60 protein-coding genes (2 of these 60 only partly in view) are annotated in these 57,236 nt (G+C 64.9%); 52 read left to right on the top strand and 8 right to left on the bottom strand.

Going from position 1 to position 57,236, the window contains the following annotated elements:
- The 6 genes from JIM94_RS01475 to JIM94_RS01450 all read left to right on the top strand — a co-directional run.
- On the top strand, positions 1–517 hold the 3' end of the coding sequence (locus JIM94_RS01475) for a non-ribosomal peptide synthetase (protein WP_200253928.1). Its footprint begins 5,006 nt before the window's first position; 517 of the gene's 5,523 nt are visible here — the last part of the coding sequence; its start codon lies beyond the left edge, outside the window; its stop codon occupies positions 515–517.
- 54 nt (positions 518–571) lie between these two features.
- Entirely contained in the window at positions 572–1,420 is an 849-nt protein-coding gene (locus JIM94_RS01470; RefSeq protein ID WP_200253926.1) for a TroA family protein, read from the top strand.
- Positions 1,417–2,622, top strand: coding sequence for an MFS transporter (locus JIM94_RS01465; protein WP_200253924.1), 1,206 nt, complete (start codon positions 1,417–1,419; stop codon positions 2,620–2,622). The genes JIM94_RS01470 and JIM94_RS01465 overlap by 4 nt, the downstream gene beginning before the upstream one ends.
- Positions 2,623–2,736: 114 nt before the next feature.
- The gene (locus tag JIM94_RS01460; RefSeq protein ID WP_200253922.1) at positions 2,737–2,991 is read left to right on the top strand and encodes an MbtH family protein; all 255 of its coding nucleotides are present in this window, start codon (positions 2,737–2,739) and stop codon (positions 2,989–2,991) included.
- Positions 2,988–7,412: a non-ribosomal peptide synthetase gene (locus tag JIM94_RS01455; RefSeq protein ID WP_200253920.1), complete on the top strand. Its 4,425-nt coding sequence runs from the start codon at positions 2,988–2,990 to the stop codon at positions 7,410–7,412. Before JIM94_RS01460 ends, JIM94_RS01455 begins: the two co-directional genes overlap by 4 nt.
- Position 7,413: 1 nt before the next feature.
- On the top strand, positions 7,414–8,223 hold the full coding sequence (locus JIM94_RS01450) for an alpha/beta fold hydrolase (protein ID WP_200253918.1): 810 nt from the start codon (positions 7,414–7,416) through the stop codon (positions 8,221–8,223).
- Between the two features lie 74 nt (positions 8,224–8,297).
- Here JIM94_RS01450 and JIM94_RS01445 read toward each other — a convergent pair whose 3' ends face one another.
- A complete protein-coding gene (locus JIM94_RS01445; RefSeq protein WP_200253916.1) occupies positions 8,298–9,368 on the bottom strand; it encodes a TroA family protein in 1,071 nt (356 codons plus the stop codon).
- A 589-nt stretch (positions 9,369–9,957) separates the two neighbouring features.
- Between JIM94_RS01445 and rpsL the strand changes: the two genes are divergently transcribed.
- The 4 genes from rpsL to tuf all read left to right on the top strand — a co-directional run bounded on the left by rpsL (position 9,958) and on the right by tuf (position 14,853).
- Positions 9,958–10,329: a 30S ribosomal protein S12 gene (rpsL, locus tag JIM94_RS01440; RefSeq protein ID WP_198734971.1), complete on the top strand. Its 372-nt coding sequence runs from the start codon at positions 9,958–9,960 to the stop codon at positions 10,327–10,329.
- Positions 10,330–10,332: 3 nt separating this feature from the next.
- The gene (gene rpsG, locus JIM94_RS01435) at positions 10,333–10,800 is read left to right on the top strand and encodes a 30S ribosomal protein S7 (RefSeq protein ID WP_198734970.1); all 468 of its coding nucleotides are present in this window, start codon (positions 10,333–10,335) and stop codon (positions 10,798–10,800) included.
- A 345-nt stretch (positions 10,801–11,145) separates the two neighbouring features.
- Positions 11,146–13,275, top strand: coding sequence for an elongation factor G (gene fusA, locus JIM94_RS01430; RefSeq protein WP_200253914.1), 2,130 nt, complete (start codon positions 11,146–11,148; stop codon positions 13,273–13,275).
- A gap of 387 nt (positions 13,276–13,662) precedes the next feature.
- A complete protein-coding gene (tuf, locus tag JIM94_RS01425) occupies positions 13,663–14,853 on the top strand; it encodes an elongation factor Tu (protein ID WP_200253912.1) in 1,191 nt (396 codons plus the stop codon).
- Positions 14,854–15,628: 775 nt separating this feature from the next.
- Here tuf and JIM94_RS01420 read toward each other — a convergent pair.
- The 6 genes from JIM94_RS01420 to JIM94_RS01395 all read right to left on the bottom strand — a co-directional run bounded on the left by JIM94_RS01420 (position 15,629) and on the right by JIM94_RS01395 (position 19,801).
- Entirely contained in the window at positions 15,629–16,198 is a 570-nt protein-coding gene (locus tag JIM94_RS01420) for an Asp23/Gls24 family envelope stress response protein (RefSeq protein WP_200253910.1), read from the bottom strand.
- Entirely contained in the window at positions 16,195–16,743 is a 549-nt protein-coding gene (locus JIM94_RS01415; protein ID WP_200253908.1) for a DUF6286 domain-containing protein, read from the bottom strand. Before JIM94_RS01415 ends, JIM94_RS01420 begins: the two co-directional genes overlap by 4 nt.
- Positions 16,740–18,713 (bottom strand): Asp23/Gls24 family envelope stress response protein, encoded by a 1,974-nt coding sequence (locus tag JIM94_RS01410; RefSeq protein ID WP_200253906.1) that lies wholly within the window; start codon positions 18,711–18,713, stop codon positions 16,740–16,742. Before JIM94_RS01410 ends, JIM94_RS01415 begins: the two co-directional genes overlap by 4 nt.
- A 5-nt stretch (positions 18,714–18,718) precedes the next feature.
- The gene (locus tag JIM94_RS01405) at positions 18,719–18,904 is read right to left on the bottom strand and encodes a hypothetical protein (protein ID WP_200253904.1); all 186 of its coding nucleotides are present in this window, start codon (positions 18,902–18,904) and stop codon (positions 18,719–18,721) included.
- Between the two features lie 67 nt (positions 18,905–18,971).
- Positions 18,972–19,280, bottom strand: a complete 309-nt coding sequence (locus tag JIM94_RS01400; protein ID WP_200253902.1) for a hypothetical protein — start codon at positions 19,278–19,280, stop codon at positions 18,972–18,974.
- Positions 19,281–19,291: 11 nt separating this feature from the next.
- Positions 19,292–19,801, bottom strand: coding sequence for an Asp23/Gls24 family envelope stress response protein (locus JIM94_RS01395; RefSeq protein WP_200253899.1), 510 nt, complete (start codon positions 19,799–19,801; stop codon positions 19,292–19,294).
- Between the two features lie 810 nt (positions 19,802–20,611).
- On the opposite strand from JIM94_RS01395, the gene rpsJ reads away from it, so the two are divergent.
- The 16 genes from rpsJ (at position 20,612) to JIM94_RS01315 (ending at position 32,809) form a co-directional block, all read left to right on the top strand.
- Positions 20,612–20,917 (top strand): 30S ribosomal protein S10, encoded by a 306-nt coding sequence (rpsJ, locus tag JIM94_RS01390; protein ID WP_003854291.1) that lies wholly within the window; start codon positions 20,612–20,614, stop codon positions 20,915–20,917.
- A 36-nt stretch (positions 20,918–20,953) separates the two neighbouring features.
- The gene (gene rplC / locus JIM94_RS01385) at positions 20,954–21,610 is read left to right on the top strand and encodes a 50S ribosomal protein L3 (protein ID WP_200253897.1); all 657 of its coding nucleotides are present in this window, start codon (positions 20,954–20,956) and stop codon (positions 21,608–21,610) included.
- The gene (rplD, locus tag JIM94_RS01380) at positions 21,607–22,263 is read left to right on the top strand and encodes a 50S ribosomal protein L4 (RefSeq protein ID WP_200253895.1); all 657 of its coding nucleotides are present in this window, start codon (positions 21,607–21,609) and stop codon (positions 22,261–22,263) included. Before rplC ends, rplD begins: the two co-directional genes overlap by 4 nt.
- The gene (gene rplW / locus JIM94_RS01375; RefSeq protein ID WP_198739022.1) at positions 22,263–22,568 is read left to right on the top strand and encodes a 50S ribosomal protein L23; all 306 of its coding nucleotides are present in this window, start codon (positions 22,263–22,265) and stop codon (positions 22,566–22,568) included. Before rplD ends, rplW begins: the two co-directional genes overlap by 1 nt.
- A gap of 29 nt (positions 22,569–22,597) precedes the next feature.
- Positions 22,598–23,440, top strand: a complete 843-nt coding sequence (rplB, locus tag JIM94_RS01370; protein WP_200253893.1) for a 50S ribosomal protein L2 — start codon at positions 22,598–22,600, stop codon at positions 23,438–23,440.
- Between the two features lie 13 nt (positions 23,441–23,453).
- The gene (gene rpsS, locus JIM94_RS01365) at positions 23,454–23,732 is read left to right on the top strand and encodes a 30S ribosomal protein S19 (protein WP_013241207.1); all 279 of its coding nucleotides are present in this window, start codon (positions 23,454–23,456) and stop codon (positions 23,730–23,732) included.
- A gap of 3 nt (positions 23,733–23,735) precedes the next feature.
- Entirely contained in the window at positions 23,736–24,101 is a 366-nt protein-coding gene (gene rplV, locus JIM94_RS01360; protein WP_198734956.1) for a 50S ribosomal protein L22, read from the top strand.
- A complete protein-coding gene (gene rpsC / locus JIM94_RS01355; RefSeq protein ID WP_200253891.1) occupies positions 24,101–24,853 on the top strand; it encodes a 30S ribosomal protein S3 in 753 nt (250 codons plus the stop codon). Before rplV ends, rpsC begins: the two co-directional genes overlap by 1 nt.
- 4 nt (positions 24,854–24,857) lie before the next feature.
- Positions 24,858–25,274: a 50S ribosomal protein L16 gene (gene rplP, locus JIM94_RS01350; RefSeq protein WP_198734954.1), complete on the top strand. Its 417-nt coding sequence runs from the start codon at positions 24,858–24,860 to the stop codon at positions 25,272–25,274.
- Complete coding sequence (gene rpmC, locus JIM94_RS01345) at positions 25,274–25,504, top strand: 50S ribosomal protein L29 (RefSeq protein WP_198739025.1); 231 nt, start codon at positions 25,274–25,276, stop codon at positions 25,502–25,504. Before rplP ends, rpmC begins: the two co-directional genes overlap by 1 nt.
- A 2-nt stretch (positions 25,505–25,506) precedes the next feature.
- On the top strand, positions 25,507–25,797 hold the full coding sequence (rpsQ, locus tag JIM94_RS01340; RefSeq protein WP_198734952.1) for a 30S ribosomal protein S17: 291 nt from the start codon (positions 25,507–25,509) through the stop codon (positions 25,795–25,797).
- Between the two features lie 213 nt (positions 25,798–26,010).
- Complete coding sequence (locus JIM94_RS01335) at positions 26,011–26,451, top strand: hypothetical protein (protein WP_200253889.1); 441 nt, start codon at positions 26,011–26,013, stop codon at positions 26,449–26,451.
- Positions 26,452–26,725: 274 nt separating this feature from the next.
- Positions 26,726–28,039 carry a SidA/IucD/PvdA family monooxygenase gene (locus JIM94_RS01330; protein WP_200253887.1) on the top strand — a complete coding sequence of 438 codons (1,314 nt, stop codon included), beginning with the start codon at positions 26,726–26,728 and terminating at the stop codon, positions 28,037–28,039.
- Between the two features lie 78 nt (positions 28,040–28,117).
- Positions 28,118–29,722 carry an amino acid adenylation domain-containing protein gene (locus tag JIM94_RS01325; RefSeq protein WP_200253885.1) on the top strand — a complete coding sequence of 535 codons (1,605 nt, stop codon included), beginning with the start codon at positions 28,118–28,120 and terminating at the stop codon, positions 29,720–29,722.
- Positions 29,723–29,783: 61 nt separating this feature from the next.
- The gene (locus JIM94_RS01320) at positions 29,784–30,890 is read left to right on the top strand and encodes a thioesterase domain-containing protein (RefSeq protein ID WP_200253883.1); all 1,107 of its coding nucleotides are present in this window, start codon (positions 29,784–29,786) and stop codon (positions 30,888–30,890) included.
- A gap of 122 nt (positions 30,891–31,012) precedes the next feature.
- Positions 31,013–32,809 carry a siderophore-interacting protein gene (locus JIM94_RS01315; RefSeq protein ID WP_200253881.1) on the top strand — a complete coding sequence of 599 codons (1,797 nt, stop codon included), beginning with the start codon at positions 31,013–31,015 and terminating at the stop codon, positions 32,807–32,809.
- On the opposite strand, the gene JIM94_RS01310 is transcribed toward JIM94_RS01315, so the two are convergent.
- On the bottom strand, positions 32,793–33,860 hold the full coding sequence (locus JIM94_RS01310; RefSeq protein ID WP_200253879.1) for a hypothetical protein: 1,068 nt from the start codon (positions 33,858–33,860) through the stop codon (positions 32,793–32,795). The genes JIM94_RS01315 and JIM94_RS01310 overlap by 17 nt on opposite strands.
- A gap of 385 nt (positions 33,861–34,245) precedes the next feature.
- Between JIM94_RS01310 and rplN the strand changes: the two genes are divergently transcribed.
- The 26 genes from rplN to JIM94_RS01180 form a co-directional block, all read left to right on the top strand.
- Positions 34,246–34,614 carry a 50S ribosomal protein L14 gene (gene rplN / locus JIM94_RS01305; protein WP_198734946.1) on the top strand — a complete coding sequence of 123 codons (369 nt, stop codon included), beginning with the start codon at positions 34,246–34,248 and terminating at the stop codon, positions 34,612–34,614.
- Complete coding sequence (rplX, locus tag JIM94_RS01300) at positions 34,615–34,929, top strand: 50S ribosomal protein L24 (RefSeq protein ID WP_200253877.1); 315 nt, start codon at positions 34,615–34,617, stop codon at positions 34,927–34,929.
- Positions 34,930–34,931: 2 nt separating this feature from the next.
- A complete protein-coding gene (gene rplE, locus JIM94_RS01295; RefSeq protein ID WP_200253875.1) occupies positions 34,932–35,501 on the top strand; it encodes a 50S ribosomal protein L5 in 570 nt (189 codons plus the stop codon).
- 109 nt (positions 35,502–35,610) lie between these two features.
- Positions 35,611–36,609 carry a methionyl-tRNA formyltransferase gene (locus JIM94_RS01290; protein ID WP_200253873.1) on the top strand — a complete coding sequence of 333 codons (999 nt, stop codon included), beginning with the start codon at positions 35,611–35,613 and terminating at the stop codon, positions 36,607–36,609.
- A gap of 45 nt (positions 36,610–36,654) precedes the next feature.
- Complete coding sequence (locus tag JIM94_RS01285) at positions 36,655–37,779, top strand: serine hydrolase (RefSeq protein ID WP_200253871.1); 1,125 nt, start codon at positions 36,655–36,657, stop codon at positions 37,777–37,779.
- Complete coding sequence (locus JIM94_RS01280) at positions 37,776–38,270, top strand: ArsR/SmtB family transcription factor (protein WP_200253869.1); 495 nt, start codon at positions 37,776–37,778, stop codon at positions 38,268–38,270. The genes JIM94_RS01285 and JIM94_RS01280 overlap by 4 nt, the downstream gene beginning before the upstream one ends.
- Positions 38,271–38,413: 143 nt before the next feature.
- Positions 38,414–39,442, top strand: coding sequence for a sugar ABC transporter substrate-binding protein (locus JIM94_RS01275; RefSeq protein WP_200253986.1), 1,029 nt, complete (start codon positions 38,414–38,416; stop codon positions 39,440–39,442).
- Positions 39,439–40,515: an ABC transporter permease gene (locus JIM94_RS01270; RefSeq protein ID WP_200253867.1), complete on the top strand. Its 1,077-nt coding sequence runs from the start codon at positions 39,439–39,441 to the stop codon at positions 40,513–40,515. The genes JIM94_RS01275 and JIM94_RS01270 overlap by 4 nt, the downstream gene beginning before the upstream one ends.
- 10 nt (positions 40,516–40,525) lie before the next feature.
- Entirely contained in the window at positions 40,526–41,347 is an 822-nt protein-coding gene (locus JIM94_RS01265; protein WP_200253865.1) for an ATP-binding cassette domain-containing protein, read from the top strand.
- 102 nt (positions 41,348–41,449) lie between these two features.
- Positions 41,450–42,682, top strand: a complete 1,233-nt coding sequence (locus JIM94_RS01260) for an acid phosphatase (protein WP_200253863.1) — start codon at positions 41,450–41,452, stop codon at positions 42,680–42,682.
- Between the two features lie 365 nt (positions 42,683–43,047).
- The gene (gene rpsH, locus JIM94_RS01255) at positions 43,048–43,446 is read left to right on the top strand and encodes a 30S ribosomal protein S8 (RefSeq protein ID WP_198739047.1); all 399 of its coding nucleotides are present in this window, start codon (positions 43,048–43,050) and stop codon (positions 43,444–43,446) included.
- 17 nt (positions 43,447–43,463) lie between these two features.
- Positions 43,464–44,000: a 50S ribosomal protein L6 gene (gene rplF / locus JIM94_RS01250; RefSeq protein WP_200253861.1), complete on the top strand. Its 537-nt coding sequence runs from the start codon at positions 43,464–43,466 to the stop codon at positions 43,998–44,000.
- Complete coding sequence (gene rplR, locus JIM94_RS01245; protein WP_200253859.1) at positions 44,000–44,401, top strand: 50S ribosomal protein L18; 402 nt, start codon at positions 44,000–44,002, stop codon at positions 44,399–44,401. Before rplF ends, rplR begins: the two co-directional genes overlap by 1 nt.
- Positions 44,402–44,441: 40 nt before the next feature.
- The gene (rpsE, locus tag JIM94_RS01240) at positions 44,442–45,089 is read left to right on the top strand and encodes a 30S ribosomal protein S5 (RefSeq protein ID WP_200253857.1); all 648 of its coding nucleotides are present in this window, start codon (positions 44,442–44,444) and stop codon (positions 45,087–45,089) included.
- 3 nt (positions 45,090–45,092) lie between these two features.
- The gene (gene rpmD, locus JIM94_RS01235) at positions 45,093–45,278 is read left to right on the top strand and encodes a 50S ribosomal protein L30 (protein WP_200253855.1); all 186 of its coding nucleotides are present in this window, start codon (positions 45,093–45,095) and stop codon (positions 45,276–45,278) included.
- 8 nt (positions 45,279–45,286) lie between these two features.
- Positions 45,287–45,739, top strand: coding sequence for a 50S ribosomal protein L15 (gene rplO / locus JIM94_RS01230; protein WP_200253853.1), 453 nt, complete (start codon positions 45,287–45,289; stop codon positions 45,737–45,739).
- Positions 45,740–45,966: 227 nt separating this feature from the next.
- Entirely contained in the window at positions 45,967–46,950 is a 984-nt protein-coding gene (locus tag JIM94_RS01225) for an ROK family protein (RefSeq protein ID WP_200253851.1), read from the top strand.
- Between the two features lie 296 nt (positions 46,951–47,246).
- Entirely contained in the window at positions 47,247–48,671 is a 1,425-nt protein-coding gene (locus JIM94_RS01220; protein ID WP_200253849.1) for a sugar porter family MFS transporter, read from the top strand.
- Between the two features lie 72 nt (positions 48,672–48,743).
- A complete protein-coding gene (locus JIM94_RS01215) occupies positions 48,744–50,270 on the top strand; it encodes a sulfatase family protein (protein ID WP_200253847.1) in 1,527 nt (508 codons plus the stop codon).
- Between the two features lie 293 nt (positions 50,271–50,563).
- A complete protein-coding gene (locus JIM94_RS01210; RefSeq protein ID WP_200253845.1) occupies positions 50,564–51,568 on the top strand; it encodes an ROK family protein in 1,005 nt (334 codons plus the stop codon).
- A gap of 70 nt (positions 51,569–51,638) precedes the next feature.
- Positions 51,639–52,925 carry an anaerobic sulfatase maturase gene (locus JIM94_RS01205; RefSeq protein ID WP_200253843.1) on the top strand — a complete coding sequence of 429 codons (1,287 nt, stop codon included), beginning with the start codon at positions 51,639–51,641 and terminating at the stop codon, positions 52,923–52,925.
- A 4-nt stretch (positions 52,926–52,929) separates the two neighbouring features.
- Positions 52,930–53,733 (top strand): sulfite exporter TauE/SafE family protein, encoded by an 804-nt coding sequence (locus JIM94_RS01200; protein ID WP_200253841.1) that lies wholly within the window; start codon positions 52,930–52,932, stop codon positions 53,731–53,733.
- Between the two features lie 378 nt (positions 53,734–54,111).
- Positions 54,112–55,431 (top strand): preprotein translocase subunit SecY, encoded by a 1,320-nt coding sequence (secY, locus tag JIM94_RS01195; protein WP_200253840.1) that lies wholly within the window; start codon positions 54,112–54,114, stop codon positions 55,429–55,431.
- Entirely contained in the window at positions 55,428–55,973 is a 546-nt protein-coding gene (locus tag JIM94_RS01190; protein ID WP_200253838.1) for an adenylate kinase, read from the top strand. Before secY ends, JIM94_RS01190 begins: the two co-directional genes overlap by 4 nt.
- Before the next feature lie 157 nt (positions 55,974–56,130).
- Positions 56,131–56,925 carry a type I methionyl aminopeptidase gene (gene map / locus JIM94_RS01185; protein WP_200253836.1) on the top strand — a complete coding sequence of 265 codons (795 nt, stop codon included), beginning with the start codon at positions 56,131–56,133 and terminating at the stop codon, positions 56,923–56,925.
- 65 nt (positions 56,926–56,990) lie between these two features.
- Positions 56,991–57,236, top strand: the 5' end (the start) of a protein-coding gene (locus JIM94_RS01180) for a L,D-transpeptidase (protein ID WP_200253834.1). The gene runs 474 nt beyond the window's last position; the window shows 246 of its 720 coding nt (coding positions 1–246); the start codon lies at positions 56,991–56,993; the stop codon falls past the right edge of the window.

The raw sequence follows: 57,236 nt of genomic DNA, 5'->3' as shown, positions 1-57,236 counted from the left end.
GGATGCAGTGGTGGTGCCGCTGCGGTCGGGCGCAGAGGTCGTCGGCACCGTTGTTTTCATCACCGGCGACGCGGATGTGACTGATGTCGGGAATGAACTGCAACAGGCGCTTCTTCCTGCGGTACGGCCACGAGGGGTCCACAAACTCGACTGTTTCCCCGTCAATCGTGCGGGGAAGATCGACCATGCGCAGCTCGAGAAAGCCGCCGCCGACACGTTCGTCCGGGAAGACGGCGACACGGATCCGCTGACTGAGCTCATCTGTGACATCTGGGCCGAGCAACTGCAGATCGACAGCGCCCCACCGCACCTGAGTTTCTTCGACCTCGGCGGAGATTCACTGACCGGGTTCCGGCTCATAGCGACTCTGCGCGAATTCTTCGGTGACGGTGTTCCTGTGTCCGTCCGGGACGTCATGGGGGGATTGTCGCCCCGGCATCTCGTCGACCTGATGCGGGCCAGTCCGGAGAAACGTGAGTATGAGCATCTCGCGGACCTGTACCGGTCGACGGTCTGACCGCTCCGGAAACCGACGAACTGACCACGGAAGAAGATTTTAAGGAGTGAAGCATTGAACAACTCATGTGTCCGAGTGGTGGCCCTCGATGAATCTGCGGGACTCGCGGCCGCTTCGTTTTCCGTTGTACCCCACACCGTCTACGCCTCCGCGGGGGATCGCGTCGCACAGGATATTCTCCGGGGACTCGGGTGCCGGGTGAAACAGCTTGACGTTCTCGGCCTCCCCGGCAACGGGGAACTGCGGGAATGCGGTCCCGACCTGATAATCGCCACAGGCGAAGAAAGCCCGGCGGGCAAGGAGATCCGGAGTCTACGGGAGGTGGCTGAGACCGCGGTACTGCCGATCCTGGGGAACTGGACGGATGTCGTTGCGGCGGTGGGGGCGGCGGTCGGCGACGAGGGGGGACGAACCGATTCGGTGCAGGCGGCCATCCGCGCTCAGCTGGCTGATGCGGCCCGGCACACGGAGGGACGGTCACTGTCGGTTCTGTCGAATACCTTCGGAAAAACGACGTTCACGATGCCACCGTCAACCGTATTGTCGCATTTGATCGGGGAATCTGGATTCCGTAGGCCTGAACCGCAGATGCGGTGTGACGATGATCTGATGTGGAGGATCCTCGATCCCGATGACCTGGCGGACCATGACGCCGACATCATCGCTGTCCCCACCGGTGGTTACTACACCGACGGGGTCTTGCGGGAGTCCGCGGCTTTCCGACGGTTGAGCGGTGTGAAGGTCGCCGTGCTCGGGGAACTCTGGTGCACCATGAATCCGTTCTCGTTCTACGCTGTCGCCCGGGACCTCGGTGAGGTGGCTCGTGGTGGCCTGCCGGTGGGGGAGACCGGTGCGGTGGAGACCTGGACACGGTTCCTCGGCGACATCGAGGGAGCGGCATGAGCAAAACCGGAGAAAGACAGCGTTTTCCCTGGTGGATGCTTGGCTTCTGTATCGCGTTATTCAGTCTGTTCACCGATGACTACATCATCGCAGGTATATTGCCCGATGTGGCCGAGGGCCTCGATGTGTCGGAAGCAGCCGCAGGGCAGCTGGTGACGGTGTTCTCCGTGACGATGGCCGTCGGTGTCGCCGTGTTCGGTGTCGTGTTCGCCCGTGTTCCGCGCACCCTGCTCCTTCCGGTGGCGCTGGTCATTTTCACCGTCGCCAACGCGCTGGCCGTCGTCACAGACAGCTACTGGGGTCTCGTGGTGCTCCGGATGATGTCGGCGTTGTCCGCTGCGGCGTGTCTACCGGTGTTTTTCGCCGCCGCGGCGGAACTGGCGCCGCAGCGGCGTCAGGGGCGCTATCTGGGGCTGCTGTCGGTATCGGTCACCGGTGCCGTCGCGGTGGGCGTTCCGTTGGGGGTGTGGATCGGTGGAACAGTCGGCTGGCATGCGACATTCGGGTTCATAGCGGTGTGCGGAGCCGTTTCCACGCTGCTCGTGGTCCTGACGTTCCCCGGCGTGGAACCCGCTCCCGCCATCAGTGTCAGGGAACAGTTGAAGGTACTCGCACATCCCTCAATCTCGGTGGCGCTGATCGGTGGCGCCGTGGCGGTGATGGGGGCACTGGCCCTGGTCACCTATCTGGCACCCTTCCTGGAGGCCACGGTCGGCAGCGCCACAGACCGCGGCACCGTGTTCATGCTTTTCGGCGTCGCCGCCACCGCCGGGGTTTTCGGCGGGGGTTGGTGCGTTGACGCGATCGGCCCCGACCGCACGATCATGTGGGGAATGGGAGGATACGCGGTGTTGATGGCTGTGTTCACCACGCTGACACAGATCGGCCCGGTTCCGCTGCCCGTGATACTGGCGTTGACGCCCCTGTGGGGTGCCCTCGCCTACTGGTGTGCCTCGGCGGTTCAGGTGAGACTCCACCAGATCGCGGGTCCGCTCACCGCTCAGGCGCTGGCCCTCAACAGCTCGCTCAGCGCTGTGGGTGTGGCCGGTGGCGCCGCTGTCGGTGGCCTGCTCATCAAGTTGGACGCCGCCGCCCTGCTGTCGGCTTTCGCAGGCCTGGGGTGCCTGACCGGTTTGTGCCTGCTGCTCATCGCCTTCCGCAAGGCGGAAAGCGACCCGGTGACGGCGTCGACGACAGCGTAGCGGTGTGCACCCGGAAGCACTCAGCCGTGGAGACACGGTTCCCCGTGACGGATTCCGTGCAGTGACGGTCCTGAAACTGAAAGTTACGTTGCCCCGGAAGAATTAGGAGAGAAAATGCACCTCAACCCCTTCGACGATCCCGACGGTGTGTTCTACGCCGTCATCAATGACGAACTCCAGTACGCCCTGTGGCCGGATTTCAGGGAACCGCCCAGCGGATGGAAGGTGGTTCACGGCCCCGGCCGGCGCGCCGAGATTCTCCGGTTCATCGAGGAGAACTGGACCGACATGCGTCCGCTGTCGGTGCGTCGAGCGATGGATGCAGATCATGACGGCGAACCGGAGAATACGGGTGGAACACTTCCATGAACAGGGGAGTCTCTGATGTCCTGGCGCTGTCTCCGCTTCAGGAGGGGCTCTACGCGGCAGCCTCCGGGGCGGTCGGTGGGGCAGGTGACCTCTACACGGTGCAACTCGCAATGGCATTCGCGGGTCCCCTCGACCCCCGCAGACTGCATCAGGCCGTGACGCGGGTAGTTGAGCGGAACCCCCATCTGGACGCACGCTTCACCTCCAAAAACCTGCCTCACCCCGTCGCTCTCGTCCCGGCTGAGCCTGTCGTCGACTGGGAGGAGAGGACATGCACCGTCGAGCAGGCCCGGAGACTCGCCGACAGTGAACGTCTCCGTACGTTCGACCTCGGGTGCGGACCCGTCAGTGCAGTCAAGCTGTGTACCGTCGGACCCTCCGATGCACTTCTGGTGTGGACGATGCACCACATCCTCATCGACGGATGGTCCGTACCGCTGCTGTGGGAGGAGCTCCGCCGGGCCTACACCGGCGACTCCACGGTGGACCCCGTCCCGGTGCGGCCCTACAGTGCGTGGCTCACCAGTCGCGATCAGAGCGACGACCGGGAATTCTGGAGCCGGTATCTCGAGGGACTCGACGGACCGTGTGTGGTGGGTAGCCCCACCACCGCAGGTGGCCCACCGGAAATGTCGACCCAGGTGATCCGTGGAACCGACCTTGAACGGTTGCGGAACGGTGCACGATCGATGAGGGTGACACTCGGCACCCTCGCCCAGGTTGCGTGGGCACTGGTGCTGCGGAGGATCACCGGGACCCCCGACCCGGTGTTCGGTGTCAGTGTCGCGGGGCGGCCTGAGACCGTTCCCGACCCGGAGAAAATGATCGGGATGTTCACGAACACCATCGCAGCCCGAATCAACACCGCCACAGGTGAAACCGTGGAACAGTTGTGCCGCCGTGTGCAGAGGGAACTGACGGTGGCCCGCACCCACAGTTACAACCGGCTGTCGGAGCTCCAGCAATGGGCGGGAGTCTCACCGTTGTTCGATACGGCAGTGGTCTTCCACAACGCACCGAAAGGTGAAGCGGCCACGGCGGTCGACTTCGGGGACGGCGTGACGATGCATCCCGTTCACCGGGACAGCTGGTCGCATTTTCCGCTCGTTCTCGCGCCCGCGGAAATCGGTGATGAACTCCATCTGACCGTCGATGTCCGGACCGAAGCTCTGCCTTCCGGTGTGGATGGACCACAGCTGACGAACCTGGTCCGCAGCCTCATGGATTCGCTCGTCGCCCATCCCGACCGGCCCATTCGTGGTGTCGGGGTGGAACACGCCGAATCGCGCCCACGGCATCACTCCGCGGAAAGTTCTGCGGGGGAGGGGATAGCGCACGTCTTCGCCCGTACCGCGATTCGGTACGCCGAGCGGCCCGCGGTGACGGACCGTGAAGGCACGCTGACCTACAGGGAACTCAGCTGTTGGGCGGCCCGTACCGCCGAACGGCTTTCCGCGGCGGGGATCGGGCGTGGCGATCGGGTTGCCGTGCTACTGCCCCGGACCGTGGCCTATCCCGCCGCCCTGCTGGGGATTCTCTCGGTCGGAGCTGTCGTGGTGCCGCTTGATCCGAATGCCCCCGCTGAGCGGAACTCCTACATAATGGATACGGCACGGGTCTCGGCGACCGTCACAGCGGAGGGGATGCCCGAGATCGAGGCACCCTCGGGTTCCCGGTTGATGATGGAGGGAGCCCCCCGGGGGAACCTACCGCTCATCCCCGGGGAGCTGCACGCGGTGACGGAGTCCGACCCCGCCTATGTGGTGTTCACCTCCGGGTCCACCGGAAAACCAAAAGGGGTTGTCGCGGCGCACAAGGGGATTCTGGGCCTGTTGGCCGCGCACTCCGAACGGATCTGGGGTCCAGTGTCAGAGGAATCTGGTGGCCTTGTCACCGGCCACGCCTGGTCATTCGCCTTTGATGCCGCATGGCAGCCGCAGCTCGCGCTGCTGGCGGGCGGGGAGCTGGTCATCCTGGACGAACACTGTCTGACTGATCCGGCCGAGTTCGTCCGGGTGGTACGTGCAGCCGGGGTCGAGATACTCGACACCTCACCGACGTTGGTGCGTCCCCTGATCGATGCCGGGCTTGTCGCGCCGGGAGGGCTCAAGGTTCTGGCCCTCGGCGCCGAGGACATCTCTGTGGATCTCTGGCGCAGGCTGGCCGAGACCGAAGGGGTCGCGGTCCATAATTTCTACGGCCCCACCGAGACCACGGTCGAGGTGTGCTCGGCGCGTCTCACCACGGACGATCCGCCGAACATCGGCTTCCCCTTTCCCGGCACTCTGTGCCATGTCCTCGGTCCTGACCTGGCACCGGTACCGCGTGGCTTCACCGGGGAGTTGTATGTCGCGGGGGACCAGGTTGCACTGTCGTACGAGCAACAGCCCGGTCGAACCGCCGAGAGATTCGTCCCCGCCGCGGACGGTCGCCGGATGTACCGGACGGGAGACCTGGTGCGGGTCAACGAAGCCGGGCGCATGGTGTTCGTCGGGCGTGCTGACAGACAGGTCAAGATCCGCGGCTTCCGTGTGGAACCCGGAGAGACAACCGCCGTGATGAACAGTTGTCCCGGGGTTGCCCACGCCGTCGCGGGTGTGGTTGACCGTGGCGGTCATCGGGCGTTGATGGGATGGGTGGTCGCAGAGGGCGACGGGGATTTTGATGTGCAGACGGTTCTCACCCACTGCGGCAGTCATCTGCCGGCCTACATGGTTCCATCGGTCGTGACCGAGGTGGATGTGATCCCACGGGACGTGAACGGGAAGACCGACTTTGCGACGTTGGAATCTCTGCTTCCGACAACGACGGGAGGTTCCCGGGCGGTGTCGGACACCGAGAAAACGGTGCATGGCGTGGTGTGCAGACTGCTCCACAGGGATGGCGACACAGTCGGTACCGACATTCCGTTCCGCGATCTCGGAATCGACAGCATCGCTGTCATGGGGCTCGTGACCGCACTGCAGAAGGAAGGTCTGCACGCCAGTGTTCGGATGATCAACCGGGCTGACACCATTCGGGCACTCGCCTCCGCGATCGACGCCGGGACCCCAGCGGAAATGGGTGGCGACGACCGTGGGAAAGATCCGCACCGGGATTCCGTTCCGCGGCATCTGTGCTGGCCGATGCTGCACTGGCTCGCTGATCTGGGACAGATACGTCGATTCGCCATGACAATGGTCGTGAAACTCCCCTCCGGTGCAGAGCTGGCCCGTGTGGCCGACTGCTGGGGGAGAGTTGAACGGGCCCACCCCATCCTCCGCAGCAGGCTGGTCCGCAGTGGCGAAGGCCTGCGTCTTGAACCTGGCGTCGGTAGCGGGGCCGAGATCCGTGGCATCGACGGGGACCCACTGTGCGCCGACACTGTCGCCGACGCGGTGGAGAAGGCCCGCCAGGCACTGGACCCCGAGAAAGGGAAGATGGTCGGCCTGGTGATTCTGGGTTCCGGATCACCGGATCCACTACTGATCGCTGCAGTCCATCACACCGTCTGCGACCTGGCCAGCTGGCACGTGCTGTTGGGGGATCTGGCCGCAGGCTGGTCCGGTGCTGATCTGCCGGCGCACACCGGTGACACATCGGTGTTCGAGGACTGGATCAGTGACGCTACGGACAGCGGTGGTGAAGAGTCGTACTGGAGGTCCGTCGCGGAATCCGTGGCTGCCGCACAACCCCTCCCCGTGGCCGGTTGCACCGGTTCCATGGGGGACACCGAACTCCTTCAACGGGAGATTCCCGCGCCGGATCTGCTGCTCGGTGCGCGCAGTCGGGACACCGTCGCAGCGGCTTTCGCCTGGGCGTGGACGGAGACTGTCGGAGGTGATCCGACATCGGGGGCGGCCGTCATCACTGAAGGTCACGGCAGGGGAGCACACCTCGTCGGAGACCGTGACCCCGGGGATGTCGTCGGTTGGCTCAACTGTCTCTACCCGGTGGTTCTGGGGAGGGGCAGTACACCGCCGGCCGGTACCGTGGAGATCACCCGTGAAGATGCCGGGGCATGGATCGATGCCGTGGCCCAGACCCTCGATGACGTGCCTTCGGGTGGCCTGCACGCAGCGGCATGTATTCCGGTAACGGGGGACACGGCGCCACAGGTGATGCTGATACATCTCGGTCGCGCGGACACTCTCGCCTCCGGAACGGTCACCGACGCGGAGCCGTTCACCGTCGTCACCGATCGTAGGGTCGTCGGTGACGTCGATCTCACACCCGAGCCGGAGATGCGCAGCCCGTACCCCCTCGAGGTGTCCGTCGGCGTGCAGGCGGCGGAGAACGGCCCCGTTCTCTGTTCCGTGTGGCGGTTCAATCCGGATAATCTCGAGCGGTGTTTCGTCGAACTGCTGGTGGACAGGTTCGTGACGCACATCCTCGCACTGTCAACTGCTCTCGACCGTCCTGAAGGGAAAGGTGCTGACTGACGTGATCATTGAATGCGGTACAGCGGACATCAACGTTCACGTGGAGGGTTCCGGCCCGGACGTGATGCTGCTGATGGGGGCCGGGTCACCCGGTGATGTCTGGCGCGCCTATCAGGTACCTGCCCTCGTCGCCGCCGGATACCGCACGATAGCCCCGGATTCACGTGGGGTCGGCGGATCCTCCTCAGAATTTCCGGCTCCACCGGAGACAATGGCCGGAGACGCCGCCCGTATTCTGCGTCAGATCGCCGACGGCCCCGTACTTGTCGTGGGTACGTCAATGGGGGCCCGGGTCGCGGTGGAGCTGGCCGCCCGGGAGCCCGATCTGGTCGCGGGCATGGTGCTCATGGCCGCCCAGTCGAGCGCGGGTACCGTCGCGCAGATGTATCTCCGGGCGCACGCCGCACTCACCGGGGACGTTGTCCCGGGATCGGAGTCACTGAGGGTGCTTCTCGGTTGTGCCGGACTCTCGCCGAGGACACTGGAGGATCCGGTTTCCGCCCGGAACTGGGCCGACCTCTTTTCCTGCCAGCCGTGGCCTCCGCCGACTGGGGTGGTGGAGCAGTTCCGTGTCGCTGCGTCGGTTCCGGGGCCGGATCCGGACATGCTGGGCCGCTGTACGGTACCGGGGACGGTGGTGTCGTTCGCTGATGACATCATCGCCCCGCCCGGTGCGGTCCGTGAGTTCGCTGATCTGCTGCCCCGTGTCGATGTCGTCACCGTGGAAGATGCGGGGCACCTGGGATATCTCGAACAACCCGAAGAGACCAACCGGATAATTCTCGCCGCGGCCCGCCGGTATTTGGCCTGACACGATCGCGCCGGCCCCGTCCCGCTGGTGTCACCCACGGGACGGGGCCGGCGCGATCTCATCCGGAAGTGGCGTTAAATTTCCGTTTCCGCGGCAAAATCATCCCACAGGTCGCCGATGGTGTCCTCCGTCGTCACCGGCTTCCCGGTTGCGATCGCCTCCAGGTCGGTGGCGATCCCGTAGAAGGCGAAAGGTGTGGCGACGAGCCACAACTCGGCCAGGGTCCGGACCTGTTCACCCTGCAGGGTCCTGGCCGTGGGAAGCGCCAGGAGTGCATCCGCGTCGTAGTAGGTTCCTTCGGGCAGGACGAGGATATCCGCGTCCTGCTGCGGCAGGAGTTCATCCGAGAGGGTCACCGCATAACCCTCGGCCTCCTGTCTCTGAAACTCCGGACGGTCGAATCCGGCTTCCTTGATCAGTGTGGAGCTGGGGGCTGCCGGTGGCATGGTGAAGTTGGACGTACCGAAGGTGTTTCCGAGAAGTGAGATGGTCCGATCGTCGGAAGCGGCGGCTGCGGCCTCCAGGCGGGAACGGATCGCCTCGATCTGACGGTCGGTGACCCCGGGATCCGCCCCGAGCAGTTCGCCGTTGCTCCTCACGAGCTCCTCCCACGGGCCGGTGATCGGCAGAACCACCGTTCCCGCGATGTCGTTCAACTTGTCGAACTGCTGGCCCACCGGGCCGACGGCACCTGTTCCCACGAACATGTCGGCCCCGAGAGCCTGGATTTCCTCCATGGGGGGAAGCTCCAGGGCGGCCGCCTCCCGAATCTCGACACCGGCTGCCTCGAGGATCGCGTCAGAACCGACGTCGCTGGACGAGGTGTAGACGACTGAGGGGCGTATGCCCGCCGCCAGTGCGGCTATGCCGGCGTTGTCATCGAAGGCGACGACCTTCATCGGGGAGACCGGGACCTCGGCGGTTCCGACCTCGTGGTGCACGGTCCGCGTCTCGTCGGCGGACGCCGAGCTATCCCCGGAACCTCCGGACTCTCCTCCGTCGCCACTGTTTCCCTTCGACGGGGAAGAGACCGCCTGTGATGAATCAACTGAATCTGCTGTGTCATCCCCGGTGCTGTTGCAGGCGGCGAGTGTGAGGGCTGCGACCAGCGCTACGGCGAGATGGGGCGTACGACGTGTGGGCACGTTCAATCTCCTCGGGACTTCTCGGGATTAGATGTCGATTAGATGTCACGGACTGAAGGTCGACCTACCGGACCTACGGTTAGGGTAACCTTTCCAAGGGTGACGGGCAAGGATTCTCCCCGCCGTGCGGGGTCGATGTTCCGGATCCGTATCCTGTCCGGGTTGGTCTCCGTGGGGTTCGCCGGCGGGATGTGGGGGCGTCGGGGCCGTGTTCGCGATTCGCGTCAACTCCGGTGGGGTGACCTGCGCCCTCTCCCGCACTGTCGCCGCATTGTCGTGGCGGGATTCTGCCCCTGTCGGAGGTTCGGGCCAGTTGTCCCCGACGGCTGCTCGGGGGTGTGGTGCCCGTTCCGGTTTTCTCCGGTGCCGGGAGGTGTTTCATTTTGGGGCTGTGGTGATGTATGATGACTCGCTAGTCCCACGTCTCCATGGTGGGAGCCTGAATTTTCCCCGGTAGGCCAGCGAGAGCGGCTGACTGGGTTTCGCGCGTTTTCATCAGTTTTGCGTGTTCAGGCGACAAGCAAGGAACGTACAGTACTCGGTCGGCGACATCGAACCGAGGAAGCCGATCAGACAAGAAAGACGGTTCATGCCCACTATTCAGCAGTTGGTCCGAAAGGGCCGCCACGACAAGACCACCAAGGTGAAGACCGCGGCGCTCAAGGGTTCCCCCCAGCGTCGTGGCGTGTGCACGCGTGTGTACACCACCACCCCGAAGAAGCCGAACTCGGCGCTCCGTAAGGTCGCGCGTGTCCGCCTGACCTCCGGTATCGAGGTCTCCGCCTACATCCCCGGTGAGGGCCACAACCTCCAGGAGCACTCCATGGTGCTCGTGCGCGGCGGCCGTGTGAAGGACCTTCCCGGTGTCCGTTACAAGATCGTCCGTGGCTCCCTCGACACCCAGGGTGTCAAGGACCGCAAGCAGGCCCGTTCCCGCTACGGCGCCAAGAAGGAGAAGTAAGACATGCGTAAGTCTGCAGCGCCGAAGCGCGAAGTAGTCAAGGATCCGGTCTACAACTCCGAGCTCGTGACCCAGCTGGTCAACAAGGTTCTCCTGGACGGCAAGAAGTCGACCGCACAGCGCATCGTCTACGGCGCGCTCGAGACCTGCCGCGAGAAGACCGGTACCGATCCCGTCGGCACCCTGGAGAAGGCTCTCGGCAACGTCAAGCCCGATCTCGAGGTCCGCTCCCGCCGTGTCGGTGGCGCCACCTACCAGGTGCCCGTCGAGGTCCGTCCGGGCCGCGCCAACACCCTCGCTCTGCGGTGGCTCGTGAACTTCACCCGCCAGCGCCGCGAGAAGACGATGACCGAGCGTCTCGCCAACGAGATCCTGGATGCCGCCAACGGTCTCGGTGCCTCGGTGAAGCGTCGCGAGGACACCCACAAGATGGCCGAGGCCAACCGCGCCTTCGCCCACTACCGCTGGTAAGAGCAGTAGATCAGCTGATGGCCCCCTCGCCGTTCACACCGTGTCACACCCGCCGTCCCGGATGCCCCGCGTATTCGGCACGGCCGGGACGACGTGGTCCGGTGTCGGGGTCATTGCGTTAGTCGAAGGTCGGTCGTTTCCGGCCCGCGTCCACGACGATGCGGGTTGCGGGACAGCCGGCGCCGTTCACCTCCGGTTCACCCGGAGCGCCTAAGCTCTCCACGAGCGGCTGGCCCGGGTACGGGCCGTGGCGCGGTACGGCAAAGAATTCATATCCACCGGTGACAACACCGTCCGGACAGACGTCCGGGCAATCACCAAGAACCAACGAGTTTGGGGAACACTGTGGCACAAGAAGTGCTTACCGACCTGAAAAAGGTCCGCAACATCGGCATCATGGCCCACATCGATGCCGGCAAGACCACCGCTACCGAGCGAATTCTCTTCTACACCGGCATCAACCGGAAGGTCGGCGAGACGCACGACGGTGCGTCGACCACCGACTGGATGGAGCAGGAGAAGGAACGCGGCATCACCATCACCTCCGCCGCCGTCACCTGTTTCTGGAACAACAACCAGATCAACATCATCGACACGCCCGGTCACGTCGACTTCACGGTCGAGGTCGAGCGCTCCCTCCGCGTGCTCGACGGTGCCGTCGCCGTGTTCGACGGTAAAGAGGGCGTCGAGCCCCAGTCCGAGCAGGTGTGGCGTCAGGCCGCCAAGTACGAGGTCCCGCGTATCTGCTTCGTCAACAAGATGGACAAGCTGGGCGCCGACTTCTACTTCACCGTCAAGACCATCATCGAGCGCCTCGGTGCGAAGCCGCTGGTCCTGCAGCTTCCCATCGGTGCGGAGGACGACTTCGACGGTGTCGTCGACCTGCTGAACATGCGCGCCATCACCTGGCGCGGCAAGGTCGACATCGGAACCGAGCCGACCTACGAGGAGATCCCGGAGGATCTCAAGGAGATCGCCGAGGAGTACCGCGAGAAGCTGCTCGAGGCCGTCGCCGAGTCCGATGAAGAGCTCATGGAGAAGTACTTCGGTGGTGAAGAGCTGACGATCGACGAGATCAAGGCCGCCATCCGCAAGATGACCATCAGCTCCGAGGTCTTCCCGGTCCTCTGTGGCTCCGCCTACAAGAACAAGGGCATCCAGCCCCTGCTCGACGCCGTCATCGACTTCCTGCCCACCCCGCTGGACATCGGCGAGGTCCACGGACACAAGGTCGGCGACGAAGCCGTCGAGATGACCCGTAAGCCCAGCGTCGAGGAGCCCTTCTCCGCACTGGCCTTCAAGATCGCGGCACACCCGTTCTTCGGCAAGCTGACCTTCGTGCGCGTCTACTCCGGTCGCGTCGATCCTGGCGCCCAGGTCATGAACTCCACCAAGGGCAACAAGGAGCGCATCGGAAAGCTCTTCCAGATGCACGCCAACAAGGAGAACCCGGTCGATGAGGCACGCGCCGGTAACATCTACGCGTTCATCGGTCTGAAGGACACCACCACGGGTGACACCCTGTGTGACCTCAGCGACCAGATCATCCTCGAGTCCATGGACTTCCCGGACCCGGTTCTGCAGGTCGCCATCGAGCCGAAGTCGAAGGCCGACCAGGAGAAGCTCGGTACCGCGATCCAGAAGCTCGCCGAAGAGGACCCGACCTTCACCGTCAAGCTGGACGACGAGACCGGCCAGACCGTCATCGGCGGCATGGGCGAGCTCCACCTCGACGTCCTCGTCGACCGCATGCGCCGTGAGTTCAAGGTCGAGGCCAACGTCGGTGCCCCGCAGGTCGCGTACCGCGAGACGATCCGCAAGCCCGTCGAGAAGCTCGAGTACACCCACAAGAAGCAGACCGGTGGTTCCGGCCAGTTCGCGAAGGTCATCATCGCGCTCGAGCCCTACTCCCCGGATCCGGAGGAGCTGGAGGAGGGTGAGTCCGCGACCTACAAGTTCGAGAACGCCGTCACCGGTGGTCGCGTTCCCCGCGAATACATCCCGTCCGTCGACGCCGGTATCCGTGACGCCATGCAGTACGGCTACCTCGCGGGCTTCCCGCTCGTCAACATCAAGGCATCGCTTCTCGACGGCCAGTACCACGAGGTCGACTCCTCGGAAATGGCCTTCAAGGTCGCCGGTTCCCAGGCGCTCAAGGAAGCTGTCGCGAAGGCGAAGCCCGTCCTGCTCGAGCCCGTGATGGCCGTCGAGGTCACCACCCCCGAGGAGTACATGGGTGAGGTCATCGGTGACGTCAACTCCCGTCGTGGCCAGGTCCAGGCCATGGAGGACCGCGCCGGTGCCAAGGTCGTCAAGGCCAAGGTCCCGCTCTCCCAGATGTTCGGCTACGTCGGCGACCTGCGTTCCAAGACGCAGGGCCGCGCCAACTACTCGATGATCTTCGACTCCTACGCCGAGGTTCCCACGAACGTCGCGTCCGAGATCATCGCCGAGCGCAACGGCACCTCCAACTAGCAGTACCCCCCGGCGGCGGCACCAACGCGTACCGCCTCCGGGGACAACCCGAGATCTCTCTCCGTCGCACTGAAGCAGTGCGACGGAGAGATCCCGGGGCCCGGAACGGTCTCACCAGAAACCGGCCGGGCGAACCGTCCAGTCACCGGTAACGGTCCGCTGAACCTCCGTACACCGGATGTTGAGCCGGCCGTTACCCGGAGTACAGGACTCCTGCCCGTGGTTTGAAAAACGCGGGCTGAGCACCTAGTATCAGGTAACTGGCACAAAATGAACCAGTCATACCCGTATGCCCCTTTCGAAAGACGCGGGGCTGCCGGCAGTATGGCACTACCACCTATGTGGCTGCGAGAGTCGTAGCCACCGCGAAGTCCAGGAGGACATACAGTGGCAAAGGCGAAGTTCGAGCGTACGAAGCCGCACGTCAACATCGGTACCATCGGTCACGTCGACCATGGTAAGACCACCACCACCGCAGCCATCACCAAGGTTCTGGCTGAGGCTTACCCGGAGCTGAACCAGGCTTTCGCCTTCGACGCCATCGACAAGGCGCCGGAGGAGAAGGAGCGTGGTATCACGATCAACATCTCCCACGTTGAGTACCAGACCGAGAAGCGCCACTACGCGCACGTCGACGCCCCCGGTCACGCCGACTACATCAAGAACATGATCACCGGTGCGGCTCAGATGGACGGTGCCATCCTCGTCGTTGCCGCCACCGACGGTCCCATGCCCCAGACCCGTGAGCACGTTCTGCTCGCGCGCCAGGTCGGCGTTCCCTACATCCTCGTCGCGCTCAACAAGTGCGACATGGTCGACGACGAGGAAATCCTCGAGCTCGTCGAGATGGAGGTCCGTGAGCTCCTCGCTGAGCAGGACTTCGATGAGGAAGCCCCCATCGTTCACATCTCCGCGCTGAAGGCTCTCGAGGGTGACCCCGAGTGGTCCGAGAAGATCGTCGAGCTCATGCAGGCCTGCGACGACTCCGTTCCGGATCCGGAGCGCGAGACCGACAAGCCGTTCCTCATGCCCATCGAGGACATCTTCACCATCACCGGTCGCGGCACCGTCGTCACCGGTCGTGTCGAGCGTGGTCAGCTGAAGGTCAACGAGGAGGTCGAGATCCTCGGCATCCGCGAGAAGAGCCAGACCACCACGGTCACGGGCATCGAGATGTTCCGCAAGCTGCTGGACTACACCGAGGCCGGCGACAACTGTGGCCTGCTGCTCCGCGGCATCAAGCGTGAGGACGTCGAGCGCGGTCAGATCGTGGCCAAGCCGGGCGCCTACACCCCCCACACCGAGTTCGAGGGTTCCGTCTACATCCTGTCCAAGGATGAGGGCGGCCGCCACACCCCGTTCTTCGACAACTACCGTCCGCAGTTCTACTTCCGCACCACCGACGTCACCGGCGTCGTGAAGCTGCCGGAGGGCACGGACATGGTCATGCCCGGCGACAACGTTGACATGTCCGTCACGCTGATCCAGCCGGTCGCCATGGACGAGGGCCTGCGCTTCGCCATCCGCGAGGGTGGCCGCACCGTCGGCGCCGGTCGCGTCACCAAGATCATCAAGTAACAAGATGATCTGACACCCCGGATCCCGGAGCAGAAGGCTCCACGGAACCGGAACAGAAGCACCCTGTTCCACGTACAGCGTGGGACAGGGTGCTTTTCCGTTTGTGTGTCCCCGCCCGCGTTACCTGTTCAGCCCCGTGATGCCCTCTCCCAGCCCTGTCTCCCCCTGTGTCCACGTCCGGTCGAATCAACAGAGGCGGCAACAACCGGACAGGCAGAATCGGGGACGCAGGGAAGAAAGGCGGGTGGGAACGCAAGGGCCCCGAGGACACCCGGACAAGGAGAACACCGTATCCCCGATCGGTGGCCACGTAGCGGCGGTCCGGGCCTGTCCGGGTATCCGAATTGAACCGGGATGGGGAGAGAGTCTCAGGGACTGGCCGATCCGGCACTCGCGGGAGGGATCCCGTCCTCCGTCACGTCGGACGGCCCCGACCGGAGAGCAGTCTGCTCATCCCCGGCAACGGAGCTGGTGTGTCAGTGGCTCCGCCACCTGCCCACCCGTCCGAAGACGGGGGACCGGCCGTGGTCCCGTCGTGATGAGCTGGTTGCCGAAGCGCAGAACTCCGGTGCGTGGAACCACCAGTGGGGGAAGAGGCTGCTGACGGCGTGGGCGGGTGCTCCGGGCGGCGGAGAAGTCGACGGTGGCGGTTTCGGGGATGGCGCCGGAGTTGCGCAGGGAGAAGAAAAACCCACTGGTTCTCCTTGTCGTCACCAGAAGGTGGTGGCGGGGGAGAAGCCGGCGGGTTCGGTGGGGAGCGCGCGCGGGACCCTACTCAGATTTCGTGGTTCTGGGGAACCCTCTCGATGTGGATCCGGTAGGAGGTGGCCGCGTCGCTCGGTCCTATGGCTTCCCGGAGGTCGCGTTCGGACTGCTCGATGGCGGTCTGGATACCCGGAACGCTGCAGTCGGCGTCGGCGTCGACGGTGAACTCGACCGTGGTCAGACCCCGGTCTATGACGACACGTTTCCGGACCTTGGAAACGCCGTGGGTGTCCTCGATCGTGTCGGCGACAGCGTCCGCGAGGGTACCGAGGTTGAAGTTGATGTCACCCATCTCGGTGGAGGCACCGCTGGTGACAACGGAGACCGACCGGCGCCGGAGGTTGGCGATGATGAGCCAGAGACCGATGATGATCCCGCCGGCGACGACACCGATGAGAGCGCCCTCGTACCAGCCGAGTTCGGCGGCGTTGGCCCACATCTCCTGATCCGCGTAATCGGTCACCTGATTGGCCTGGGGGACGTCGAAGAATAGGCCGATGGACCACACCCCGAGGAAGGTCAGTGCGAGCCCGATGACGAAGACGAGCAGGCGATCGACAAATGCTAGTCCGTGGCTCACTTGGAGACCTCCTTCTTCTGGACCTGCACGTTGAGTGCAGGCGACCCGGCGACGAGGTTCGCCAGGGGCTGGAGAGAACGGTGCAGCTCATCCCTGAGCCGTTCGTCCCCGGGGTTGCCGATGACGGTGACGTCGATGGAACGCTTCTTCGCCACGGTGTGTGCGGCCATGACACCCGGGACCTGCTGTGCGCTGGCGGTGCACATCCTGGCGACGTCAACGGGCCGCATCCACACAGCGACCGGCGACGTGAGTTCGCGGTGGGTCTTGGTCCTCGGTCGGATCGAGGCCCACAGGAGCAGCAGCCCGACGATGAGGGCGGCGATGCCCGCCGGAAGCATCCAGTTCCGGTAGCTCAGGCCACCGATCCACTCGGTTGCGGTGGAAACCCACGGTTGCCACTCGACGTCGGTGTAGCGGATGTAGAGATCCCGTCCCGCGACGGCTGCGGCCGCGAGCAGCAGCAGTCCGAGGAGGATCGCCAGGTACCGTGCGACGGGGCTGGCGGCGGGCCGGTGTCCCCGGACCGTCTGGATTTCACTCATCTCTTGATACCGCCTTTTGCGTTGGCAGGGTCGACACGGACGGGAATGATGGTCGTGGGCTTCACGGTGATCGGGCGAAGTTTCGCCGGGGTCACGGTCACCTGACGGCGCTCACCCGCGGTTGAGGCCTCGTGGGACGTGGGACGTCGATCGACACGTGGCTTCCGGTCCACCGAAACGGGATTGCGTTTCACCGGTTTGAGCCGGGGTGGACGGGGGGCCTTCACGGGACTCACGCGGGGTGCATCAGCGTGCACCTGCGCGAGCCGGTGGGTGTCCGGTGCGTGGACGCTGCGCAACCGGACCGGCTCCGGAGCCTCGACCTTTCGCAGCGGCGCCGGTGAAGGGGCCGTCACCGACGTGGGTTCGGCGGCCGCGGGAACCGCGACCTCCACTGTCGGGAGCTCCCGCGCGCTGATCGGTTTCAGCGGTGCCGGTTCGGGGACGGTGATCCCCGACAGAGGCTGTGGGTCGGCAACGGTGAAAGCGGACAACGGCCTGGACTCCGCGACGGTGACCGTGCCCAGAGGGGCGGCGGGGCTGACCTCCGGGGAGAAGACCCGTGCCGCGGCTTCACCCGTCACCGTCACCTCGCGGAGGTCCGCGGGCTCCGTGACGACGACCGGCGACAGATCCTCGCCGGTGGAACCGACGGTTTCGATACTCCGGAGGTTCGCGTTGTCCGGTCCGGTGACCGTCACGGGCCGGAGGTTCTCACTTCCCGGGGTGACCGAGAACTCCGTCAGCTCAGAATTACGGGAAACGCAGGTGATCTCGTCGAGTGCGGCGTTCCTCGCGGTGACGACGACGGGCCGGAGCCGCGGGGTGGTGTCGAAGTCGCGCAGTTGCGTGTCGGTCACCCGTTCGGTCCCCTGGACGATGGGACCGACGGTGACGTTGACCCGGACGACCGGAATGTCCGTCATGTCGCGGACCCAGTCGAAGATGGTGGTCCTGACCGTTTCGGCGACCCGGGTGACGGGGGAAGGCCAGGTCACGGCAATGTACGCGTCGATGGAGACGGCGTCACCGTTGCTGTCCAGTTCGACGTCGAAGCGCGGATAGCCGCGCCCGAGGACGTCGATGCCACCGCTCACCTGGTCGGTGGTTCCCGGAACACTCGCCGCAGCCTGGCGGACGATCTTCGTGACGGTCTTCTCGGAGATCCTCACCCAGCCTCTGCTCGGGTTGTGGTCCTCCGGTTCCTCCGGGGCACGGAGGTATTCCGGCACGGTGGCGGGCGCAGCGGAAACAACCGTTCCACCGGTTCCGACGGAACCGGGACGGTCTTCCTCGGCCGGGGTGGTCGTCGGCTCCTGGGCCCTGGCGGGGGCCGGATCAGTTTCCCGAGCCCCGGTATCCGCTCCGTCGGTGATCTGATCCCGTGTGACGGGGAGGGGATCGGAGTCGGTGACGGTCATGTCGGAGGGTGTGTCCGCTGCGTCGACCGTCGACCGGTCGGCGGGATCTGCGGAACCTTCCGACGTCGCCCCACCGTCCCCGGTAGCGGCATCGTCGGAGGACACCACCGCGGCATCACCGGTGGCGGAACCGTCCTGCCGCGGGGTCCCCGCGGAGTCGTGGTGACCGCCTGTCTGTACAGGTAGATCGGACGAACGTGTTTCCGGAGTTTCCAGCCGATCCCCACGGCGCCCGTCGGACGGAGTGGCGGCGGTGGCTTCTGCACCGTCGACACCGGCGTCACCGTTCCCGGAATCCCCGCTGGGAGCCGGCGAGGCGGCGTTCCCGTTCTCCCGCAGGATGCGCCGATCCTCCTCCGCCTTGTCATCGTCCCGGACGATGTCGGACATGGCCTGATCGGCCCGGCGCTCAGCCTCGGCGCGGAGTCGCTCCTCCGCCGAGTCGACGGAGGAGGTCGGGGAGTCGTTCGTGGTGTCCCCGGTGGAGATCGGTCGGTCGGTGCCGGAGCGGCGTTTGGACTTGCGGGACCTTCCAGAACGTTTCGTCAACGAGATTACCCCCTGTTACCGGAGCCGTTGATGATGGCGCGGAGGTCGATCTTGCCGTCGAAATGGGCTCCGATGACGCCACCGACGGTGACGAAGAGCAGGGCCCAGAGGAAGCCGACCAAACCGCCGAAAATCACGGCGAATGCGAATGCGAAGCCGAGGATGAGGCCGGTCACAGTAAGAGATTTCATGACACTCTTTCAGAGTCGAAGTGTGGGGTTCGGGCGTGCGGGACAGTTGATGAAGGTGAACTGCCGGTCAGCTTGCGTCGCTGAAGAAGACGTCCACCGGTTCGGTGACGTACCTCTCGGTGACGGTGCGCACCTTCTCGGCGAGCTCGCCGAGATCGGGTAGCTGAGACAAATCTGCGATGAGATGAACTTCCATCCGGGTCTCGTCCGGGCGGCCCCGGGGCGTGAACAGGTGAAGTCCACGGACCCGGGTCCCGGGGTAGAGCATCGCAACCTCACCGAACTGTCCGCCGTGCATGCCGGCGACACCGGGGAGCGAGAGGATCTCGTCCCGGAGTGTCTCGGCCTGCTCGAGCGAGATGGGATCAGGTTGCACGGAGTCCGGCCTTACTTGACGCGGGGCTCGTGATCGGCCTCGGCCTCGACGGGCTCGAGCTCCTTGACCTCGTCCTCGGCGGACTCATCGTTGTCGTCCAGCTCGAGGTGCACGTCGTGGACGGTGACGTTGACCTCGGTGACCTCGAGGCCGGTCATGCGCTCGATGGCGTTGATGATGTTGCGGCGGATGGCGTCAGCCAGCTCGTGGATCGCGACACCGTACTCGGCGACGATCGCCACGTCTGCGGCGGCCTGAGTTTCGCCGACCTCCACGGAGACACCCTGGCGGACGTCGACGCGGGAACCCGCCATGTCACGGAGGGCACCCAGTGCACGGGCGGCGCCGCCACCGAGGGCGTGCACGCCGGAAACCTCGCGTGCGGCCATACCGGCGATCTTCGCGACGACAACGTCATCGATGTGGGTGCGGCCGTGCTCGGTCTCCAGGGCGGAGTTGCGCTCGACGCTGCTGTCGTCGATGGTGGCCGGGGACTTGCTGTCGGTCTTGTTTTCGCTCATTGAGATGCTCCTCGTGTAATCAAGCGGTAGTGGATGCACCACGTCAGCGGTGCACTAGGTTGATCCTAGGTGAGGGCGCGGGTCTCTCGCCGCCCTGTGTGCAATACGTTACATGTTTGTCGCTTTTCGGGGGTTGGCTTGCCACTCGGCCAGCTGTGTGTTTGAATGCTTGGGTTGCTCCAACACGACACATCCGTCTGCGCGGAAGTCGAAACCGAAGTCTCAGGACCACCAGCGCCGAAAGGTGACGGTGCAGGTTTCGTCGGAACGCTGACGAGGATGCTGGCGCTGGTGGGGCAAACATGGCACCTGGTGCCTGTGGTTTCTCCGGTTTCACCGGGAAGCCGCCGGAATCTCGGTGTCTCCGTGTACCGGGGAGTTCGTCTCCTCCGATCCACGGAGATCGGGAATCATCAAGGGAACATGGCAAATAAACAGCGGCAGTAGGCAGGATGCCCGCCCACGTCGGATGTTCAGGCTGGTGAATATATTTCAACCGGCCGTGATTCCGGCGTCGAGTGGACCTCATCCCGACGACCTGACACACCTCATACCGATGCAGTAACCGGCTCGCCCGATGTATCCGTCCCCGGATCATCGACGGAGCGGTCTCTGTTCCGCGGGGTGGTTGTTTGTGGTTCATGTGACCCGGTGAGTATCTCCCGGTCGGATTTTTCAGACAGGTTCAGGTCAAGACAACTGGCGTTGCGCCCGAGTTTCCGTGATTCACGGCCGGACAACGTTATAGAGATGACAACAGCGACCCCCACCAATCATCGCGACGTGGGGAAGCGAAGGAAGAGGACAAACGTGGCGGGACAAAAGATCCGCATCAGGCTGAAGGCCTACGACCACGAAGCGATCGACGCGTCCGCGCGGAAGATCGTCGAGACCGTCACCCGTACGGGTGCGCGCGTCGTCGGCCCGGTGCCGCTGCCCACTGAAAAGAACGTTTACGCCGTTATTCGTTCTCCCCACAAGTACAAGGACTCGCGCGAGCACTTCGAGATGCGCACGCACAAGCGCCTCATCGACATCCTTGACCCGACGCCGAAGACGGTTGACGCGCTCATGCGCATCGATCTTCCCGCAAGCGTCGACGTCAACATCCAGTGATCGCGTAAACAGTCTTTCAGCAGTGGAGAATAAGTAATGAGTGAAACAGAGATCAAGGGCATTCTGGGCACCAAGCTCGGCATGACCCAGGTCTTCGACGACGACAACCGGGTCATCCCGGTCACCGTTGTTGAAGCCGGGCCGTGCGTGGTCACCCAGATTCGCACCATCGAAAATGATGGCTACAACGCCATCCAGATCGCCTACGGCGACATTGACCCGCGCAAGGCCAACAAGCCTGCCGGTGGTCACTTCAAGAAGGCTGGCGTTACCCCCCGCCGGCACGTGGCGGAGATTCGCATGGACGATGTCTCCGGTTACGAGCTGGGTCAGGACGTCACGGTCGACATCTTCGAGGGCATCACCTTCGTCGACGTCACCGGAACGTCCAAGGGCAAGGGCTACGCCGGCGCCATGAAGCGCCACGGTTTCGCCGGTCAGGGTGCGTCCCACGGTAACCAGGCCGCACACCGTCGTGTCGGCGGTATCGGCGCCTGCGCCACCCCCGGTCGTGTCTTCAAGGGCACCCGGATGGCCGGACGCATGGGTAATGAGCGCGTCACCACCCAGAACCTCAAGGTTCAGAAGATTGATGCCGACGCCAACATCCTGCTCATCAAGGGCGCGATCCCGGGTGTGCGTGGCGGCGTCGTAACCGTTAAGACCGCAGTGAAGGGCGGTGCACACGCATGACCAACCTCAAGCTTGACGTCCTGAAGGCCGACGGAGCTACCGCCGGCCAGGTCGAGCTGCCTGCCGAGATCTTCGACCGTGAGGCCTCAGTCGCACTGATGCACCAGGTCGTTCTCGGACAGCTCGCCGCCAAGCGCCAGGGCACGCACTCCACCAAGACCCGTGCACAGGTGTCCGGTGGCGGTCGTAAGCCGTTCCGCCAGAAGGGAACCGGTCGCGCCCGTCAGGGCTCGATCCGTGCTCCGCACTTCACCGGCGGCGGCATCTCGCACGGCCCCGTGCCGCGCGACTACTCGCAGCGCACCCCCAAGAAGATGAAGGCCGCCGCTCTCCGTGGCGCCCTGACCGACCGTGTCCGCCACGAGCGGATCCACGTCGTCAGCGAGCTGGTCGAAGGCCAGACGCCGTCGACGAAGTCGGCCCGTGCCTTCATCGAGCGCCTGACCGAACGCCGCAACGTGCTGGTCATCCTCACCCGTGAGGATGTCACCTCGTGGAAGTCCGTCCGCAACCTGCCGGGCGTCCACATCCTCACCGAGGACCAGCTGAACACCTACGACGTCCTCAAGTCGGACGACATCGTGTTCTCCGTTGAGGCTCTGACCACCTTCATCAACCGGGCCACCGGCGCGGTCAAGGAGGAGGAGAACTAATGAGCACGATCGCTAACCCGCGTGACATCATCATCGCCCCGGTGGTGTCCGAGAAGTCCTACGGACTGATGGAGCAGGGCACCTACGTGTTCTTCGTCTCCCCGGACGCCCACAAGACCCAGATCAAGATCGCCGTCGAGCAGATCTTCGGTGTGAAGGTCGCCAGCGTCAACACCGCCAACCGTGAGGGTAAGCGCAAGCGCACCCGCTCCGGTTTCGGTCAGCGCAAGGCCACCAAGCGCGCCTTCGTGACGCTCGCTGAAGGCAGCGACTCCATCGACATCTTCGGCGGTTCGGCCGCGTAAGCGCGCCGAAGGTAAGGACTTAGAAACCCATGGCTATTCGCAAGTACAAGCCGACTACGCCGGGCCGGCGCGCAAGCTCCGTGTCGATGTTCGAGGAAATCACTCGTTCGACGCCGGAGAAGTCACTGCTGCGTCCCCTGCACAAGACCGGCGGCCGTAACGTTCACGGCCACATCACCACCCGCCACAAGGGTGGCGGACACAAGCGTCAGTACCGTCTGATCGACTTCCGTCGGCACGACAAGGACGGCATCGAGGCGAAGGTCGCTCACATCGAGTACGACCCGAACCGCACCGCCAACATCGCGCTGCTGCACTACGTCGACGGCGAGAAGCGCTACATCATCGCCCCCCGCAACCTGCGTCAGGGTGCCATCGTCGAAGCTGGCCCCAACGCCGACATCAAGCCCGGCAACAACCTGCCGCTGCGCAACATCCCGGCCGGTGCCACCGTGCACTGCGTCGAGCTGAAGCCCGGTGGCGGTGCCAAGCTGGCCCGTTCCGCGGGAACGTCCATCCAGCTCCTCGGTAAGGAAGGCAAGTACGCGATCCTGCGTATGCCGTCCTCCGAGATCCGCCGCGTGGACATCCGCTGCCGCGCCACCATCGGTGAGGTCGGCAACGCCGACCAGATCAACATCCGCTGGGGCAAGGCCGGCCGTATGCGCTGGAAGGGCTGGCGCCCGACCGTCCGCGGTGTCGTCATGAACCCCGTCGACCACCCGCACGGTGGTGGCGAGGGCAAGACCTCCGGTGGTCGTCACCCCGTTTCCCCGTGGGGCCAGCCTGAAGGCCGGACCCGCCGCCCGAATCGTCCGAGCGACAAGCTGATCATGCGTCGTCGCCGCAGCAACAAGAACAAGAAGCGCTAGGAGGTAACAGACAATGCCACGCAGCCTCAAAAAGGGCCCGTTCGTCGATGAGCACCTCCTCGCCAAGGTTGATGCACAGAACGAGAAGGGCACCAAGCAGGTCATCAAGACCTGGTCCCGTCGGTCCACCATTCTCCCCGATTTCATCGGTCACACCTTCGCCGTCCATGACGGTCGTAAGCACGTGCCGGTGTTCGTGGACGACTCGATGGTCGGACACAAGCTGGGCGAATTCGCCCCGACCAAGACCTTCAAGGGTCACATCAAGGACGACAAGAAGGGACGTCGATAAGCGATGAGCGAAGACACCATCACGTCCGCAAGCGCGACGGCTCGTTACGTCCGCGTCACCCCCATGAAGGCACGCCGGGTCATCGACCTGGTCCGCGGCAAGTCCGTGGCCGAGGCCCTCGCCATCCTGAAGTACGCCCCGCAGGCGGCCAGCGAGCCGGTTGCCAAGGTCGTCGCTTCAGCGGCCGCCAACGCCGAGAACAACTTCGGCCTGGACCGCGACTCACTCGTCATCTCCGAGGCCTACGCCGACGAGGGACCGACGATGCGTCGTTTCCGTCCGCGCGCCCAGGGTCGTGCCTTCCACGTCCGCAAGCGCACCAGCCACATCACCGTGGTTGTTGAGAGCCAGAAGGGAAGTGCTCAGTAGTGGGCCAGAAAATCCATCCCCACGGCCTCCGGCTGGGCATCACTTCCGACTGGAAGTCCCACTGGTACGCCGACAAGCAGTACAGCGACTACGTCGCTGAAGACATCAAGATCCGCGAGTTCCTGTCCAAGGGCCTCGACCGCGCCGGCATCGCCGACGTCGTCATCGAGCGCACCCGGGACCGGGTCCGCGTCGACATCCACACCGCCCGTCCGGGCATCGTGATCGGTCGTCGTGGCTCCGAGGCCGACCGCATCCGGGGAGAGCTCGAGAAGCTCACCGGCAAGCAGGTCGCGCTGAACATCCTCGAGGTCAAGAACATCGACGCCAACGCTCAGCTGGTGGCACAGTCCATCGCCGAGCAGCTGACCAACCGTGTGGCGTTCCGCCGCGCGATGCGTAAGGCCATCCAGTCCGCGATGCGCCAGCCGCAGGTCAAGGGCATCAAGGTCGTGTGCTCCGGTCGTCTCGGCGGCGCCGAGATGTCCCGCACCGAGCGCTACCACGAGGGTCGCGTCCCGCTGCACACGCTGCGTGCCGAGATCGACTACGGCACCTACGAGGCCCACACCACCTTCGGCCGCATCGGCGTGAAGGTCTGGATCTACAAGGGTGACGTCGTCGGCGGCAAGCGCGAGAGCGAACTCAACGCACCGGCCGACCGTCGCGGTCGCGGTGGCGCCGATCGTCGCGAGCGTCCGCGCCGCGGTGGCCAGCGTCGCCAGCGCGCCGAGCAGAAGCAGGAGGGCTAGACACATGCTTATCCCCAAGCGCGTCAAGTACCGCCGGCAGCATCGTCCCACCCGGACCGGTGTGTCCAAGGGCGGAAACCGGGTCACCTTCGGTGACTACGGCATCCAGGCCCTTGAGCCGTGCTACATCACCAACCGTCAGATTGAATCCGCACGTATCGCGATCAACCGCCACGTCAAGCGTGGCGGCAAGGTGTGGATCAACATCTTCCCGGACCGTCCCCTGACCCAGAAGCCGCTCGGCGTGCGTATGGGTTCCGGTAAAGGCCCCGTCGAGAAGTGGGTGGCCAACGTCAAGCCCGGCCGCGTTCTCTTCGAGATGAGCTACGCCAACGAGGAAGTCGCCCTCGAGGCACTCCGCCGTGCAGCCCAGAAGCTGCCCTGCAAGGTCCGCATCATCAAGAAGGAGGACCAGCTCTAATGGCCACCGGTACCCCCGCATTCGAGCTCCGCGAGCTCAACGCCGAGGAGCTTGTCACCCGCCTCAACGAGGCGAAGGAGGAGCTTTTCAACCTCCGCTTCCAGATGGCCACCGGCCAGCTGACCAACAACGGTCGCCTGAAGACGGTCAAGCGTGACATCGCCCGCATCTACACGGTCATCCGTGAGCGTGAACTGGGTCTGTCCGTCGTTCCGGGAGCTGAAGGCTAATCATGAGTGAGGCAAACGTGAACAATCAGGAATCCACCAACGAGAGGGGCGCCCGCAAGGTCCGCACCGGCTACGTTGTCTCGACGAAGATGCAGAAGACCATCGTCGTCGAGCTCGAGGATCGCCGCCAGCACGCGCTGTACGGCAAGACGATCCGCACCAACAGCCGCGTGAAGGCCCATGATGAGGACGGAACCGCCGGTGTCGGCGACCTCGTCCGCATCATCGAGACCCGCCCGCTGAGCAAGGACAAGCACTTCCGTCTCCTCGACATCGTCGAGAAGGCCCGCTAGTCCCGCCCAGGCTTCATCCCGTGTCCATTCCCCGCGGCGGTTCATCCGCCGCCGGGAACGCACCGGACCAGCCGACCTTGAAGACCCCGACCGGATGCCCGGTCGGGGTCTTCAGGCGTTCAGGGAGTCCGTCCGAACCCTCACCGGTCGTCCCACGGCCGGACGAGGGCTGCCGGAACCACTCCGCCCGAAACACGTCGAAATGAGACAGTGATGACATCAGAACCGGTGAGCCCGGACAGGTCCACGCTCCACGCCAGACTCCTGGCCCTGGGCCTGGAGAGCGGCACGCGCGACGGTGAACTCATCGTCACCGTCGAAAATCTCACCTTCTGGTTCAGGACGGGAACGGACAGTTCCCTCACCGTCACCACCGCGCACCCGAGGGTCCTCGGTGGAGAAAACGAGATCACGGCCGGGGAGATCCTCGCGTCCGCGCTGAACACGGTTTCCGGGAACGGGAGGGTCGTCCTTCTCCCGGACGTCGGTCTGCTGACGGTCTCCTTCGATCTCGACGGTACGGCACAGGCGACGGCCGGGGCGCTCGACGAATTCATCCTGTCCTCACTGAGCAGAGGGGTCGTCACCGAGGCGCGGATCCGGGAGGAACTGGATCCGCTCATTCTCCGTGTCGCAGAGTTGACCGGATCCTGAAGTGCACTCCTCCGCCCGGGGTACCCACCGAGCCGGTTCGGGTGAGAGCGCCCACATCACTCCGTGCTCTGTCGGTCCGGTCCCATTTGACCGCCCGGAGATTAGGTTAGGCTTGTGACAATGTAAGCTGGTTCAGAGCCAAAGCTAAGGCTGTCCTACCATTCGTGGGGCGGTCCAATGATTTTAGTGGCCCAATCTTCGGGTTCGGTGTGCCGTCACGCATGTCCGGTTCCCGGATCGAGGCAACCACACAACGACAGGAGCGAGAAGCCCAGTGAGCACCCTCACCATCGTCGGAGCCGGTCCCAAGGCGGTTGCGGTCGCGGCCAAGGCGCACGTCGCCGGGCGTCTCGGACTCGAGGTTCCGGAGATCACCGTGATCGACCCCCACGGTGTGGGTGCTCACTGGCTCGCCGCCGGCGGATGGACCGACGGGCGTCACCGTCTGGGGACCCTGCCCGAGAAGGATGTCGGATTCCCCTACCGCACCGAGCTCACCGGAGACCGTGACACCGACACGCGGATCGACCGGGGCATGGCTGAGTTGTCCTGGGCCTCCCATCTGATCGACACCGGAGCCTACTCGGCGTGGATCGACCGGGGGCGCCCGCAGCCGATGCACTGTGAATGGGCCACGTATCTTCGTTGGGTCAGTGAACGGATCGGGTTGAATCCGGTGTCCGGCCGGGTGACCAACGCCGAGACCTCCGGTTCCGGTTGGCGCATCCGGGTGGAGGACACCATATCCGGTGACGCCCGTATCCTCACCTCCGATTCCCTCATGCTCACGGGCCCGGGTACGAGTGAACGGCGTTTCCTCCAGGACGGCAACGTGCTGAGTGTCGCCGGATTCTGGGCGCGCATCGCCTCGGATGCCCGATTCACCGGACGGATCTGTGTCGTGGGTGGGGGTGAGACCGCCGCGAGCATCATCGAGGAACTGACGTCCCACCGGGTGGCCGAGATCATCACCGTCGCACCGACCGCCTGTCTGCTCTCGCGGGGTGAGAACTTCCAGGAGAACGCCCTCTACACCGATCCGGATGTCTGGATCACGCTGGACGCCCCGACCCGGAGGGCGATGCTCTCCCGGACCGACCGGGGTGTCCTGTCCCTCCAGTCCCTGGACCTCATCGGGCGTGACGGCAGGTGCCGGCATGTCATGGGGTCGGTGTCCTCCGTGACGGCGGGTGCCACGGGTCCGGTCGTCCACGTGGACAACCCGGGGGATTCGATCGCCGTGGACACGGTCATCGACGCACGTGGCGCCGATCCCGCCTGGTTCATCGGTCTTCTCGGTGACCGGGCCCGGACCCAGCTCGCCACGGCGGCGGGGGTCGACCCGGGGGAGGGGGCGAAACCCGTCGGTCTCGTCGCGGGCATCGAGGGGAGCATTCGACGGGACCTCACGGTTGACGGAATGGAATCGAAGCTCGTCCTCCCGACCCTGGCGGGATTCAACCAGGGGCCCGGTTTCGGCAACCTCAGCTGCCTCGGCCTCCTCGCGGACCGGATTCTCGGGGGGATCTCCGGTGACGCGGACGGGCTCGTGACCGTCGGGCGTGCCACCACCGGCAGCGGAGCCTGATCCGTCGTCGGACGAAACGACGGTAGTCCAGCAGTTCAGTGATTCAGTGACGTACGACCATCAGACGGGAACGGACAGATGACCTCCAGCTCCTCCACACAGTTACGCCCGGTACCGGCACGGAACCGGGGGCCGGCGGTGCCGGTTGAACCGGCGACGGTTGACGCGATGATCCGACTCGCGGCCCGGCGACACCCGGATCTGGACGCCGTGGTCGCCGAGGACGCGACACTCACCCATGCCGAGTTCGACGCCCGGGTGAACGCCTTCACCCGGACCCTTCTGTCCGCGGGGGTCTCCACGGGTGACCGTGTCGCGGTCGTGGCACGCCGTTCCGCCGCGCTGCCGATCGCCGCTGCGGCCGTGATCCGGGCGGGTGCCGTCTACACCCCGATCGACCCGTCGAACCCGGCTGAGCGGATCGCTTTCATCCTCGGGAACTCGGCCCCCGTCCTGGTGCTCACCGTCGGCGAGGTGGACCTGCCGGAAACGGAAATCCCCGTCCTCCCGGTGCCGCTGGACCCCGCGGGCGACACCACCGCCGTCGATCCGGGGGAACTCACCAGGCCGCTCACCCCGGAGGACGGTGTGTACCTGATCTACACCTCAGGTACGACGGGAACGCCCAAGGGGGTCCTCAACGTGCATCTGGGTGCGGCAGCCCACATGCAGTGGTTCATCCGTACGTTGGGGCCGGTCCAGGATCTCCGGTGGATGCAGAAGGCCCCGGTCGGGTTCGACGTCAGTGTCGCGGAGATGATCACACCGCTGGCCGGGGGCGGTGCCGTGGTGCTGCCGTCCGCGAACTGGTGGCCCGGTGACGTCGACGGATTCGTCGACGTCATCCGCGACAACCGGGTCACGGTCCTGTCGATGGTTCCGAGTCACATGCGGGTCGTCGCTGAGGTTCTCGAGGACTTCGGGGACTCCCTCGCGTCGTTGAGCGGGCTCCGGTACCTGCTCCTGGGGGGTGAGGCGGTCCCCACGGACCTCGCGCAACGGTGCCTCGACGAGATCGGGTGCCGGATTCTGGGGCTCTACGGGCCGACGGAGGCCGCGATGGACGTCACCTGTGTCGAGTACACCAGTGACTCGACGCCCCCCTGCCCGGAGGGGACGTGCCTGCTGGGCCTCCCCGAGGACAACGTCACCGTGCACATTCTCGATGCCGAGGGCAACGAGGTCGGTGACGACGAGACCGGCGAACTCTACCTCGCGGGGGTGCAGCTCGCCGCCGGGTACGTGGGCGACGAGGAACTCACCGCCCGGACGTTCGTGCCCAGCCCCTTCGAGGGCGATGACGGTGGACGGATGTACCGGACAGGTGACCTCGCTGGCTGGCACAAGGGGCAGATGTACTACGCCGGGCGTGTCGACGACCAGGTGAAGATCCGCGGCAACCGGGTGACCCTCGGCGAGGTCGAAGCCGCGCTCGCCGCCCTCGACGGTGTCCGTGCGGCCGCCGCGGTGGCCGACACCACGGGTGAGCACCCGGAACTTCGCGGATTCATCGTCGCGGAACCGGGCTGCCCGGACTCCGACACGTTGACGGAACGCCTGCGGGACCGGGTACCGGCCTACGCGGTGCCGTCGACGATCACCCGGATCGAGCAACTCCCCGTCACCGCAAACGGAAAACTCGACCGCCGTGCACTGGTCCGGATCTACCACGACCGGCCCTGAAGATCCCCAACCCCGTTCCCCAGCTCTCACCCTCAAGCACCTCCCCAAGGAGCCCACCACCATGACCAGGAATCCCACGCCCGTACCGGACCGCGCCGAGGCGACGGAGCTCATCGCCCGGCACATGAGCGACCTCACCGGGACCGACATCGGATCCGGTGACGACTTCTTCGCCTGCGGCGGCCATTCCCTGTCGGCGATGAAGCTCCTGGGACGGCTCCGTCGCGCGGGTCTCGACGTCGGGGTCGACACGATCCTGACGCACCGGACCCCGGAGAAGATCGCGGCCGCCGTGACCGTCGGCGCGGACGGTGGTGAGGGGCCGGTGGCGCACACCCAGCTACCGGGGGAGGGGGTCCTCGTGGACTTCTCCGGTGGTGACGGCGCACCGCTCTTCTGTTTCCACGCTGTCGTCGGTCTGGCCTGGAGCTACGCGCCCCTCGCAGGTCTCCTGGACGGTGGGCACCGGGTGATCGGTGTGCAGCTCCCGGATGCCGAGACCACGCTGTCCATCGGCCTCGACCACGATGAGCTCTGCCGCTACTACCTCGATCTCGTCCGGCAGGTGCAGCCGGAGGGGCCGTACCGGCTGCTCGGGTACTCCTCGGGAGGTGCACTTGCGCACACCATCGCCGGGATGCTCCAGCAGGACGGTGAGGTCGTCGATTTTCTCGGTGTCATCGACGCCTACCCCTCCGGCATCGCCCCGGACACCCCCAACGGTCTGGCTGCGGCCCTGGACACCTTCATCCGGCACCACAAGCCGGGGGAGGAGATCCCCGCTCTTCCGGGAGACGGTGGCTTCGGGGACATCCTCGCCGTTCTGGAGCATTTCGATGATGCACTGATCGGTGAGATGATCCGGGCCGCCAACGCACCGAACTTCTCGGAGGAGGAGATCGAGTCGATGAAGGACGCCTCCGGACGGTGCTTCATGATCCACATGACCGCCACCCCCTCGCCGTACCGCGGTCCCGTCCTGGTGCTCCGTGCCGGTGACACGACGGACATGGCCGGACTGAACTGGGAACCGCTCAAGGCGTGGGAGGACCTGGACGGTGTCGAACCGGTCACCTCGCACACGGTCGACAGCGCGCACCTGGCGATGAGTTCCGTTCAGGCGTGGGAGTCGATGGCTCCGGTGATTTCGCGGCACCTCACCCACTGAGGTGTCCCGTCACCGGGACAGGAGCACCACCCCCGATGGTAACTGCGTTCACCGACCTGTGTTCCCGGTAGCATGAGGGTCGCCTAACCTCCATCGTCGGATTCGGAAGGACACCAGTGCAGATGGCGCGGAGCAGTCGAAGCCGGGACATTCACCCGATCAGCGTCCGGGAACTGGAGGTGCTCCGGATCGAGGACGTCACACCCGGAATGCGTCGCGTCATCCTCGGCGGTCCGGGACTCCGGAGGCACATCCGTGACGGGTACGAGATGCCGGATTTCACCAGCGACGGATTCGACGATGACGTCCGTATCATCTTCCCGGACCCCGTCACCGGATCGCGCCCGTACCCGCCGCCCCTCGGGGACGGTCGCCTCCGCTGGAACGAGGAGGTGAATCGACTCTTCCGGACCTACACGGTGCGACGGTTCGACCCGGACGCCGGCGAGGTCACCGTCGATTTCGCCCGCCACGGTCGGGGTCTCGCGGAGGGGTGGGCACTGTCGGTCGTCCCGGGGGCGAAGGTCTGGGTCGCGGGTCCGAAACGGTGCGGCGCACTTCCGGTGCACACCGATCACCTCATCCTCGCGGGGGACGAGACGGCGCTGCCGGCCATCGGGCGCTGTCTCGAGGAACTGCCCGCCGGGACACGTGCGACGGCGCTCGTGGAGGTCGCGGAACGGTGTGATGTACAGCGTATCGCCACCTGCGCGGACGTGGATCTGCGCTGGATCGTCCGCGCCGAAGGCGGGGATCTCGTGGAGGACTTCGGGAATCTGGAGTGGCCCGGAGGTCGTGTCTACGTGTGGTGCGCCGGGGAAGCTGGCCGTCTCCGGGGGCTGCGCCGGACCATCGGCGGGCGGGGCGTCGATCCCGCCGATCGTGAGCTCACGGGGTACTGGCGCGAACAGGGGGACGGTGACGGTGGCGGAGGTGCCGCCCCACTGCATGCCCTGGCTCGGCTCGCGGATGTGTCCGGGGGACTGGCCCTGCGTGCCGCCGTGCGGGCGGGGGTGTTCACCGCGGTCGCGGACGGTGCCGACACCCCCGGGGAACTCGCCGCGGCGACCGGGATGGACGGCACGGTGGTGGTGCGTTTCCTGCGGTACCTCGAGTCGTGCGGTCTGCTTCGCCTCCTGACCGTGGACCGGGGTGAGGGGCCCGAGGTGAACCGGATCCGGCTGACGGCGACGGGACGGGAACTGTCTGATCCGGAATCGGGGACGGTCCGCGCGCTCGCGGGACCCGGTCTGGTGAAGCTGGCGGCCTTCCTGAACCTCGATACCGCGCTACGGTCCGGTGGGGCGGTGGACCTCGGCGGCGGGGAATGGTCGGGGGGTGTCGATGTCGGTGACCTGGCCTCCCGGGTGATTCGCCGGCAGCAGGTGTCCACCGCCTCCCGGACTGCACCCGCCGTGATCGAGACACTCGGCTCCGGCGGTGGGGACGGTCACCGTCCGGTGATCGGATTCGTGGGTGCGGCAGCCGGGACGTATGCGGAGGAGTGCGCACGACGTCGGCCCGAACTCCCGGTCATCTGCCTGACCTCCGGGACAGGGGCGGAGGGGTCGGCCACCGGTGGTGTGCTTCACCGTGGGTACCGTCCGGGGGAGTGCGTCGAGGGGGTGGATGTGCTGGTGGTGATCGACCCCTTCGCCCTCGCATCCCCGGATGGCGTCACCGACCTGATCCGGGGCTGCGGGGTCCGTGAACTGGTGCTGGTGACACCGCAGGTGGAGGAATCCGCGGGGGAGGCGGATGACTACGAGGCCGACCTCATCCGGTTGTGCGTCTCCGGTGCCTCTGTTCCGACAGCGGGGGACGTCCGCACCGTGCTCGATGACGCGGGATACGACCGTGGTCGGGTGGAAGGGGTGGGCTGGGGCTTCTGGCGGATCGCAGCTACCCGACGGTCGTGAGGACCGAGTCCGTCAGGGCGGGCATGCCCATCGCGCGCAGCTGATACTCCTCATACGGTGGGTCGTTCAGCACGAGGGCGTCACCGTCATCGAGCGTGATGAACTGGCCGGAGTTCATGATCTCCTCCGGTGCGCACGATTCACCGCAGTCGTCCGCCCAGAAGATGACGTCCGCCCGGAGATCGGAGAAGTCACTGTCCGGGTGGTAGACGGCGACGTCCGTGGTGTTCGACTTCGCGGCGATCGCCGGATTGAGGACCATCCCCAGCTGCGTCAGGTACCGGTTGGTCGGATCGTCCGCTCCGGTGTTGACGAGATACCGTTCGCCGTCCTCTGACGGGCGGATGTAGGTGAAGGTCCTGCCGTGGAGGTTGGGCAGGGCGTCGGCGGCCTTCCTCACCGCGAGATCGTAGGTGGTCTTCGCGTTCCACAGGGTTTCCCGGGCGGCCGGATCGTCGTAGAGGTCAATGTAGAAGTCGATGGCCCGTTCCGTGTCGACCTGTCCGGAGGCGTCGGTGCCGACGACCGTCGGAGCTATGTCGCTGAGGCGTTCGTAGAGGGCCGGGTCGGTGATGCCGTGCGCCAGGATCAGGTCCGGTCGGAACAGGGTCTTCGCCTGTTCCCAGGGGAATTCCTGTTCGTACCGGAGATTTCCCTCCGTCATCGGGAGCGGTATGAGTGATGCCTCGGAATCGGGGTCGCCCATGGTGGTGGCGAGGAAACCGAGGTGCTGCCATCCCAGTGCCGTGGTCATCACGACCTTCGGGTTGCGGGGTACGTCGGTCGTGCCCAGGGCGTGGGTGACGCTCATCGTGTCACCGCTCGCGTATCCGCTGAAGTCCGGTGCGGTGGAATTCTCCTCGACGAAGTCGATGTCCTCCTCGTCGACATCGGGGATCGCCCCGCTCTCCTCCAGTTCCCTCAGCTCCCGGATCTCCTGGGATAGTGGTGGTTCCGGTGCTGAACAGGCGGTGGCGAACGCCCCCACGGTGAGTCCGCTGAGGATGGCCACGACGATTCTTCCGGGTGACGGTGCTGGGGTGTGTGACATGGTGGCCTCCCTGGATCCGTACCTCTTGAAGAGGTGTGCAAAACTAAATCTGTTATCGGAGATGCTAATCCCGTACTTTTCCCTGCACAATGACAGGGGTGTCGGACGGGGGCGGGTTGCCGCACTCCGGTCCGTGTGATTAAATGGTTCGGTCACTGACGTGGGTCGGTCCGCCGTGCGTTTCCGAGCGCGGGCCGAGACCCTTCGACACCGCAGGTATTGCCGGTCCGGCTCCGATCCGATCGGCCGGTATCTGCTCATGTACGGTGTTCGTCGCCTTCACCGGGTGTGTCCCGGAGCGTCAGTGGCCGTGCAAGTACATCAGACCGCGTGTGTCCGGGTCGGAAATCCGGCGCACATTGAAATCCAGGTCAGGAGACCCATAGTGATTCAGCAGGAATCGCGTCTGCGGGTCGCCGACAACACTGGTGCACGGGAGATCCTGTGCATCCGCGTTCTCGGTGGCTCCACCCGACGCTTCGGCGGTATCGGTGACGTCATCGTCGCCACCGTCAAGGAAGCCACTCCCGGCGGCAACGTGAAGGCCGGCGAAATCGTCAAGGCCGTCATCGTCCGCACGAAGAAGGAGACCCGTCGTCCGGACGGCTCCTACATTCGTTTCGACGAGAACGCCGCCGTCATCATCAAGAACGACAGCGATCCGCGCGGTACCCGTATCTTCGGCCCCGTCGCCCGTGAACTCCGTGAGAAGAAGTTCATGAAGATCGTCTCGCTGGCACCGGAGGTAATCTAAATGAAGATCCACAAGGGCGATAACGTCCTCGTCATCTCCGGTCCGGACAAGGGCGCCCGGGGCAAGGTCATCGAGGCCTTCCCGAAGCGTTCCAAGGTCCTGGTCGAGGGAGTCAACCGCATCAAGAAGCACGTCGCGAACTCCGCGCCCGAGCGTGGCGCCGAGTCCGGTGGCATCGTCACCCAGGAAGCGCCGATCCATGTCTCCAACGTCATGGTCATCGATTCCGACGGTAACCCGACCCGCGTCGGCTACCGCATCGATGAGAACGGCAAGCGCGTGCGCATCTCCCGACGCAACGGGAAGGACATCTGAACATGAGCGAGAACTACACCCCTCGTCTGAAGAACCGCTACCGCGAGGAAATCCGCACCGCGCTGTCTGAAGAGTTCGACTACGACAACGTCATGCAGATCCCCGGCGTCGTGAAGGTTGTCGTCAACATGGGCGTCGGCGACGCCGCCCGTGACGCCAAGCTCATCAACGGCGCGCTCGAGGACCTCACCCTGATCACCGGTCAGAAGCCGGAGATCCGTCGGTCCAAGAAGTCCATCGCAAACTTCAAGCTGCGTGAGGGCATGCCCATCGGTGCCCGCGTCACCCTCCGCGGTGACCGCATGTGGGAGTTCCTGGACCGTCTGCTGACCGTCGCCCTGCCCCGTATCCGCGACTTCCGCGGACTCTCGGACCAGCAGTTCGACGGCCACGGCAACTACACGTTCGGCCTCACGGAGCAGACCATGTTCTACGAGATCGACGTGGACAAGGTTGACCGTCCCCGTGGTATGGACATCACCGTCGTCACCACGGCCACGAACAACGATGAAGGCCGCGCCCTGCTCCGCGAGCTGGGCTTCCCCTTCAAGAAGCCGGGCCAGGAGCGCTAGAAGACGCCTCCGGCACAGCTGAACCGCCCCGACCGTCGTCATGACGGCCGGGGCGGTTTTTTCGTTCGCTGAACCCCACGGTGCGGTGTGTCGCCGTAGCTCGGCTACTATGACCATCGTTGAGCCTTCCCTCACCTCCACCCACGGAAAGAGATCTGATTCGGGCATGCGCGTCATCTTCACCGGCTTCGCCACCTTCGGTTACCGCTCCATCACCGCACTCGCTGACAGCGGTCACGAGATCGTCCTCGTCTGTACCCAGCCGCCCATCGACGATCCCTACTACGCCGGCATGGACGAGGACGTCGCGGCCTTCGCGAGGGGGCTCGGTATTCCGGTCATCGAGACGAAACGCCTCGACGGGGTCGCCGCCGAGGCGATCCGTGAGGCGGACGCGGATCTCATGGTCGTGACGAACTGGACGTCGGTGATCGCGCGGGACGTGTACGACGCCCCGCGTCTGGGCACGCTCAACATCCACGATTCACTCCTGCCGAAGTACGCGGGGTTCGGTGCGCCCAACTGGGCGCTGATCAACGACGAGTCCGAGGTGGGCGTGACCGGACATCTGATGGCCGAAGGTTTCGACACCGGCCCCATCGTCGCCCAGCGCGCCACCCGGGTCACGGACTCCGACGACGCACTCACGCTGACCGACCGGTGTCTCGATCTGGTCGGGCCGGTTCTGCGGGATTCCCTCGACGCCCTCGATGCGGGGAGGGAGCCGACGCCGCAGGATCCCGAGCAGTGGACCTACTTCCACCGGCGTCGTCCCGCGGACTGCGGCGTCGACTTCGCCCTCGGTGCCCGGGCGGTGTTCAACCTCGTGCGGGCCAGTTGCGACCCCTTCTTCAATGCGTGGGTGTATCTGGGTGATCAGCTGATCTACCTCATCGATGTCGAGGTCAGTCCCATGCGCTTCGGCGGAACCCCGGGGCGGGTGGTGACCGACGGCGAGCACATCGTCGTCGTCGCGGGTCCCGCGGCGCACACCGGCCGGGAGCACGGCGTGCAGATCAACCGTATCCGGCTGGCGGACGGGACCGACATCGAGAATCCGGGGCAGGTCATCCGGCCCGGGGCCTACCTGCTGTCGGCCCCTGCGTGACGGGATTCCATTGACATATTTCTAGAGCTCTGGAAGTCTAGAAATATGTCAAACAAGCATGTCGCCAGAACCCTCACCTCAGCCGTCCTCTGCGGCGCCGTGACCCTGGGGTCCTGCACCCCGCCCCCGGTCGACAACCCGCCGGCGCACTCCGCCGGTGACTGCCCGCGGGCCGAGTCCCCCGCCGACCTGACGACACCGGACGGATGGATCAACCACCTCGCCGCGCACCCCGATGACTCCGCCCTCGTCATCATCCCCGACGCCGCCACCCCGGACGGCCCCGACACCGTGCGGAAGAACGCCGACACGGCGCTGGACGTCGCCTCCGCGGCGAAGATCATCCACCTGCTGGCCTACGCGGACGCCGTCGCGGACGGGAGCCTCGATCCCGATGAACGGGTACCGGTCGCAGAATGGGAAGCCTTCTACCTGCCTCTCGACGGCGGCGCGCACGCCGCCGCACTCGAACGGTTGGGAATGGACAGGCGGGAACCGTCCCCCGGGGTCGCCGTCGCCACCGACCCGGACGCGACCGTCACCCTCGACGAACTCGTGAGCACGATGATCGTCGAGTCCGACAACGCCGCCGCGGACTGGCTCGCGGAAGAGCTCGGCCCGGAGACCCTGGAGGCCGCCGCGGTGGAGGCCGGATGGGACAACCCCCGCATCCCCGACTACCTGGGTTCCATGCTCGCTATCCTCGATCCCGAACTGGCCGGTGACCCGGCCGCCGCATCCCGCAGATACCGGGAAGACGCCGAATGGGCCGCCGACATCCTCCGCCGCACACCGGGCGGGTACGCCGTGCAGCGGGACATTCTCCGGGGAACCGCCACCGCCACCGCCGGTGATCTGGCGGCCGTCTACACGACTCTCGCCACCGGTGGCGGCGGACAGGCGGGTGAGATCGTGCGCCGTCATCTCGAACACACCGATCCGGACGGATACACCGCGATCGGTCACAAGGGCGGCAGTCTCCCGGGTGTGCTGGCCGACGCCATGGAGATCCGGCGTGAGGACGGAACCACGGCGGTGGCCGTCCTGATCACCAACGAGGTGCCGGAGGAGGGGAACGCGGACATGCTGCGCTCCTTCGCCTGGCAGGATCTCATGCTCCGGGCGGTCGACTCCCGGGAGACCCTCGACCGGCTAACGTGTGGAGAATGACTGAAGCACAGGAACTCGCGGATCTCAGGAGACGCGTCACCGACCTCGAGTCACGCGTGCGGAAACTGGAGGACCCCGGGACCCCGGAGCCGTCGACCCCCGGGGGAGAGGGGGCGATCACCGGATCCATCCGGTACGGCGGGGAACTGACCGCCCCGGACAGTCTCCGGTGGACGATCACCCTCGACGCCGACACCGCACGTCTCCTGCCGAGGCAGAAGGTGGCGGAGACCCTCACCGCGGTGTCCAGCCCCGCGCGGATGCACATACTGCAGGAACTCCTCACCGGGCCGGCCACCTCGAAAGAGCTCCAGGAACTCCTCGGCTACAGTTCGCCCGGGCCGTTGTACCACCACCTCAAGCCGCTCCACGCGGCAGGGATCGTGGAACGGGACGCGGACGGGAGGAACCGCATCCCCGCTCCCCGGGTCGTACCGGTTCTCGTCCTGATGGCCGTGGCCGGTGACATCGCGGGCGAACTCGGGGGCTGAGGAGCCGCACGGAGGTGGATTTCTTTTGCCGTTACTCTGCTGGTCATCTTCACTGAATCGGTAAATACGCAGTTCAGCCAGCTTGTTTTTGGTTTCGCGGATGCGTTGAATGACTCATTGTGAAACTCAACGATCTGTCCCCGCTGTTCTCCCGTGACCGCGCCACCCGCACCCGCCCCGCACGGCGGGTCTCCGCGCTCGCCGCGACCCTCACCGCCGGTGCGCTCGCACTCGCGTCGTGCTCATCCACGGGTGGAGCCCCGGAATCCGGTTCGGGGTCCGCCGGCGGCGGGACCGTCGACACGCCCCGCGCGGTCGTCGCGATGGTGAGCCACGGGGCTCCCGGTGACACCTTCTGGGATCTCGTGCGCAAGGGTGCGGAGGACGCCGCGAGGAAGGACAACATCGAGCTGCGCTACTCCTCGGACCCCCAGGCTCCGAACCAGGCGAACCTCGTGCAGTCCGCGATCGACGCCGACGTCGACGGTATCGCCGTCACGCTGCCCAACGCCGAGGCCATCGGACCGGCGGCGAAGAAGGCCGTGGACGCGGGGATCCCCGTCGTCGGCCTCAACGCCGGCATGAACGACTACACCGACCACGGCCTGTCCGCCTTCTTCGGTCAGGACGAGTCCATCGCCGGAGAGCTCGCCGGTGAACGGCTCGCCACCGACGGCGCGAAGAAGGTCCTCTGCGTCATCCACGAACAGGGGAACTCCTCCCAGGAAGCCCGGTGCGGCGGGATCAGGAAGGGGCTCGGTGACTCCGGGGACATGGAGATCCTCTACGTCAACGGAATGGACATGACCTCGGTCGCCTCCACCGTCCAGGCGAAACTCGCCCAGGATCCCTCCATCGACTGGATCATGGGCCTGGTCGCACCGGTGGCGATCACCAGCATCGACGCGGCGAAGGACGCGGGCAGCGACGCGAAGATCGCCACCTTCGACACCAACGCCGAACTGGTCAAGGCCATCAAGGACGGCACCATCGAATGGGCGATCGACCAGCAGCCCTACGTGCAGGGCTACCTCGCCGTGGACGCCATCTGGCTCGCGATCCGCAACGGATCCACCCTCGGCGGCGGCAAGCCGGTGCTCACCGGCCCCTCGTTCGTCGACGCGAAGAACGTCGACTCCATCGCCGACGCCGCGGCAGAAGGACTTCGATGAGTGGTGCACACACCTCGACCGGGGAGGACACGGTGACGGTGTCGGACGGGGCCGTCGGCGGGGATGACCGGCTGCGGGAACGCGGCCTCTTCGACCGGTTCATCCGTCGTCCCGAACTGGCGAGCCTCGTCGGTGCCGTCATCATCTTCACGCTCTTCATGGTCGTGGCGCCCCCGTTCCGCACACCCGACGCCTTCGCCACCGTGCTCTACGCCTCCTCGACCATGGGCATCATGGCGCTCGCCGTCGGCATGCTCATGATCGGGGACGAATTCGACCTCTCGTCCGGTGTCGCGGTCACCTCCGCGGCACTCGCCGCAGCGATGCTCAACTACCATCTGCACCTCAACTCCTGGGTCGGTGTGTTCCTCTCCCTGGGAACGGCTCTGACGATCGGGGCGCTCAACGGTTTCCTCGTCACCCGCACCGGGATCCCGTCGTTCCTCATCACCCTCTCGGTGTTCCTCATGCTCCAGGGGCTCAACCTCGCCCTCACGAAACTGATCGCAGGCCAGGTCGCCACACACTCCATCGGAGACATGGAGGGATTCGCCTCCGCGAAGGTGATCTTCGCCAGTTCCGTCGGCATCGGTGGGGTCAGCGTCAAGATCACGGTGTTCTGGTGGCTGCTGTTCGTCGCCGTCGCCAGCTACATCCTCTACAAGACCCGCTTCGGAAACTGGGTGTTCGCCGTCGGTGGCGACAAGGCCGCCGCAGAAGCGGTCGGCGTCCCCGTGCGCCGGGTGAAGATCATCCTCTTCATGTTCGTCGGCTTCGCCGCCTGGTTCGTCGGCATGCACAACCTCTTCGCCTTCGACTCGATCCAGGCGGGGCAGGGCGTGGGCAACGAGTTCCTCTACATCATCGCCGCCGTCATCGGCGGCTGCGCACTCACCGGCGGTAAGGGGACCGCGGTGGGGACGGCCATCGGTGCCCTGATCTTCGGCATGACCAACCAGGGGATCGTCTACGCCGGATGGAACCCGGACTGGTTCAAGTTCTTCCTCGGCGCGATGCTGCTCTTCGCCGTCATCGCCAACCGGACGACAGCAAACTACACGGAGAACAGGTAGGAACAGGCAGATGGACACCACCAGCCCCCTGTCCCGGGCCCGGGACACCGCCCCTGATTCGCCGGGCACCGCCATCATCGAACTGCGCGACGTCGCCAAATCCTACGGAGCCTTCAACGCACTGTCCGGTGTCAACCTCACCGTCCGTGCGGGCGAGGTCACCTGCATTCTGGGAGACAACGGCGCCGGGAAGTCAACACTCATCAAGATCCTCTCCGGGCTGCATCCGGCAACCTCCGGTGATCTCCTCATCGACGGGGCCATCACCCACTTCCGCGGGCCGAAGGACGCCCTCGACGCCGGTATCGCCACCGTCTACCAGGACCTCGCGGTCGTCGGCAGCATGCCCGTCTGGCGCAACTTCTTCCTCGGCCAGGAACTGACCGCCGGCCCGTTCGGTCACCTGCGGGCCGCGGACATGCGCAGGATCACCCGTGAACAGCTGCTGGAGATGGGGATCGACCTCCCCGACATCGACGTCCAGGTGAGCCGACTCTCCGGCGGTCAACGGCAGGTCGTGGCCATCGCCCGGGCGATCTACTTCGGGGCCCGGGTGGTCATACTCGACGAGCCGACCGCCGCACTCGGCGTCAAACAGTCCGGCATGGTGCTCAAGTTCGTCGCCGATGCCCGCGACCGTGGAATCGCGGTCATCCTCATCACCCACAATCCGCACCACGCGTACCTGGTCGGCGACGAATTCGTCGTGCTCGGTCTCGGACGGCAGATACTCGCCGTGAACCGTGCGAACACCAGCATCGACGAACTCGCCCTGCAGATGGCGGGCGGTGGGGAACTCAACGCCCTGGAACACGAGCTCAGGAGAGACTGACCACCCCCGGATCCCCGCGTGACGTGAACGGGAAATGACGATCCGGTGAGCGTCCGGTGGGGATCCCGGACCGCCCCGTGAAGACGACCTACACTGTCGCTCATGTCGTACCACCGCCACGTCGCAACCGTCGGTGCCGCAGTCGCCGTCACCCTCGCCTCCGTCTGTGCGCAACCCGCACAGGCGGTGGATCTGCCGTCCATCCCCGCGCAGCTTCCCGGACAGGAGGCCCCGGTCCAGCACGACGGTGCCCCGGTGCCCGTGCCTTTCGGACCGCAGGACTACGTCGGCTACATCTCGGACATCAGCTCGCACCCCCACGGCATCTACCTCGACGTCATAGACTCCTTCGCGGAACTCCGGGAGAACCCGGACGTGATGAACTCCAACCTCGAGCAGGTCATCGCGATCAACAACGCCGCCGCCGGAAACCCGTGGCGCACACGGCGCGCCCAGGCGGACGCCCGGGCGGACCGCGACGGAATCCTCCATCCCGTCGCGGACGCCCTCGGGCCCGATCTGGCGGTGCACTTCCGCGCCGCCCTGGCCGAGAACCGCCTGCCCAAGACCCGGATGCTGCTCGGTGGTGGATGGTTCGCACGCGCGGGGGGACCGGCGAGCTCCACCTTCATCGAGAAGGAGATCTTCGCCAACCCGCGTCCCTTCGTCGTCGCCCCTGACCGCGTCACGAGGCACACCGCCCCGGACCGGGACTTCTACAGCACCTCGAAGTCCTTCCCCTCCGGTCACACGAATCAGGCGACCTGGGCGACCACACTCCTCGCGGTGATGCTCCCGGAGTTCGGTCCCCAGATCCTCGCCCGGGGCTCCGAGGCGGGGGAGAACCGCATGGTGATGGGCGTCCACTACCCGCTCGACGTCATCGGGGGTCGGATGACCGGCACCGCAGCCGCCGCCGACCGCTGGAACGACCCGAAGATGCGGGCGAACCTGCGGGCGGCCGCCGAGGAGATCCGTGCGGAACTCGAATGGCGGTGCGGCGGCACGCTCGCCGAATGCGCGGCGCGTGGAGGCGCCTACTCCGCTGATCCGGTGGGGGAGTACACCCGGCGGATGAATTACGGGTTCACCCCGGTCGGGGACACGTCCGCGCCGATGGTCGTTCCCCAGGCGGCACCCGACCTGCTGCTCGGGGCATTTCCCGAGCTCTCGTACGCCCAGCGTGCGGAGATTCTCCGTCAGACAGCGGGGCCGGCGGGAATGCCCCTCGACAAGCGCGGGGAGCGGGGATCCTGGCAGCGGCTGAATCTGGCTGCGGCGATGGCGGCCGAGGTCACCGTGACCCCTGACGGAGGGGTCCGGGTACGCGGATAGTGCGTCCCGGGTCCGGATCGCGGTGGACCGGTGGGTGGAACGCCACCGGCGGGTTGCCCATCGGCGCCCAGCTGCGGTAACGTGATCGGCTGGACTTGCGTCAATCCTCGTTGTGCCGTCATGTGCGACACGATCCGGGGGTTGTGCGGGTCCCCTGTGGCAACACCGCCACGAAAACGTACAGACGTTCCACTCCTACTTTGTTGTAGGCCCCCCGCCCGATGGCGTCCATCGGTTACTGCTGGCAGCGAGCTGCACCACTACTAAGTGGCCTGTGGCGACAAGTGGCCAGGGAGAAGATGATAACGCCGGGTGGTCATTAGCGTGATCAGGGGAACCGCAACGAGAAAGGCTACTGGTCTGCCATGACCATGACTGATCCTATCGCCGACATGCTGTCGCGCGTGCGTAACGCGAACAACGCGTTCCACGACACCGTGTCGATGCCGTCCTCGACTCTCAAGGCGAACATCGCCGAGATTCTGAAGCAGGAAGGCTACATCGCCGACTACAGCGTCGAAGATGCGAAGGTGGGCAAGACCCTCTCGCTGACGCTGAAGTACGGTCCGTCCCGCGAACGCTCCATTGCGGGCGTCCGCCGCGTGTCCAAGCCGGGCCTGCGCGTTTACGCCAAGTCCACCAACCTGCCGCAGGTCCTCGGAGGCCTGGGCGTGGCGATCATCTCCACGTCCCAGGGTCTGCTGACCGATCGTCAGGCTACCGAGAAGGGTGTAGGCGGAGAAGTCCTCGCCTACGTCTGGTAAGGGAGGATTGAGCAACAATGTCGCGTATCGGTAAGAACCCGATCGTCGTTCCCAACGGCGTCACCATCACCATCGACGGCCAGGATGTCGAGGTCAAGGGGCCCAAGGGAACCCTGACCCAGGCCATCCCGGCTCCGATCACCGTCGCCCAGGAGGAGAACGAGATCATCGTCTCCCGCCCGGACGATCACCGCAAGAGCCGCGCACTGCACGGCCTGTCCCGTTCGCTCGTCAACAACATGGTTGTCGGCGTCACCGAGGGATACACCATCAAGATGGAAATCTTCGGTGTCGGTTACCGTGTCCAGGCCAAGGGAAGCAACCTCGAGTTCGCCCTCGGCTACAGCCACCCGATCCTGATCGAAGCTCCGGAGGGTATCACCTTCGCCGTCGACGGCAACACGAAGTTCTCCATCACGGGTATTGACAAGCAGAAGGTCGGCCAGATCGCCGCGAACATCCGCCGCCTGCGCAAGGATGACCCCTACAAGGGTAAGGGCATCCGTTACGCCGGTGAGCAGATCCGCCGCAAGGTCGGAAAGACGGGTAAGTAATGAGCAACACTGCACAGAACAAGCGCCTCCCCATCGGTCGGGACATCTCCACCCGCCGTCGTGTCGCCCGCACGCGCCGTCATGCGCGCCTGCGCAAGCACATGCGTGGAACAGCGGAGACCCCGCGTCTCGTGGTGCACCGCACCTCGCGTCACATGCACGTCCAGATCATCGACGACCTGGCCGGCCACACCCTGGCCGCCGCGTCCACGATGGAACCGGAGATCCGTGGCGCCGAGGGCGACAAGAAGGCCCGCGCCGCCAAGGTCGGAACCCTCATCGCCGAGCGTGCGAAGGCGGCCGGCATCGAGTCGGTCAAGTTCGACCGCGCAGGCTACAAATACCACGGTCGTGTCGCCTCTCTGGCTGACGCCGCCCGCGAAGGTGGTCTGAAGTTCTGATGACCGCTTTCACCAAGATCAACAACGGAAGGATCGCGTAATGCCGGGACGTGAACGGCGTGACGGCGGACGCTCCGCCGACAGCAGCACCAACAGCAAAGACAACAACAACCGCAACGAGCGCCGCGGCGGAGGACGCCGCGACGACCGTCGCAACCAGCAGCAGGACGAGCGCAACCAGTACATCGAGCGCGTCGTCACCATCAACCGCGTGTCCAAGGTCGTCAAGGGTGGTCGTCGCTTCAGCTTCACCGCTCTCGTGATCGTGGGCGACGGCCAGGGCATGGTCGGTGTCGGTTACGGCAAGGCCAAGGAAGTTCCCGCGGCCATCCAGAAGGGTGCGGAGGAAGCTCGCAAGAACTTCTTCCGTGTCCCGATGATCGCCGGCACCATCACCCACCCGGTCCAGGGCGAGGACGCCGCAGGCATCGTCATGATGCGCCCGGCGGCTCCCGGTACCGGTGTCATCGCCGGTGGCGCCGCGCGCCCCGTGCTTGAGTGCGCCGGTGTCCAGGACATTCTCTGCAAGTCCCTGGGATCCGACAACGCCATCAACGTGGTGCATGCGACCGTCGCCGGTCTCAAGCAGCTGGTTCGCCCCGAAGAGGTGGCAGCCCGCCGTGGCAAGACCCTCGAAGAGGTCACCCCGGCCCGGATGCTGCGCGCTCGCGCAGGCAAGGAGGCTTAACCAATGGCCCTCAAGATCACCCAGCTCAAGGGCACCGTCGGTGCCAAGAAGAACCAGAAGGACTCGCTGCGTACTCTCGGTCTCAAGCGCATCCGCCACTCTGTGGTCCGGCCCGACACCCCTGAGGTGCGCGGACTGGTCAACGTGGTGCGCCACATGGTCGAGGTCGAAGAAGTGGCGGGGGAGTAGGTAGTTAAATGAGCGATCCCATCAAGCTTCATGATCTGCGTCCCGCCAAGGGCGCCAACAAGGCCAAGACCCGTCTGGGTCGAGGCGAGGCATCCAAGGGTAAAACCGCCGGTCGCGGTACCAAGGGCACCAAGGCACGCAAGCAGGTTTCGGCGGCGTTCGAGGGCGGCCAGATGCCGCTTCACATGCGCCTGCCGAAGCTGAAGGGCTTCAAGAACCCGGCGAAGGTCACCTTCCAGGTGGTCAACGTCTCGGATCTCGAGAAGGCCTTCCCGCAGGGCGGCGACATCACCGTCGCCGACCTCGTCGCAGCGGGCCTCGTCCGCGCCAAGCAGCCCGTCAAGGTTCTCGGCAACGGCGAGATCAGTGTCAAGGTCAACGTCACCGCCACCAAGTTCTCGAACTCCGCCAAGGAGAAGATCGAGGCCGCAGGTGGTTCCGTGACCGCCGAAGGTAAGTAACAGCTACCTTCACGGTTCACCGGCACGGTGAACCCGGAAAACCCCGCAACCCGTCGACAACGGGTCGCGGGGTTTTCCGGGTTTCCCGACTGCCCCCTGGGCGCCCGAATCTCCGGCACCGTCCTGTTCCGGACGGGACTGTGATCTTTTTCGTCCGGTGGGCCGGACGAAAAGTGGTTCCGGGATTTCTGCGCGGCGGTGGTGGGCGCTGTATATGCTCATGTCCCATGACAGTGAAACGACCTGCAACGGACCTGCACGAACAACGTTATGCGTTCGGGGTGGACCTCGGGGGAACCAACATCAAGATGGTGATCGTGGGGCAGAACGGGGAGGTCCGTCACCGGCGGCAGATCAGAACCCCGGACACGGGGGTGGACGACATCATCTCCGCTCTCGAGCGCGCCGTCGCCGAACTCTCCGCCACGGTCTCCGATGGTGGAGCCGAGGGAGTCGACGCTGACGCCGTCATCGACACGGTGGGGCTGGCGGTGCCCGGAATAGTCAACGAAACGGACGGGATAGCCGAGTACTCGGTCAACCTGGGGTGGCGGGATCTTCCGATGGCGGAGATCCTCACCGACAGAACCGGCCGTGGTGTCGCTCTCGGGCATGACGTCCGTAGCGGAGGCCTCGCCGAGTTCACCTGGGGCGCACTGCGGGACCGTCCCCTGAAATCCGGCTACTACCTCGCTGTCGGCACGGGCATCGCCATGGTCACCCTCATCGACGGACACGTCCTGGCCCCCCACCCGTGGGCCGGTGAAGTGGGGATGGCGCCGTACCCGGATCCCGACCGGCCCGGTCGAACGGTCCGCATGGAACAGATCGGCTCCGCGGCGGCGATGGCGCACCGCCTCCGGGACCTGAAACCGGGGATCATCGGGCACGAAGCGGGATCCCGGGAGGTGTTCGACGCCGCAGCCGCCGGAGACGAGACCGCACGTGCTGTGATCGGCGATGCCGTTGCGGCGTTGGCCGACCCGGTCGCCGACGCGTGCCATCTCCTCGGTCCGCTACCCGTGGTCATCGGGGGAGGCGTGGTGCAGGCCGGGCGGCAGCTCACCGGTCCCCTCGGGGAAGCGATCCGCGACCGTACCCCTGCACTCTCCGCACCCGAGGTCATCGCCGCCGAGCTCGGAACCTGGAGTCAGGCGATGGGGGCGGCGGTACGCGCATTCAGGCTGGAGGGAACCGACGTCACCGTGTGAACGGGAGCCGCCACCGGAATGGGGCGGGCCTATGCCGTCCAGCTCGCGGATTCCGTTGTCTCCGTATCTCGTTTCCGACTTTTGTCTGTGTTCACGGTCCCGCACGGGTTTTGTCTGTGTTCACGGTCCCGCACGGGTGAGCGATGGAGCACGAAACGCACAAAATGTGATCTAAAACACACATATTATTTTGTCGGGACAAACGGACGAAAAAACTCGTCGTTAGCATCCTCTCTAAAGATCAGGTGCACCTGGATTGACCGCACCTTCCGACGGAAGAAACGGAGAGTGGAGCTATGGCAACGGCACAGGCAATCGACGTGAGGGCGGCGCAGAGGAGGGCGACCCGCATCGCTCTCATCGCCTCCCTCGGTGCGTTCTTCTTCGGGTTTGAGGGAATGGTGCTGAACGGAGCGATCCGGGCGGTAGGAACGACCTTCGAACTCGGTGCACTCGCCAAAGGTGTCGCGGGGTCCGCCGGAATCATCGGAGGCCTGTTCGGTGCCATCATCGCGGGCCGTATCTCCGACAGGATCGGGCGGCGGACGGTCCTCAACATGGTCGGCCCGTTCCTCCTGTTCGAGGCGATCTTCGGCGCATTCAGTCCCTGGCTCGGCGGCTATCTCTTCCTCGTCCTCTGCCGGGTCATCGGTGGAATCGGTTTCGGAGCGGCGACAACGGTCGGTCCGGGATACATCGCGGAGATCGCACCCCCGAGAATCCGGGGTCGGCTCATTGCTTTCAGGCAGCTCGAGATCATTCTCGGTCTGTTTCTCGCCGGCATCATCAACCTGTTCGTGCTCGAGAAGGTGGGGAGTTCAACGGATGTCGTGGGACTGGGCCTCATGGCATGGCAGTGGATGTTCCTCTGCCTCATCATTCCCGCGGTGTTCTTCATCGTCATGACTGCGACCATTCCCGAATCCCCCCGATACCTGGTGGCGAAGGGACGTTATGACGAAGCCAAGAAGGTGCTCGCCACGGTGTCCGCCGATCCTGATCTCGACGTTCGTATCGACCGGATCCGGAAGACCCTCAACGCCGAGACGACGACGATGTCGATCAGCGCCATTCTCCGTTCTAAGTGGCGTGGTCTGGTGGCTGTCGGTGTCGCGCTCGCCGCATTCCAGCAACTGACGGGAATCAACGGTGTGTTCTTCTACTCCAACTCCCTGTTTGAGGCGGTCGGTTTCGATGAGTCGAAGGCCTTCCAGCAGACTCTGCTCATCACCGCGTTCAAGATCGTCGGAGTCGTCTTCGGTATCACATTCGTCGACAGGATCGGCCGGCGGAATCTGCTCATCGGCGGTGGAGCACTCATCACGGTATCCTTGGCTACCGTCGCCACCGTCTTCACCATCGCACCTGTCGTGGACGGCCAACCCGACATCTCCCACAGCAAGCTGCTCGGCTACGTCGCGGTCGGGGCACTCTGCTGCTTCATCCTCGGTTTCACCTCGTCCTGGGGACCGATCTTCTCGATCGTCATGGGGGAGATGTTCCCGAACCAGATCCGCGGTGGCGCCATGTCGCTCGCATCGGGTGCCGATTTCCTGGTGAACTTCATCGTCGTCCTCCTTTTCCCGTTCGCGATCGCGTGGAGTCCGTCAGCGACCTACTGGATCTACGCGATGTTCGGGGTCATGTCGGTGATCTTCACCGTCAAATACCTCAAGGAAACGACCGGTAAAGACCTCGAGGAGATGGATGAACTGGCGTGATCGACGACACCGGGAACGCAGCGGTCGGTCAAGGCCGGTACAGGAAAAGAATCAGAAAAGAGATTGTCTGCCATGAGTGAAATTCCGGAGAATGTGCGCAACGTGATCGTCATCATGACGGATCAGCACCGTGTGGACACGATCGGTTGTCTCGGAAACCCGCACGCCCACACCCCCAACCTTGACGCCCTCGGGGAGGACGGGTTCGCGTTCAACAACTGCTACACCCCCACGGCGATCTGTACCCCGGCGAGGGCCTCACTGCTGACGGGTAAGATTCCGCTGAAACACCAGGTGGTGGCGAACCCCGAATGGAACATCGCCTACCAGTGCGACTTCCGTCCCGGTGAGTGGACCTACACGCAGCATCTCAGGGACAACGGATACAACGTCGGGCTCGTCGGAAAGTACCATGTGGGCAATCGGCCACCGGACGAGTTCGGTATGGACGATGATTCATTCTTCGGCGCGATCAACCCCGTCGCCCACGAAGAATATGTCCGGTGGCTCGAGGACAATGGTCTTCCCCCGGTCAAGGCGCATGACTTCCGGCAGGGGGTACTGCCCGGAGGACGTCCCGGACACGTCATCGCGGCGAGGCTGGAACAGCCGGAGGAAGCCACCTTCGAACGGTTCCTCGCAGACAGGGCCATCGCCCGGATGAAGGAGTACGCGAAGGAATGGAAGGAGGAGGGAAAGCCCTTCTCGCTGGACATCCACTTCTTCGGTCCGCATCTCCCGTATTTCATACCGGACGAATGGTTCGATCTCATCGACCCCGAACTGGTCACCCTGCCCCCGAGTTTCGGTGACACACTGGTCGGGAAACCCCAGGTGCAGTCCAACTATGCGACATACTGGTCGACCTCGTCATTCAGTGTGGATGAATGGAAGAAACTGATCGCGGTCTACTGGGGCTACATAGCGATGATCGACTTCGAGATCGGCCGAATCATGGATGCGGCCCGTGACCTCGGTATTCTCGACGACACCGCCGTGTTCTTCACGGCGGATCACGGCGAATTCACCGGTTCTCACCGTCTGAACGACAAAGGACCCGCCATGTACGACGATATCTACAAGGTGCCGTTCATCGCGAAGATACCCGGAGTGTCAACGGTCGGTTCGTGTGACGAATTCGTCTCGCTACTGGATCTTCCGGCCACGGTGCTCGATATCGCGGGCCATGATCCGGGACTCGCGGAGGACGGACGTTCGATCGTCGACCTCACCCGCGGAGATGACGCCGCCGTCGACGACTGGCGTGAGGACATCGTCTGCGAGTTCCACGGGCACCACTTCCCGTTGCAGCAGCGGATGCTCCGGACGAGAGACTTCAAGCTCATCATCTCTCATGAGGGGATCAACGAACTCTATGACCTCCGTTGTGATCCCTGGGAGATGAACAATGTCTACGATGCCCCGACCTACGCCGACATCCGCAGCGATCTCGCGAAGAACCTGAGGCGTCAGCTCCTCGACCGGGGCGATGAAGCATTCGCCAAATGGATGAACGCGATGATCGACTATGATGTGCCGCTCGGAGGGACGTCAAAGTCGGACTGGGACAATGTCGGAGATGACGACAAGTCCACGTGAGTGAGGGGGTCCGAGTCATTGTTCCGCCACCGCCGCAACAGGACCGTCCGGCCCGCGGCGGTGGCCGCACCACCGAGCCTGGGGGAGAAATGAATGATCTAGATGCGGTCCGTCCGGGTGGAACGTTGGTCTCCGGGATCGTGGCAGTCCTCGAGGAGGGGCAACGTACCAGGCAGCAGTTGTGCTCGGAGCTCGGTGTGTCCCGTACGACGCTCGGTCGTGCCCTCAACGAGCTGATCGAGGGAAATTACGTGGGTCTCACATATGCCGCCCCATCCGGCAGGGGGCGTCCGGTGGCCTACTTCGCGCTGAACAATGACGTGGTCTGGGCCATCGGAATCGACATCTCCCGGACCAGGGGAGTGGCGTTGGCGGTCAACCGGGTCGGTGACGTGGTAGCGGAATCCAGGGTCGACGGTACGCACCGCGGCTGGACCGAGGTCCTCGGCGAGCTCGTCCGGCGACTGTCTGAGGAACTGCACGCCGTGGACGGGATCATAGGCTGCCTTTCCCATATAGGGGTCGGGATCCCGCTTCCTATCCTGCAGGGGCCGCCCCTGGACGGCCGGGACGCGGACGACTGTAAACCGGTTCCGGTCACCCTCCTGGAGTCGACGATCCATGACCGGTTCGACGCCCCCATCATGGTGGACAACACCGTTCGAATGGCTGCGCTCGGAGAAGCACGGTGGGGAGCCGGAAAGAATGTGGGGCTACAGATATACGTGAGGATCTCCGGCGGAATAGTCGCCTGCTCCGTCGTCGATTCCGAAGTCACGGTCGGGGCCCACGGCATTGCCGGAGAGCTCGGTCATGTGAGGGTTCCGGGCGGGGAATCAGAGTGTCACTGCGGAAAAACCGGTTGTCTGGAGACCGTCGCCTCGGTCCCCGCGATTCTCCGGTTGAGCGGACACCGGACGATCGGTGACCTGAGGGAATCGGTTCAGTCAGGGGACCCGGCCGCCGTCGAGTGCGTCGGAAGAGCCGCAGACGCCGTTGCCTTCGCTCTGTCAACTGCGGTTCTTCTCCTCGACCCCGAACTACTCATACTCTCCGGAGAGGTACCCGAGCACGTTCCCGGCTTCGTCGATGAAGTGAAACGTAACTTACCGTCCCACCTCATACCGGGACTCCACGACAACCTCGATGCCGTTCCCGCGTTACTGGAGGAAATGGGCAGTGCGAGAGGAGCGATTCTGGCGGCCGAGCGCTACCTCACCGCACAACGGTTGAAAATGGAGCGGGAGGAAAGGGCCGCCCTCTACGCCCGCTCCAGAGAATTCGGGCGAGAAGACTGATTCTGATCAATCAATTCCCGGGCACACGACATCTGTCGACCCGTCCTAACATCTGGGAGAGGACCGGACTTTGAGCACCGACGACACACGACCACTGGTCCGCAGGCAACTGCCGTTCTCGGTTGTCGCGAAACCGACCGGGGCGGCCTGTAACCTCGACTGCTCCTACTGCTTCTTCCTGTCGAAGGAACTTCTCTACGACGCCAAGCGGCAGCAGATGCCGGCTGATGGTCTGGAGACCTATGTATCGGAGTACCTCGCAGCCCAGCCGGACGGTGAGGTGACCATGCTCTGGCAGGGTGGGGAACCGACGATGCGCGGTCTGGATTTCTTCCGGGAGGCTGTTCGTCTGTGTGCCGGCTACGCCCGTCCCGGGCAGATTGTGACACACGCGCTCCAGACGAACGCGACACTCATAGATGAGGAATGGGCGGGCTTCCTCGCCGAGCAGGACTTCCTGGTGGGGGTCTCCGTTGACGGACCGGAGGAACTGCACGACGCCTACCGGGTGAACAAAGCGGGTCGGGGCACCCACCGTCAGGTGATACGTGGGTACGGGTTTCTCCGGGACGCCGGGGTCCGGACGAACATCCTCTGTACCGTCCACCACGCCAACCAGGATCATCCGGAACGTGTCTACACCTACTTCAGGGACGAACTCGGTGCGACGTTCATGCAGTTCATCCCGATCGTGGAACGGGTCGAACGGGTCGATCTCCCGATCGCGGAAGCCGGATGGCGCACCGACCGGGGTGAGCGGCTGCTGTACCAGCAGAACGGTGACGCGGTCACCTCCCGCACGGTTGATCCGGCGGCGTACGGGCGGTTCCTTTCGAAGATCTTCGACATCTGGCGGTCACGGGATGTCGGGCAGGTGTTCGTACAGGACTTCGACGCGGCCCTGTCCGCTCTCTTCGGTATTCATTCGGTGTGTGTCCACGCCCCGGAATGCGGAAACAACTTCGCGATGGAATTCAACGGTGACGTGTACGCGTGTGACCATTGGGTGGAACCTGACTGGCTTCTCGGAAACGTGTCCGAGAATTCTTTCGCGGAACTCGCACGGACTCCCCGCATGAGAAGTTTCGCACTGAAGAAGTCGGCCCAACTCACCGCTCAGTGCCGGCGCTGTCCGGTCCTCCGCTTCTGCAACGGCGGATGTCCGAAGGACCGGTTCGTGGAATCGTCGGACGGGGAACCCGGCCAGAACTTCCTGTGCGCCGGGTACTACCACTTCTACTCCCACATTCGTGGTGATCTGGTCGCCATGGCACGCCTGGTGCGCTCCGGACGTAGCGCGGATGCGATCATGGACGATCAGGTGCGGAACTCCCTCCGCCCGACGGTGAGGAGCTGAACTGATGTCTGATCTGATCGCGGCCGTCGGGATCGGTGTTCTCGTGGGAGCCGTCATCGGTGCGCTGGGTGCAGGTGGAGGGATCATCTCGGTACCGGTCCTCACCTATCTTCTCGGACAGACTGAGCATGCGGCCACCAACGGTTCGCTCGTCATCGTCGCCGTGACGGCTCTCCTCACGCTCCCGGGGAAGGCCAGGACCGGCCACGTCAGGTGGCGTGACGGCGTGGTCTTCGCTTCGATGAGCTGTCTCGGTGCGGTCGGCGGCAGACTCGTCAACGAACGGATCGACGGAAGGCTGCTGTTCCTCCTCTTCTCCGTGCTGCTGCTCGGTGTGGCGGCGATGATGGCCCGTGACGCGATCCGGCAACGTCGGAAGGAAAACGCAGGTGGTGGTGGCGGGGCCGGTGTCGTGCCGGAGCCGTCTGGTCCGCGGGCACCGGTCCTGATCGCGGGTGCGGCTGTGCTGACCGGACTGCTGACCGGGCTGTTCGGTGTCGGGGGAGGGTTCGCGGTCGTGCCCGTGCTCATCCTGTTCATGCGTTTCACCGTCCGCGAGGCGGCTGCGACGTCACTGCTGGTGATGGTCATTGCGGCGGGTGTCTCCATACTGACGGGGGCCGTGAGGGGGACATTCGAGGTCGACTGGCCGGTTGTCCTGCTCTTCACGGCGGGGTCCACGCTGGGTGGGATGCTCGGCGGACCACTGTCGGAGAGGGCGCGGCCGTCGACACTGACGCTTCTGTTCTCACTGCTGCTTTTCTGCATGGGGGCCGCGACTCTCGGGCACACCCTGGTCGCGTCCTGACCGGGAGCACCCGGACGGGTTAAGTGGACCACTGGAGGCCCGGTGAAACGGGTGGCCGGACCCCGGGTGAAGTGGACGGGGATCGACCGGGGGGATGCGGGATGTCTTCTCGCACAGCAACAATGCTGGGCCGGGGTATTCGGCGGGCCTCCGCACAACCCCTACATGTGTGCGCGGGGCCCTCGGCTGGTAGGGTTACGTAGTCGTACAACTTCTGTGCCACTGACCGACCCGCCCGCCAGCGGTTGCCGGGTCTGACGGTGCGCATCGAAGAAGAGTCTCAATTACCGTCACCTTCTCCATGAAACCGCGGGCCCGATGGCGGGCCGAAGTCCCTCAAAGGGCTTTTCTGCGGCGGGGGAGCCAGCAGGAGGATATGTGTCCGCCATCGTCTCGGCATTCAAGGACGCTGATCTACGCAAGAAGATCTTGTTCACCATTGCGATGATCATCTTGTACCGTATCGGTGCCCAGATCCCGTCCCCGGGCGTCAACTACGGCGCGATCGCGGGTCGGTTGCGTGATCTCACCCAGGATCAGTCCAGCGTCTACTCGCTGATCAACCTGTTCTCCGGTGGCGCGCTGCTGCAGCTGAGTATCTTCGCTGTGGGCATCATGCCGTACATCACCGCGTCGATCATCACGCAGCTGCTCACGGTCGTCATCCCGCACTTCGAGGAGCTGAAGAAGGAGGGGCAGTCCGGTCAGGCGAAGATGACGCAGTACACCCGTTACCTCACCGTCGCGCTGGCGCTGCTCCAGTCCGCGGGCATCGTCGCACTGGCGGACCGCGGACAGTTGCTGGGCTCCGGTTTCGAGGTGCTCATGCCGGACCGCACGATCTTCGATCTCCTGCTGCTCGTCTTCGTCATGACCTCGGGGGCCGTGCTGCTCATGTGGCTCGGTGAACTGATGACCGAGCGTGGCATCGGAAACGGCATGTCGCTGCTCATCTTCGCGGGTATCGCGACGCGTCTGCCGACGGACGGTGCCGGTATCCTCGCCAGCTCCGGTGGGCTCGTGTTCACCCTCGTGCTCATCGCGGTCCTGATCCTCGTGGTCGGCGTCGTGTTCATCGAGCAGGGGCAGCGCCGGATCCCGGTCCAGTACGCGAAACGCATGGTCGGACGTCGTCAGTACGGCGGAACCTCGACCTATCTCCCGTTGAAGGTCAACCAGGGTGGCGTCATCCCGGTGATCTTCGCGTCCTCGATCATCTACGTTCCGGTCCTGATCACCCAGATCATCAACTCGGGCGGTACCGTCTCCCCGGACAACTGGTGGCAGAACAACGTCATCCAGTACCTCCAGACCCCGTCATCATGGCAGTACATCGTCCTGTACTTCACCATGATCATCTTCTTCAGCTACTTCTACGTGTCGGTCCAGTACGACCCGAATGAGCAGGCCGACAACATGAAGAAGTACGGTGGCTTCATCCCGGGTATCCGTCCCGGCCGGCCCACCGCCGAGTACCTCGGTTACGTCATGAACAGGCTCCTCTTCGTGGGTGCCTTCTACCTCGGTATCATCGCCGTGTTGCCGAACCTCATGCTCGATCTGGGGGTCGGTACCTCGTCCGGTTCCACCCCGTTCGGTGGCACCGCGATCCTGATTCTCGTGTCGGTCGCCCTGACCACGGTGAAGCAGATCGAAAGCCAGCTGTTGCAGTCCAACTACGAAGGATTCCTCAAATGAGACTCGTTCTCCTCGGTCCCCCCGGTGCGGGCAAGGGCACACAGGCCGCCATTCTGTCCGAGAAGCTCGGTGTACCGCACATCTCCACCGGCGACCTGTTCCGCGCCAACATCGGCGAGGGAACTCCGCTCGGACTCGAAGCGAAGAGTTACATGGACGCCGGCAAGCTCGTCCCCACGGATGTCACGGCACGGATGGTCGAGTCCCGGCTCGCGGAGGACGATGCGGCCGACGGTTTCCTTCTCGACGGGTTCCCCCGCACGGTCGAACAGGCGGAACTCCTGGCGGGCATGCTCGAGAAGTCCGGTCACGGTCTCGACGGTGTCGTGCAGTTCAAGGTCGCCGAGGATGTCGTCGTGGAGCGGATGCTCGCCCGTGGTCGCGCGGACGACAACGAAGACACCATCCGGACACGGTTGGGCGTCTACCGAGATGAGACCGCACCCCTGATCGACCACTACGCCGACGTGATCATCCTGATCGAGGCCGAGGGCTCCGTCGAGGAGATCAACGAGCGCACCATGGCGGCCCTGAAGAAGTAGCCGGGGCTGCCCCGGTCGTCGTCCCCGCGCGGACGACACCCGGGAGCCGGAGGACCGGACCGCTCAAGCGGTCCGGTCCTCCGGTGTTTCCCGGCCCGAACACCGAGTCACACGTTTCACCACCTTCCCCACACACGCACCCAGGAGCACACAGACAATGGCCTTCCGTAAACGTCACCGCACCATGCCCGTCCGTACCCCGGGAGAACTCGATGCCATGCAGGCCGCCGGGGAGATCGTCGGCAGGGCACTGCAGGCGGTCCGGGCGGCGGCGGCACCGGGCGTGAGCACCCTCGAACTGGACGCCGTGGCGGAACAGACCATCCGGGACAACGGCGCCGTCCCTACGTTCCTGGGGTACCACGGATTCCCCGGGTCGATCTGCTCCTCCGTCAACGACGTCATCGTCCACGGAATCCCGAACGCCGAGACGGTTCTGCGGCCGGGCGACCTGGTCTCCATCGACTGCGGGGCGACCCTCGACGGATGGGTCGGGGACTCAGCCTGGACCTTCGGGATCGGTGACCTCGATGACGAGTCGGAGCGCCTCAACAAGGCGACCGAGTGGGTGCTCGCGGAAGGGATGAAGGCCATGATCCCGGGAAACCGGCTGACGGACGTCTCCCACGCTCTCGGTGAGGCGACCGCCCGTGCCGCCACGAAGTTCGGTGTCAGCCTCCACATCGTCGACGGTTACGGAGGCCACGGAATCGGCCGGGAGATGCACGAGGACCCGTTCCTGGCCAACGAGGGCAAGCCGGGCCGGGGACCGGTCATCGGCGAGGGCAGCGTTCTGGCCATCGAGCCCATGCTCGCGACCGGTACACCTGATTCAGCCGTGCTCGAGGACGACTGGACCGTGGTCACCCTCGACGGGTCGCGCGCCAGTCACTGGGAACACACCGTCGCGGCGACCGCGTCCGGCCCCCGGATCCTGACCCCCCGACACTGAAAAGACAGGAGATTTCCCCCGCGGAAGTTCCGTGTTCCCGCGGTCAACGACTAGGATTGTGTCCCATGTACCAAGTTCGCACCATTTCCTCCGCGACCACGTCGGCCCTGCGTCGCTTCCTGATCGTCGCTTCCGTCGCGTTGACCTTCGTGTTCGTGCTCTCACCGGTGGGTGCGAACGCCGCTCCCGCCGTGGGATCCTCGGTCGGTTCCAGTGGTTCCAGTGACCTCAACGATGATGCGTGGAACCTCAGGAACGACATCCACCAGCGGAGCAACGGTCTGCCGCCCGTCATAGGGGACGGGGTGAAG

The organism is Corynebacterium pygosceleis, from assembly GCF_016595275.2.
Lineage (GTDB): Bacteria > Actinomycetota > Actinomycetes > Mycobacteriales > Mycobacteriaceae > Corynebacterium > Corynebacterium pygosceleis.
The sequence above is the reverse complement of the archived record's forward strand: the minus strand, read 5'-3'. Positions and strand labels throughout refer to the sequence as shown.

Excerpts from the sequence above, each read along its gene's own strand:
- rpmD (WP_200253855.1), top strand. The coding sequence starts at position 45,093 with ATGGCCCTCAAGATCACCCAGCTCAAGGGCACCGTCGGTGCCAAGAAG.
- rplO (WP_200253853.1), top strand. The coding sequence starts at position 45,287 with ATGAGCGATCCCATCAAGCTTCATGATCTGCGTCCCGCCAAGGGCGCC.
- map (WP_200253836.1), top strand. The coding sequence starts at position 56,131 with ATGGCCTTCCGTAAACGTCACCGCACCATGCCCGTCCGTACCCCGGGA.
- rplX (WP_200253877.1), top strand. The coding sequence starts at position 34,615 with ATGAAGATCCACAAGGGCGATAACGTCCTCGTCATCTCCGGTCCGGAC.
- JIM94_RS01320 (WP_200253883.1), top strand. The coding sequence starts at position 29,784 with ATGACCAGGAATCCCACGCCCGTACCGGACCGCGCCGAGGCGACGGAG.
- JIM94_RS01290 (WP_200253873.1), top strand. The coding sequence starts at position 35,611 with ATGACCATCGTTGAGCCTTCCCTCACCTCCACCCACGGAAAGAGATCT.
- JIM94_RS01265 (WP_200253865.1), top strand. The coding sequence starts at position 40,526 with ATGGACACCACCAGCCCCCTGTCCCGGGCCCGGGACACCGCCCCTGAT.
- JIM94_RS01415 (WP_200253908.1), bottom strand. The coding sequence starts at position 16,743 with ATGAGTGAAATCCAGACGGTCCGGGGACACCGGCCCGCCGCCAGCCCC.
- JIM94_RS01215 (WP_200253847.1), top strand. The coding sequence starts at position 48,744 with ATGAGTGAAATTCCGGAGAATGTGCGCAACGTGATCGTCATCATGACG.
- JIM94_RS01335 (WP_200253889.1), top strand. The coding sequence starts at position 26,011 with ATGACATCAGAACCGGTGAGCCCGGACAGGTCCACGCTCCACGCCAGA.
- JIM94_RS01310 (WP_200253879.1), bottom strand. The coding sequence starts at position 33,860 with ATGTCACACACCCCAGCACCGTCACCCGGAAGAATCGTCGTGGCCATC.
- rplP (WP_198734954.1), top strand. The coding sequence starts at position 24,858 with ATGCTTATCCCCAAGCGCGTCAAGTACCGCCGGCAGCATCGTCCCACC.
- JIM94_RS01460 (WP_200253922.1), top strand. The coding sequence starts at position 2,737 with ATGCACCTCAACCCCTTCGACGATCCCGACGGTGTGTTCTACGCCGTC.
- rplR (WP_200253859.1), top strand. The coding sequence starts at position 44,000 with ATGAGCAACACTGCACAGAACAAGCGCCTCCCCATCGGTCGGGACATC.
- JIM94_RS01225 (WP_200253851.1), top strand. The coding sequence starts at position 45,967 with ATGACAGTGAAACGACCTGCAACGGACCTGCACGAACAACGTTATGCG.
- JIM94_RS01405 (WP_200253904.1), bottom strand. The coding sequence starts at position 18,904 with ATGAAATCTCTTACTGTGACCGGCCTCATCCTCGGCTTCGCATTCGCA.
- rplW (WP_198739022.1), top strand. The coding sequence starts at position 22,263 with ATGAGCACGATCGCTAACCCGCGTGACATCATCATCGCCCCGGTGGTG.
- JIM94_RS01270 (WP_200253867.1), top strand. The coding sequence starts at position 39,439 with ATGAGTGGTGCACACACCTCGACCGGGGAGGACACGGTGACGGTGTCG.
- rpsQ (WP_198734952.1), top strand. The coding sequence starts at position 25,507 with ATGAGTGAGGCAAACGTGAACAATCAGGAATCCACCAACGAGAGGGGC.
- rplC (WP_200253897.1), top strand. The coding sequence starts at position 20,954 with ATGAGTGAAACAGAGATCAAGGGCATTCTGGGCACCAAGCTCGGCATG.
- rpsH (WP_198739047.1), top strand. The coding sequence starts at position 43,048 with ATGACCATGACTGATCCTATCGCCGACATGCTGTCGCGCGTGCGTAAC.
- JIM94_RS01285 (WP_200253871.1), top strand. The coding sequence starts at position 36,655 with ATGTCAAACAAGCATGTCGCCAGAACCCTCACCTCAGCCGTCCTCTGC.
- JIM94_RS01315 (WP_200253881.1), top strand. The coding sequence starts at position 31,013 with ATGGCGCGGAGCAGTCGAAGCCGGGACATTCACCCGATCAGCGTCCGG.
- rplD (WP_200253895.1), top strand. The coding sequence starts at position 21,607 with ATGACCAACCTCAAGCTTGACGTCCTGAAGGCCGACGGAGCTACCGCC.
- JIM94_RS01260 (WP_200253863.1), top strand. The coding sequence starts at position 41,450 with ATGTCGTACCACCGCCACGTCGCAACCGTCGGTGCCGCAGTCGCCGTC.
- JIM94_RS01190 (WP_200253838.1), top strand. The coding sequence starts at position 55,428 with ATGAGACTCGTTCTCCTCGGTCCCCCCGGTGCGGGCAAGGGCACACAG.
- JIM94_RS01395 (WP_200253899.1), bottom strand. The coding sequence starts at position 19,801 with ATGAGCGAAAACAAGACCGACAGCAAGTCCCCGGCCACCATCGACGAC.
- JIM94_RS01325 (WP_200253885.1), top strand. The coding sequence starts at position 28,118 with ATGACCTCCAGCTCCTCCACACAGTTACGCCCGGTACCGGCACGGAAC.
- rpsL (WP_198734971.1), top strand. The coding sequence starts at position 9,958 with ATGCCCACTATTCAGCAGTTGGTCCGAAAGGGCCGCCACGACAAGACC.
- JIM94_RS01280 (WP_200253869.1), top strand. The coding sequence starts at position 37,776 with ATGACTGAAGCACAGGAACTCGCGGATCTCAGGAGACGCGTCACCGAC.
- JIM94_RS01465 (WP_200253924.1), top strand. The coding sequence starts at position 1,417 with ATGAGCAAAACCGGAGAAAGACAGCGTTTTCCCTGGTGGATGCTTGGC.
- rpsE (WP_200253857.1), top strand. The coding sequence starts at position 44,442 with ATGCCGGGACGTGAACGGCGTGACGGCGGACGCTCCGCCGACAGCAGC.
- JIM94_RS01200 (WP_200253841.1), top strand. The coding sequence starts at position 52,930 with ATGTCTGATCTGATCGCGGCCGTCGGGATCGGTGTTCTCGTGGGAGCC.
- rplV (WP_198734956.1), top strand. The coding sequence starts at position 23,736 with ATGAGCGAAGACACCATCACGTCCGCAAGCGCGACGGCTCGTTACGTC.
- rpsS (WP_013241207.1), top strand. The coding sequence starts at position 23,454 with ATGCCACGCAGCCTCAAAAAGGGCCCGTTCGTCGATGAGCACCTCCTC.
- rplE (WP_200253875.1), top strand. The coding sequence starts at position 34,932 with ATGAGCGAGAACTACACCCCTCGTCTGAAGAACCGCTACCGCGAGGAA.
- rpmC (WP_198739025.1), top strand. The coding sequence starts at position 25,274 with ATGGCCACCGGTACCCCCGCATTCGAGCTCCGCGAGCTCAACGCCGAG.
- JIM94_RS01455 (WP_200253920.1), top strand. The coding sequence starts at position 2,988 with ATGAACAGGGGAGTCTCTGATGTCCTGGCGCTGTCTCCGCTTCAGGAG.
- rpsG (WP_198734970.1), top strand. The coding sequence starts at position 10,333 with ATGCGTAAGTCTGCAGCGCCGAAGCGCGAAGTAGTCAAGGATCCGGTC.
- rplB (WP_200253893.1), top strand. The coding sequence starts at position 22,598 with ATGGCTATTCGCAAGTACAAGCCGACTACGCCGGGCCGGCGCGCAAGC.
- rplF (WP_200253861.1), top strand. The coding sequence starts at position 43,464 with ATGTCGCGTATCGGTAAGAACCCGATCGTCGTTCCCAACGGCGTCACC.
- JIM94_RS01220 (WP_200253849.1), top strand. The coding sequence starts at position 47,247 with ATGGCAACGGCACAGGCAATCGACGTGAGGGCGGCGCAGAGGAGGGCG.